Annotated in this window: 50 protein-coding genes and 7 tRNA genes (1 of these 57 running past the window's edge); 27 read left to right on the top strand and 30 right to left on the bottom strand. The window is 71.0% G+C overall.

Going from position 1 to position 56,006, the window contains the following annotated elements; genetic code table 11:
- A protein-coding gene (locus AB0I88_RS20155; protein WP_361026311.1) for an acyl-CoA dehydrogenase family protein crosses the window boundary here: on the bottom strand, positions 1-680 show its 5' portion. Its footprint begins 406 nt before the window's first position; only the first 680 of its 1,086 coding nucleotides appear in the window; the start codon lies at positions 678-680; its stop codon lies beyond the left edge, outside the window.
- A 121-nt stretch (positions 681-801) separates the two neighbouring features.
- On the opposite strand from AB0I88_RS20155, the gene AB0I88_RS20150 reads away from it, so the two are divergent.
- Complete coding sequence (locus AB0I88_RS20150; protein ID WP_361026308.1) at positions 802-1,911, top strand: acetyl-CoA C-acetyltransferase; 1,110 nt, start codon at positions 802-804, stop codon at positions 1,909-1,911.
- Here the strand turns inward: AB0I88_RS20150 and AB0I88_RS20145 are convergent.
- Genes AB0I88_RS20145 through AB0I88_RS20130 form a run of 4 tightly spaced genes read right to left on the bottom strand, consistent with a single transcriptional unit; the run spans position 1,895 to position 5,190 of the window.
- A complete protein-coding gene (locus AB0I88_RS20145; RefSeq protein WP_361026305.1) occupies positions 1,895-2,944 on the bottom strand; it encodes a nitronate monooxygenase in 1,050 nt (349 codons plus the stop codon). The genes AB0I88_RS20150 and AB0I88_RS20145 overlap by 17 nt on opposite strands.
- Positions 2,941-3,627 carry a CoA-transferase gene (locus AB0I88_RS20140; RefSeq protein WP_361026303.1) on the bottom strand — a complete coding sequence of 229 codons (687 nt, stop codon included), beginning with the start codon at positions 3,625-3,627 and terminating at the stop codon, positions 2,941-2,943. The genes AB0I88_RS20145 and AB0I88_RS20140 overlap by 4 nt, the downstream gene beginning before the upstream one ends.
- Positions 3,624-4,439, bottom strand: coding sequence for a CoA-transferase (locus tag AB0I88_RS20135; RefSeq protein ID WP_361026300.1), 816 nt, complete (start codon positions 4,437-4,439; stop codon positions 3,624-3,626). Before AB0I88_RS20135 ends, AB0I88_RS20140 begins: the two co-directional genes overlap by 4 nt.
- 4 nt (positions 4,440-4,443) lie before the next feature.
- Positions 4,444-5,190 (bottom strand): enoyl-CoA hydratase family protein, encoded by a 747-nt coding sequence (locus tag AB0I88_RS20130; RefSeq protein WP_361026297.1) that lies wholly within the window; start codon positions 5,188-5,190, stop codon positions 4,444-4,446.
- 49 nt (positions 5,191-5,239) lie between these two features.
- Between AB0I88_RS20130 and AB0I88_RS20125 the strand changes: the two genes are divergently transcribed.
- The 3 genes from AB0I88_RS20125 to AB0I88_RS20115 all read left to right on the top strand — a co-directional run bounded on the left by AB0I88_RS20125 (position 5,240) and on the right by AB0I88_RS20115 (position 8,712).
- Positions 5,240-6,058, top strand: coding sequence for an SDR family oxidoreductase (locus tag AB0I88_RS20125; protein WP_361026294.1), 819 nt, complete (start codon positions 5,240-5,242; stop codon positions 6,056-6,058).
- A 69-nt stretch (positions 6,059-6,127) separates the two neighbouring features.
- Positions 6,128-7,636 (top strand): aldehyde dehydrogenase family protein, encoded by a 1,509-nt coding sequence (locus AB0I88_RS20120; protein WP_361026291.1) that lies wholly within the window; start codon positions 6,128-6,130, stop codon positions 7,634-7,636.
- A 44-nt stretch (positions 7,637-7,680) separates the two neighbouring features.
- The gene (locus AB0I88_RS20115; protein WP_361026288.1) at positions 7,681-8,712 is read left to right on the top strand and encodes an MBL fold metallo-hydrolase; all 1,032 of its coding nucleotides are present in this window, start codon (positions 7,681-7,683) and stop codon (positions 8,710-8,712) included.
- Here the strand turns inward: AB0I88_RS20115 and AB0I88_RS20110 are convergent.
- From AB0I88_RS20110 to AB0I88_RS20090, 5 genes are all read right to left on the bottom strand, one after another.
- On the bottom strand, positions 8,709-9,311 hold the full coding sequence (locus AB0I88_RS20110) for a TetR/AcrR family transcriptional regulator (RefSeq protein WP_361026285.1): 603 nt from the start codon (positions 9,309-9,311) through the stop codon (positions 8,709-8,711). The two genes, AB0I88_RS20115 and AB0I88_RS20110, sit on opposite strands and share 4 nt — an antisense overlap.
- 87 nt (positions 9,312-9,398) lie before the next feature.
- Positions 9,399-9,851, bottom strand: a complete 453-nt coding sequence (locus AB0I88_RS20105; RefSeq protein WP_361026282.1) for a pyridoxamine 5'-phosphate oxidase family protein — start codon at positions 9,849-9,851, stop codon at positions 9,399-9,401.
- Entirely contained in the window at positions 9,848-10,795 is a 948-nt protein-coding gene (locus AB0I88_RS20100) for an SDR family NAD(P)-dependent oxidoreductase (RefSeq protein WP_361026279.1), read from the bottom strand. Before AB0I88_RS20100 ends, AB0I88_RS20105 begins: the two co-directional genes overlap by 4 nt.
- 1 nt (position 10,796) lies before the next feature.
- On the bottom strand, positions 10,797-11,558 hold the full coding sequence (locus tag AB0I88_RS20095) for a glucose 1-dehydrogenase (RefSeq protein ID WP_361026276.1): 762 nt from the start codon (positions 11,556-11,558) through the stop codon (positions 10,797-10,799).
- Between the two features lie 69 nt (positions 11,559-11,627).
- A complete protein-coding gene (locus AB0I88_RS20090) occupies positions 11,628-12,221 on the bottom strand; it encodes a TetR/AcrR family transcriptional regulator (protein ID WP_361026273.1) in 594 nt (197 codons plus the stop codon).
- A gap of 90 nt (positions 12,222-12,311) precedes the next feature.
- On the opposite strand from AB0I88_RS20090, the gene AB0I88_RS20085 reads away from it, so the two are divergent.
- On the top strand, positions 12,312-13,391 hold the full coding sequence (locus tag AB0I88_RS20085) for a Zn-dependent alcohol dehydrogenase (protein ID WP_361026270.1): 1,080 nt from the start codon (positions 12,312-12,314) through the stop codon (positions 13,389-13,391).
- Between the two features lie 2 nt (positions 13,392-13,393).
- The gene (locus AB0I88_RS20080) at positions 13,394-14,422 is read left to right on the top strand and encodes an LLM class F420-dependent oxidoreductase (RefSeq protein ID WP_361026267.1); all 1,029 of its coding nucleotides are present in this window, start codon (positions 13,394-13,396) and stop codon (positions 14,420-14,422) included.
- A gap of 17 nt (positions 14,423-14,439) precedes the next feature.
- Here the strand turns inward: AB0I88_RS20080 and AB0I88_RS20075 are convergent, their stop codons facing one another.
- From AB0I88_RS20075 to AB0I88_RS20065, 3 genes are all read right to left on the bottom strand, one after another.
- On the bottom strand, positions 14,440-15,435 hold the full coding sequence (locus tag AB0I88_RS20075) for an NAD(P)-dependent alcohol dehydrogenase (RefSeq protein ID WP_361026264.1): 996 nt from the start codon (positions 15,433-15,435) through the stop codon (positions 14,440-14,442).
- Positions 15,436-15,500: 65 nt separating this feature from the next.
- A complete protein-coding gene (locus AB0I88_RS20070) occupies positions 15,501-16,157 on the bottom strand; it encodes a response regulator transcription factor (protein ID WP_361026261.1) in 657 nt (218 codons plus the stop codon).
- A complete protein-coding gene (locus AB0I88_RS20065) occupies positions 16,154-17,236 on the bottom strand; it encodes a histidine kinase (protein ID WP_361026258.1) in 1,083 nt (360 codons plus the stop codon). The genes AB0I88_RS20070 and AB0I88_RS20065 overlap by 4 nt, the downstream gene beginning before the upstream one ends.
- Before the next feature lie 37 nt (positions 17,237-17,273).
- On the opposite strand from AB0I88_RS20065, the gene AB0I88_RS20060 reads away from it, so the two are divergent.
- Positions 17,274-20,570, top strand: coding sequence for an AAA family ATPase (locus tag AB0I88_RS20060; RefSeq protein ID WP_361026255.1), 3,297 nt, complete (start codon positions 17,274-17,276; stop codon positions 20,568-20,570).
- 465 nt (positions 20,571-21,035) lie between these two features.
- Here the strand turns inward: AB0I88_RS20060 and AB0I88_RS20055 are convergent, their stop codons facing one another.
- Positions 21,036-22,517 (bottom strand): hypothetical protein, encoded by a 1,482-nt coding sequence (locus AB0I88_RS20055; protein ID WP_361026252.1) that lies wholly within the window; start codon positions 22,515-22,517, stop codon positions 21,036-21,038.
- A 320-nt stretch (positions 22,518-22,837) separates the two neighbouring features.
- Between AB0I88_RS20055 and AB0I88_RS20050 the strand changes: the two genes are divergently transcribed.
- The 3 genes from AB0I88_RS20050 (at position 22,838) to AB0I88_RS20040 (ending at position 28,301) form a co-directional block, all read left to right on the top strand.
- A complete protein-coding gene (locus tag AB0I88_RS20050; protein WP_361026249.1) occupies positions 22,838-24,172 on the top strand; it encodes a potassium transporter TrkG in 1,335 nt (444 codons plus the stop codon).
- Positions 24,165-24,836: a TrkA family potassium uptake protein gene (locus AB0I88_RS20045; RefSeq protein WP_361026246.1), complete on the top strand. Its 672-nt coding sequence runs from the start codon at positions 24,165-24,167 to the stop codon at positions 24,834-24,836. The genes AB0I88_RS20050 and AB0I88_RS20045 overlap by 8 nt, the downstream gene beginning before the upstream one ends.
- A 201-nt stretch (positions 24,837-25,037) precedes the next feature.
- A complete protein-coding gene (locus AB0I88_RS20040) occupies positions 25,038-28,301 on the top strand; it encodes a BTAD domain-containing putative transcriptional regulator (RefSeq protein WP_361026243.1) in 3,264 nt (1,087 codons plus the stop codon).
- Positions 28,302-28,342: 41 nt separating this feature from the next.
- Here AB0I88_RS20040 and AB0I88_RS20035 read toward each other — a convergent pair whose 3' ends face one another.
- The 3 genes from AB0I88_RS20035 to AB0I88_RS20025 all read right to left on the bottom strand — a co-directional run bounded on the left by AB0I88_RS20035 (position 28,343) and on the right by AB0I88_RS20025 (position 30,690).
- On the bottom strand, positions 28,343-29,104 hold the full coding sequence (locus AB0I88_RS20035; RefSeq protein ID WP_361026240.1) for an ABC transporter permease: 762 nt from the start codon (positions 29,102-29,104) through the stop codon (positions 28,343-28,345).
- Entirely contained in the window at positions 29,101-30,075 is a 975-nt protein-coding gene (locus AB0I88_RS20030) for an ATP-binding cassette domain-containing protein (RefSeq protein WP_361026237.1), read from the bottom strand. Before AB0I88_RS20030 ends, AB0I88_RS20035 begins: the two co-directional genes overlap by 4 nt.
- A 117-nt stretch (positions 30,076-30,192) precedes the next feature.
- A complete protein-coding gene (locus tag AB0I88_RS20025) occupies positions 30,193-30,690 on the bottom strand; it encodes a hypothetical protein (protein WP_361026234.1) in 498 nt (165 codons plus the stop codon).
- A 132-nt stretch (positions 30,691-30,822) separates the two neighbouring features.
- On the opposite strand from AB0I88_RS20025, the gene AB0I88_RS20020 reads away from it, so the two are divergent.
- Positions 30,823-32,232, top strand: coding sequence for a glucose-6-phosphate dehydrogenase (locus AB0I88_RS20020; RefSeq protein ID WP_361026231.1), 1,410 nt, complete (start codon positions 30,823-30,825; stop codon positions 32,230-32,232).
- Between the two features lie 42 nt (positions 32,233-32,274).
- Here AB0I88_RS20020 and AB0I88_RS20015 read toward each other — a convergent pair whose 3' ends face one another.
- The gene (locus AB0I88_RS20015) at positions 32,275-32,640 is read right to left on the bottom strand and encodes a DUF2784 domain-containing protein (RefSeq protein ID WP_361026228.1); all 366 of its coding nucleotides are present in this window, start codon (positions 32,638-32,640) and stop codon (positions 32,275-32,277) included.
- Positions 32,641-32,995: 355 nt separating this feature from the next.
- Between AB0I88_RS20015 and AB0I88_RS20010 the strand changes: the two genes are divergently transcribed.
- The 5 genes from AB0I88_RS20010 to AB0I88_RS19990 all read left to right on the top strand — a co-directional run bounded on the left by AB0I88_RS20010 (position 32,996) and on the right by AB0I88_RS19990 (position 33,552).
- Positions 32,996-33,069, top strand: a tRNA-Leu gene (locus AB0I88_RS20010).
- Between the two features lie 15 nt (positions 33,070-33,084).
- Positions 33,085-33,158, top strand: a tRNA-Leu gene (locus tag AB0I88_RS20005).
- A gap of 5 nt (positions 33,159-33,163) precedes the next feature.
- Positions 33,164-33,236 (top strand) — tRNA-Ala (locus AB0I88_RS20000).
- Between the two features lie 4 nt (positions 33,237-33,240).
- A tRNA-Ser gene (locus AB0I88_RS19995) sits at positions 33,241-33,331 on the top strand.
- 147 nt (positions 33,332-33,478) lie between these two features.
- Positions 33,479-33,552, top strand: a tRNA-Pro gene (locus AB0I88_RS19990).
- A 51-nt stretch (positions 33,553-33,603) separates the two neighbouring features.
- Here the strand turns inward: AB0I88_RS19990 and AB0I88_RS19985 are convergent.
- The 4 genes from AB0I88_RS19985 to AB0I88_RS19970 all read right to left on the bottom strand — a co-directional run bounded on the left by AB0I88_RS19985 (position 33,604) and on the right by AB0I88_RS19970 (position 35,765).
- Entirely contained in the window at positions 33,604-33,786 is a 183-nt protein-coding gene (locus AB0I88_RS19985; RefSeq protein ID WP_361026225.1) for a hypothetical protein, read from the bottom strand.
- 126 nt (positions 33,787-33,912) lie between these two features.
- Positions 33,913-34,122 carry a hypothetical protein gene (locus AB0I88_RS19980; protein WP_361026222.1) on the bottom strand — a complete coding sequence of 70 codons (210 nt, stop codon included), beginning with the start codon at positions 34,120-34,122 and terminating at the stop codon, positions 33,913-33,915.
- A 39-nt stretch (positions 34,123-34,161) separates the two neighbouring features.
- Positions 34,162-34,956: an IS21-like element helper ATPase IstB gene (gene istB, locus AB0I88_RS19975; RefSeq protein ID WP_361026219.1), complete on the bottom strand. Its 795-nt coding sequence runs from the start codon at positions 34,954-34,956 to the stop codon at positions 34,162-34,164.
- Positions 34,953-35,765, bottom strand: a complete 813-nt coding sequence (locus tag AB0I88_RS19970; protein ID WP_361026216.1) for a hypothetical protein — start codon at positions 35,763-35,765, stop codon at positions 34,953-34,955. The genes istB and AB0I88_RS19970 overlap by 4 nt, the downstream gene beginning before the upstream one ends.
- A gap of 83 nt (positions 35,766-35,848) precedes the next feature.
- Between AB0I88_RS19970 and AB0I88_RS19965 the strand changes: the two genes are divergently transcribed.
- The 3 genes from AB0I88_RS19965 (at position 35,849) to AB0I88_RS19955 (ending at position 40,449) form a co-directional block, all read left to right on the top strand.
- A complete protein-coding gene (locus AB0I88_RS19965) occupies positions 35,849-37,090 on the top strand; it encodes a site-specific integrase (protein WP_361026213.1) in 1,242 nt (413 codons plus the stop codon).
- Positions 37,087-39,591: a site-specific integrase gene (locus AB0I88_RS19960; RefSeq protein ID WP_361026210.1), complete on the top strand. Its 2,505-nt coding sequence runs from the start codon at positions 37,087-37,089 to the stop codon at positions 39,589-39,591. Before AB0I88_RS19965 ends, AB0I88_RS19960 begins: the two co-directional genes overlap by 4 nt.
- Positions 39,592-39,675: 84 nt before the next feature.
- Positions 39,676-40,449 (top strand): hypothetical protein, encoded by a 774-nt coding sequence (locus AB0I88_RS19955; RefSeq protein WP_361026207.1) that lies wholly within the window; start codon positions 39,676-39,678, stop codon positions 40,447-40,449.
- Positions 40,450-40,467: 18 nt separating this feature from the next.
- On the opposite strand, the gene istA is transcribed toward AB0I88_RS19955, so the two are convergent.
- Positions 40,468-41,283, bottom strand: coding sequence for an IS21 family transposase (gene istA, locus AB0I88_RS19950; protein ID WP_361026204.1), 816 nt, complete (start codon positions 41,281-41,283; stop codon positions 40,468-40,470).
- 276 nt (positions 41,284-41,559) lie between these two features.
- Between istA and AB0I88_RS19945 the strand changes: the two genes are divergently transcribed.
- Positions 41,560-42,366, top strand: coding sequence for a transglutaminase-like domain-containing protein (locus AB0I88_RS19945; RefSeq protein WP_361026202.1), 807 nt, complete (start codon positions 41,560-41,562; stop codon positions 42,364-42,366).
- Positions 42,367-42,709: 343 nt separating this feature from the next.
- Here AB0I88_RS19945 and AB0I88_RS19940 read toward each other — a convergent pair whose 3' ends face one another.
- Positions 42,710-43,279 (bottom strand): hypothetical protein, encoded by a 570-nt coding sequence (locus AB0I88_RS19940; protein ID WP_361026199.1) that lies wholly within the window; start codon positions 43,277-43,279, stop codon positions 42,710-42,712.
- 145 nt (positions 43,280-43,424) lie between these two features.
- Between AB0I88_RS19940 and AB0I88_RS19935 the strand changes: the two genes are divergently transcribed.
- Complete coding sequence (locus AB0I88_RS19935) at positions 43,425-43,820, top strand: Imm1 family immunity protein (RefSeq protein ID WP_361026196.1); 396 nt, start codon at positions 43,425-43,427, stop codon at positions 43,818-43,820.
- Positions 43,821-43,879: 59 nt separating this feature from the next.
- On the opposite strand, the gene AB0I88_RS19930 is transcribed toward AB0I88_RS19935, so the two are convergent.
- From AB0I88_RS19930 to AB0I88_RS19920, 3 genes are read right to left on the bottom strand one after another with little or no spacing between them, the layout of a single operon-like run.
- A complete protein-coding gene (locus AB0I88_RS19930) occupies positions 43,880-44,290 on the bottom strand; it encodes a DUF6262 family protein (protein WP_361026428.1) in 411 nt (136 codons plus the stop codon).
- On the bottom strand, positions 44,287-46,374 hold the full coding sequence (locus AB0I88_RS19925; protein WP_361026193.1) for a site-specific integrase: 2,088 nt from the start codon (positions 46,372-46,374) through the stop codon (positions 44,287-44,289). The genes AB0I88_RS19930 and AB0I88_RS19925 overlap by 4 nt, the downstream gene beginning before the upstream one ends.
- On the bottom strand, positions 46,371-47,468 hold the full coding sequence (locus AB0I88_RS19920) for a tyrosine-type recombinase/integrase (RefSeq protein ID WP_361026190.1): 1,098 nt from the start codon (positions 47,466-47,468) through the stop codon (positions 46,371-46,373). The genes AB0I88_RS19925 and AB0I88_RS19920 overlap by 4 nt, the downstream gene beginning before the upstream one ends.
- Before the next feature lie 197 nt (positions 47,469-47,665).
- Between AB0I88_RS19920 and AB0I88_RS19915 the strand changes: the two genes are divergently transcribed.
- From AB0I88_RS19915 to AB0I88_RS19905, 3 genes are all read left to right on the top strand, one after another.
- Positions 47,666-47,753: transfer RNA gene (locus AB0I88_RS19915), tRNA-Ser, on the top strand.
- A gap of 9 nt (positions 47,754-47,762) precedes the next feature.
- A tRNA-Ser gene (locus AB0I88_RS19910) sits at positions 47,763-47,849 on the top strand.
- A gap of 90 nt (positions 47,850-47,939) precedes the next feature.
- Positions 47,940-48,527: a dihydrofolate reductase family protein gene (locus AB0I88_RS19905; RefSeq protein WP_361026187.1), complete on the top strand. Its 588-nt coding sequence runs from the start codon at positions 47,940-47,942 to the stop codon at positions 48,525-48,527.
- On the opposite strand, the gene AB0I88_RS19900 is transcribed toward AB0I88_RS19905, so the two are convergent.
- Positions 48,505-49,068, bottom strand: a complete 564-nt coding sequence (locus AB0I88_RS19900; protein WP_361026184.1) for an NUDIX hydrolase — start codon at positions 49,066-49,068, stop codon at positions 48,505-48,507. The genes AB0I88_RS19905 and AB0I88_RS19900 overlap by 23 nt on opposite strands.
- 47 nt (positions 49,069-49,115) lie before the next feature.
- On the opposite strand from AB0I88_RS19900, the gene AB0I88_RS19895 reads away from it, so the two are divergent.
- Entirely contained in the window at positions 49,116-49,313 is a 198-nt protein-coding gene (locus tag AB0I88_RS19895; RefSeq protein WP_361026181.1) for a hypothetical protein, read from the top strand.
- An 89-nt stretch (positions 49,314-49,402) separates the two neighbouring features.
- Here AB0I88_RS19895 and AB0I88_RS19890 read toward each other — a convergent pair whose 3' ends face one another.
- Together AB0I88_RS19890 and AB0I88_RS19885 are read right to left on the bottom strand one after the other, a co-directional pair.
- Positions 49,403-50,986: an MFS transporter gene (locus AB0I88_RS19890; RefSeq protein WP_361026178.1), complete on the bottom strand. Its 1,584-nt coding sequence runs from the start codon at positions 50,984-50,986 to the stop codon at positions 49,403-49,405.
- A 135-nt stretch (positions 50,987-51,121) separates the two neighbouring features.
- Positions 51,122-52,981 carry an elongation factor G gene (locus AB0I88_RS19885; RefSeq protein ID WP_361026175.1) on the bottom strand — a complete coding sequence of 620 codons (1,860 nt, stop codon included), beginning with the start codon at positions 52,979-52,981 and terminating at the stop codon, positions 51,122-51,124.
- A 246-nt stretch (positions 52,982-53,227) separates the two neighbouring features.
- Between AB0I88_RS19885 and AB0I88_RS19880 the strand changes: the two genes are divergently transcribed.
- Both AB0I88_RS19880 and AB0I88_RS19875 read left to right on the top strand, forming a co-directional pair.
- Positions 53,228-53,818 (top strand): CPBP family intramembrane glutamic endopeptidase, encoded by a 591-nt coding sequence (locus tag AB0I88_RS19880; protein ID WP_361026172.1) that lies wholly within the window; start codon positions 53,228-53,230, stop codon positions 53,816-53,818.
- A 58-nt stretch (positions 53,819-53,876) separates the two neighbouring features.
- The gene (locus AB0I88_RS19875; protein WP_361026169.1) at positions 53,877-55,448 is read left to right on the top strand and encodes a DHA2 family efflux MFS transporter permease subunit; all 1,572 of its coding nucleotides are present in this window, start codon (positions 53,877-53,879) and stop codon (positions 55,446-55,448) included.
- The last annotated feature ends 558 nt before the right edge of the window (positions 55,449-56,006 follow it).

Raw genomic sequence — 56,006 nt, 5'->3', positions numbered from 1 at the left:
GCCGAGGTGAGCGCCACCCGTTCGCGGTTGAGCTGGTCGGTGATCAGCCGCCAGCCCTGGTTCTCCGCTCCGACCAGCGCGGACACCGGCACGCGCACGTCGTCGTAGTAGGTGGCGCTGGTGGACGGCCCGGCCACGGTCCGCACCGGCGTCCAGGAGAAGCCGGGGGAGCCGGTCGGCACGATGAGGATCGACAGCCCTTGGTGCCGGGGCGCCTCCGGGTCGGTACGGCACGCCAGCCACACGTAGTCGGCGTCCTCGATGAGGCTGGTCCACATCTTCTGCCCGTTGATCACGTAGTGGTCGCCGTCGCGGACGGCCCGGGTCCGCAGGGCCGCGAGATCGGTTCCCGCCTCGGGTTCCGAGTACCCGATCGCGAAGTGGATCTCGCCCGCCTCGATTCCGGGCAACAGCTCCGCCTTCTGCTGTTCGGTGCCGTGCCGGGCGATGGTCGGCCCGACCGTGTAGAGCGTCAGGAACGGAACCTGCACCCCGGCCAGCGCCGCCTCGTCCGCGAAGATCAGCTGGTCCATCCGGGAGCGGCCCTCGACGGCGAGCCAGCCGTCGCGCCCGAGCCGCCGGACCACCTCCCGGTACGGGGCGTCCTTGGGGAGCGCCGCGAAGTACTCCCGTAACGAGGCCCGCAGCTTCTCCTGCTCCGGCGTGTACCCGACGTGCATGGCGACCTCGGCTCTACTAGTAGAACGGGTTCTACTAGTAGAGCGTCATCGGCCGATCCCGGCAAGCGCCTTCTCCGGCTCCTCCGTGGCGAGTATCTGTAACGCGTTCTAGTATCGGGGCATGGACGCCTATCTGGCCGCAGCCGTGCGCACCCCGGTCGGCCGCCGGGGCGGGATGCACGCCGCCACCCACCCGGCCGACCTGGCCGGTGGGGTCATCGCCACCCTGCTGGACCGGGCCGGGGTGGATCCGGCCGCGGTCGACGACGTGATCCTCGGCTGCGTCGACACGGTCGGGCCGCAGTCCGGGGACATCGCGCGGACCGCGTGGCTGGCCGCCGGGCTGCCCGAGCACGTGCCCGGCGTGACCGTGGACCGGCAGTGCGGATCGTCGCAGCAGGCCGTCCACTTCGCGGCGCAGGCCGTGATGAGCGGGACCGCGGACCTCGTGGTGGCCGGGGGAGTGCAGAACATGAGTCAGGTGCCGATCTCCAGCGCCATGGCGCCGGACGGCCCGTACCGCCACAGCCCCGGGTGGGCCGCCCGCTACGGGAACGCGGAGGTGTCCCAGTTCCGCAGCGCGGACGCGATCGCCGCGAAGTGGTCTCTCACTCGCGCTGAACTGGAGGAATACGCGCTCAACAGCCATCGGCGGGCGCTCCGGGCCCGCTTCGGGACGGAGATGTCCACCGAGGGAGAGGACGAATGCCCCCGGCGGGACACCGACGCCGCCAAGATGGCCGCCCTCAAACCCTTGCGCGAAGGCGGCGTCACCACCGCCGCCACCTCCAGCCAGATCGCCGACGGCGCCGCCGCGCTCCTGATCGCCGGTGAGCAGGCCGTCCGCGACCACGGCCTGCGCCCCCGCGCCCGCATCCACCACCTGTCCGCCCGCGGCGACGACCCGCTCCTCATGCTGACCGCGCCCATTCCGGCCACCGCGCACGCCCTGCGCCGCACCGGCCTCACCGTCGACGACATCGACCGTTTCGAGGTCAACGAGGCGTTCGCCGCCGTCGTCCTGGCCTGGCTGCGCGAGACCGGCGCCGACCCGGCCCGGGTCAACGTCAACGGCGGCGCCCTCGCCCTCGGCCACCCGCTCGGCGCCACCGGCGCCCGGCTCATGGTCAGCCTGCTGCACGAGCTGGAACGATGCGGCGGACGTTACGGCCTGCAGACCATGTGCGAGGGCGGCGGCCAGGCCAACGTCACCGTCATCGAACGGCTCTGAGCCGGTCCAGACCCTCCTCCGCCTCCTGCATGATCCGGGCGATCAGCTCGGCGCACGTCGGCAGATCGTCGATCACCCCGGCGACCTGCCCGGCCGACATCACCCCGAGATCCGGCCGTCCCCGCACCATCGCCTCCCGCAGCAGCACCGGCGTGCCGGCCGCCATCAACGTCTGCGCCCAGCTCATCTCGCGCCCGTGCCGGGCCGCCCGCCCGGCCCGCACCAGCTCCGGCCACGACAGCCCGGCCAGCCGGCGGAACGCCATCGCGTGCCGGGCCGCCCTCAGCAGCGCGGTCACCCTCCCCGACTTCTCCAAACCGTCGATGTACGCGGTACGCAGCACCCGATGCGGAATCCCGTCCACCCGGGTCGTCACCACCGTCCCGGTCAGCGGCGCGTCCAGGTAGAGCCGCTTCACCCGGACGTCCACCGGACTGTCCGCGGTGAGCAGGAACCGGGTTCCCATGGCGATGCCGGCCGCCCCGTAGGCGAGAGCGGCCAGCAGCCCCCGCCCGTCGAAGAACCCGCCCGCCGCCACCACCGGGATGCCGACCGTGTCCACCACCCGCGGCAGCAGCAGCGACGTCGGCACCGAACCGGTGTGGCCGCCGCCCTCACCGCCCTGCACCAGCACCGCGTCGACACCCCAGTCGGCCACCTTCTCGGCGTGCCGGACCGCCCCGACCGACGGCATGGTCAGCACGCCGCCGTCCGCGCACCGGCGGATCAGATCCCGGCCGGGGGCCAGCGCGAACGAGGCCAGCCGGACGTTCTCCCTGATCAGCAGGTCGATCCGGGCGGCGGCGTCCGGCGCGTCCGCGCGTACGTTGACGCCGAAGTTCTGGTCGGTTCTGTCTTTTGTCGCGTGGATCGTGTCGCGCAGCTGATCGAGGCTCATGGTCGCCGACGCCACGATGCCGAAGCCGCCCGCGTTCGCGACGGCCGAGACCAGCCGCGCGCCTGCCACGTAACCCATCCCGGTCTGCACGATCGGATGCCGGCAGCCGAGCAGGCCGGTGAGCGCGGTCCTCACCGCTTCTCCCGCAGGCCGTGCGGATCCAGGTGCTCGCGGATCAGTTTCAGCTCCTCCTCGGTGGGCTCCCGCGTCGGCGGCGTCCGGTCCGGGATCGTCAGCGCGAACCCGGTCGCCGCGATCACCTCCTCGACGGTCACGCCCGGATGCGCCGACCGCAGCCGCATCGACCGGTCCGGGGTCTCGAAATCCAGCACGGCCAGATCGGTGACCACCCGGCGGATCTCGTACGCGCCCCGGTCGTGACCGATTCCGGACACCATGTCGACGTGGTCCACGAAGACCCGCGGCGAATGCCGGGGCACCCAGTAGCTGGTGGTGTGGTTGATCGTGTTGCCCGGAGCGCCGCGCACCCCGAGCAGTTGCGACGCCGGGCGCTCCCACCGGCCGACGCAGGAGATGTTCTGATTGCCGAACCGGTCCAGCTGGCTCGCGCCCATCATCACGTGCCGGGTCCCGGCGGCCACCATCGCGAACACCGCCCGGTACGGCAGCCACCCCTCCGGGCGGCCGTCCCGCAGCAGCGTGGCCTCCCCGTCCGTGACCAGCAGCTCCGGCGCGAACGTGAGCTGCGCCAGACGGGCCCCCAACTGCGGGATCAGCCCCGCGGTGCCGGCCAGCACCGCCCCGTCGCCGCGCCACGCCTCGGCGCACGCCACCACGCACGTCTCCGCCCGTGTCATCCGGCGACCGCCTTCTGGTAGTCGTCCTCGCCGCCGTCCAGGTAGCGGCCGCGGAAGGCGTCCCAGTCGGCGGTCGCGTACTCCCGCTGGAACTCCTCGTCGCGCCCGTAGTCGGGGGCGCAGCTGGTGAAATGGGCCCCGTGCGGGGTCTCCACCACGCCGTCGACCATCGACCGGTTGGTCAGCAGGGTCTGCGGCGGTCCGGTTCCGATCAGGTCGTCGGTGCTCAGCACCCGCTCGCACGAGACGAAACGCCGCTTCGCGGCCAGACAGAAGAGATCGTCGAAGTACGGGTCCGGGCCCAGGTAGCGGCCGTTCCCCCCGCTGTCCGCGCGATTCAGATGTACGAGCGACACGTCCACCGGCACGGCCGGCATCGCGACCAGCTCCGTGGCGTCGGCGTAGGGCGAGCGGACGGTCCGCAGTCCCGGGTTGACCCGCATCACATCGGACCCGAGACCGGCCCTGATCGGCAGGAACGGCAGCCGGTTCGCGGCCGCCAGCAGGCCCCAGTAGAGCATCCCCTCGTCGTACTCGGTCAGCTGAACCGTCCCGGCGCTGCGGGCCCGCCGGAAATGCGGCTCCAGGGGGATGCTGTCCAGCGACACGAACCCGGTGACCACCCGGCGCACACAGCCCGCCGCCACGAGCAGCCCCACATCCGGCCCGCCGTACGTGACGAGCGTCAGGTCCTTGCGCCCGGCCCGGACGAGCGCCCGGACCAGCGCCATCGGCTTGCGCCGCGACCCCCAGCCCCCGATCCCGACCGTCATCCCGTCCCGGATCTCGCCGGCCACCTCGTCGATGGTCATCCGTTTATCCACGGCCGTCCCCTCTGACGAAGGCGTCGCGGGCGCGGTCGCCGGCGCCGTTCAGGTTGAGCTCGAAGGTGAAGCCCTGCTCGAAGCGGTAGGACCGCTTCACGTCGATCGGGTCGATGCCGTTCAGCGACTCCTTCGCCCGGCGGATGACCAGCGGGTCCTTGGCCGCGATCTCCTCCGCCACCCGGCGCGCGGCGCGCCGCAGCCCGGCCGGCGGCACCACCTCCAGCACGGTCCCGAACCGGTGCAGCTGCCACGCGCCGACCGGTCGGCAGGTGTAGACCATCGTGCGCATCAGCTGGTGCGGCACCAGCCGGGCCAGATGGGTGGCCGCGCCGAGCGCGCCCCGGTCCACCTCCGGCAGCCCGAACGTGGCGTCGTCGGCGGCCACCACCAGGTCGGCGTTGCCGGCCAGGCCGACCCCGCCGCCGAGGCAGAACCCGTGCACGGCCGCGATGACCGGCACCGGGCAGTCGTAGACGGCGGCGAACGCGGCCGCGCACCCCCGGTTGGCGGCGAGCAGCGCCTCGTGCCCGGCGGTCCGCTGCATCTCCTTGACGTCGACGCCCGCGCAGAACCCGCGGCCCTCCGCCGCCAGGACGACGGCCCGGGTCCCCGGATCCGCGCCGGCTTCGGTGACCGCCTCGGCGAGACGGTGCCATCCGGCCGCCGGCACCGCGTTGACCGGCGGAAAGTCCAGGACGACCTCGGCGATCGTGCCGCGGTGCAGATCGATCCCCACGAGCCCGAGGCTAACCTAGCGCTTGCTCGGGTGGCTAGCATCGACCGTCATGGACCCCCTCGACTTCACCGGCCGGGTCGTGGTCGTCACCGGCGGCACCCGCGGGCTCGGTGCCGTGACGGCCCACGCCTTCCAGGCGGCCGGCGCCCACGTGCTGGTCTGCGCCCGTACCGCCCCGTCCTCGGCGGGGCCCGGCCGGTATCCGGTGCCCGGTCCACGGCCGGCGTTCTTCCGGGCCGACGTGCGTGATCCGGCGCAGGCGGCGGCCCTGGCCGGAGAGGCGGTGCGGCGGTTCGGGCGGATCGACGTGCTGATCAACAACGCCGGGGGAGCGCCGACCGCGAGCGCCGGCACCGCGTCGCCCCGCCTGCACGCGAAGATCATCGAGCTGAATCTGATCGCTCCGCTGCACGTCTCGCAGGCCGCCAACGCGGTCATGTGCGAGCAGTCGGCCGGTGGCGTCATCCTCATGATCGGCAGCGTCAGCGGGACCCGGCCGTCGCCCGGGACCGCCGCCTACGGCGCCGCCAAGGCCGGCCTGCACCACCTCGCCACCAGCCTGGCCGCGGAGTGGGCGCCGAAGGTGCGCGTGAACAGCCTGGTCGTCGGCCCGGTCGACGACCCGGATCGGCCCGGGCCGGCCGGGCCGGACCGGGAGGTGGCGGAAGCGGGGGCGGCCGCGTCGGTGGCGCGGACCGTGCCGATGGGGCGGGCGGCCTCGGCCGGGGAGGTGGCGAGCGCCTGCCTGCTGCTGGCCTCGCCGCTGGCCGGTTACATCACCGGGGCCGCGCTGGCGGTTCACGGCGGAGGGGAGTGGCCGGCGTATCTGGCGGACCTCCGGGACACGGCGTACCGTGCCCAGAAGTAGAACGCGTTTCAGTTGAGGCCGCGCGAACGGCACACGCGTGGGCCGACGTCCCGCCGGTGGAGGTGCGGCATGGTGCTCTCGATCAAGGCCAAACGCGACGAGGTCGGCCTGGCCGGCGGTGAGCTGCTGATCGACGGGCGCTGGCGCCCCGCCGCCGACGGCCGGACCTGGACCCACCTGCATCCGGCGACCGCCGAGGAGGTGGGCGGGTTCGCCGTCGCCACCCCGGCCGACGTGGACGCCGCCGTGCTGGCCGCGCGCCGGGCGTTCGACGAGGGGCCGTGGCCGCGCACCCGGGCCAAGGAACGGATCCGGGTGCTGCGCCGGATCGCCGACACGATCCGGGAGCACGCCGCCGAGCTGCAGACCCTGGTGGCGCTGGACAACGGGGTGCCGGTCACGTTCGGGGAGACCTACGCCATGTCGGTCGAGTGCGTCGCCGACGTCTTCGAGCACCACGCCGGCTGGGTGGACAAACTGGCCGGCGAGACACTGCCCGGCTACCAGGGCGGCGAGCACCTGGTGCTGACCCTGCGGGAGCCGGTCGGCGTGGTCGCCGCGATCATCCCGTGGAACGGCCCGCTGCTGCTGGCCGCCCAGAAGCTCGCCCCCGCGCTGGCGGCCGGCTGCACGGTGGTGTTGAAGCCGTCCGAGTACGCCACCTTCTCGGCGCTGCGGCTGGCCCGCATCGTGGCGGAGGCCGGCCTGCCGCCGGGCGTGTTCAACGTGGTCACCGGCCCGGGCGAGAGCACCGGCGACGCGCTGATCAACCACCCGCTGATCGACAAGATCACCTTCACCGGCAGCCGGGGTGTCGGCCGCAAGGTGCTGGCCGCCGCCGCGCGCGGCATGAAACGCACCAGCCTGGAGCTGGGCGGCAAGAGCCCGTCGGTGGTCTTCGCGGACGCCGACGTGTACGCGGCCGCCGCCACCACGATGGGCACGGTGACCCTGGGGCTGTCCGGCCAGGCGTGTGTCGCGCACACCCGGGCGCTGGTGCACCGCGACGTCTACGACGACTTCCTGGCCGTCGCCGAGGGCATGGCGGCCCTGGTCAACTACGGTGACCCGTTCCATCCGGAGACGACCGCCTCGCCACTGATCAACGAACGCCAGCTGGCCCGGGTGCTCGGCTACATCGAGAGCGGCCGGGCCGAGGGCGCCCGCCTGGTCTGCGGTGGCGGCCGCCCGGACGGCGAGCTGGCGGCCGGCAACTTCGTGCAGCCGACGGTCTTCGCCGACGTCAGGAACGACGCCACCATCGCCCGGGAGGAGATCTTCGGCCCGGTCCTGGCGGTGGTGCCGTTCACCGACGAGGACGAGGCGCTGCGACTGGCCAACGAGACCACCTACGGCCTGGCCGCCACGGTCTGGACCTCCGACGTGAAGCGGGCGATGCGCCTGACCCGCGCGATCCGGGCCGGCACCGTGGGCATCAACGGCTATCAGCTGGAGCCGCACGTGGCGTTCGGCGGCTTCGGCCAGTCCGGGCTGGGCCGCGAGGGCGGCCGTACGTCGATCGAGGCCTACACCGAGCTGAAGACGGTCCTCATCCCGACCACCGACGAGATGATGTAGGGTCGCCTTCCTAGACGGATGTCGTCTAGGAAAGGGGTCCGGCGATGAACGCACAACAGGCCGCCTGGCGGGCGCGGACGCTGCCGCCGGTGGAGAGACTTCCCGGTGGCCTGGTGTCCGTTCCGGTGCCGATCCCGGACAACCCCTTGCGTTACACGCTGTCCTACCTGATCCCCGGCGACGACGGCCTGGTCGTGGTCGACCCCGGGTGGGACAGCGACACCGGCTGGCAGGCGCTCACCGCCGGGCTCGCCGAGGCCGGGGCGACGGCCGCCGACGTCACCGGCGTGGTCCTCACCCACGTGCACCCCGACCACCACGGTCTCACCGCCCGGCTCCGGGACGCCTCCGGCGCCTGGGTGGCCATGCACCCGGCCGAACGCGACCAGCTGCGCCGCGACCGGGACACCGAGCCGAGCCGGGCGCTCGGCGACTGGCTGCGCACCCTGCACGTTCCGGAGACCGAGATCGGGCGGCTGCTCGGCGCGTTCGGCAAGGCCGTCGACCTGCACTTCGCCCCGCTCGCCGACGCCGACGTGATGCTCGGCGACGGCGACCTCGTCCCACTGGCGGGCCGCCGGCTGCGGGCCGTCTGGACGCCCGGGCACACCCCCGGCCACCTGTGCCTGCTGGAGCCGGACGCGCGAGTGCTGCTCACCGGCGACCACGTGCTGCCCCGGATCAGCCCCAACATCGGCCTCCAGCTCTCCGGCGCGGACCCGCTCGGCCGCTACCTGGAGTCGCTGGAGAAGGTCTGCGCCTACGACGAGTGCGAGGCGCTGCCCGGCCACGAGTACCGGTTCCACGGCATCGCGGCCCGCGCCGCCGAACTCCACGCACACCACCGCGACCGCTGCCGGGAGATCGTCGCGGTCGTCGGCTCACTCGGCGAGGCGACCGTCTGGGAGGTGGCGTCCCGGCTCACCTGGTCCCGCCCGTGGACCGAGATCGGCCCGATGCTGGTCGGCGCGGTCGCCGAGACGGCCGCCCACATCGAGCTGCTGGTCCGCGCCGGAGAACTGGCCCGGCCCGGCGGCGGCCCCCGGCTGACCCTCGGGGCCCTCTGCGCCCGCTAACCGGGCGGGGTCACCGAGGAGAGCACGAAGTCGACGAGCTCCTCGGCGTACCGGTCGGCGCCCGCCGCCACCTGCGCGCGCAAGCCGGCCGGGGTGGCCAGGGCATGGTTGAGCGCCCCGCCGCTGATGCAGTCGAGCAGCAGCGTCACGCTGGTGTCCCGGCCGAGCTGGCCGCGGTCGATGCCGCGCAGCACGATGGCCCGCGCCGCGGCCGCCTGCGAACGCAGAAACCGGTCCAGGTGCTCACGCCCGGCCGGGATGCCGCCCGCTTCCACGGTGAGCCGCAGCACCGCCCCGCCGTCCTCGCCCAGGAAGGTGGCCAGCACCTGCCGGGCCAGCGCCACCAGGTCGTCGCGGACCGAGCCGGTGTCGATGTCCTTCACCCCGCCCAGCCGGGTGGCCAGGGTGGCCGCGAACAGCGCCTCCTTGTTGGGCCAGCGCAGATAGATCGACGCCTTGCCGACACCGGCCTTGCGGGCGACCGCGTCCACCGAGAACCCGGCCCAGCCGTCGGCGCCGTACACCCGCGCGGCGGCCAGGGTGATCCGCTCGTCCACCCCGGGATCGCGCGGACGCCCCGCCGGCACCCCAGCCGTCATCAGCCCTCCCGCCCCCGGACCGGAACCGGCGGTCAGTCTAGGTCCTGCCGTCACGCTCGCGCGTGATCGGCGAGGCCGGGCCCGGGGTCAGCAGAGCAGCTTGCGGTGGTCCCAGCTGGCGACGCGGGCCGGGTCGACCACGTAGGCGACCCGCTTGCGGGCCGCGTGGGCGACGTACGCGTCGAGCGCGTCCCGCGGCACGTCCGGCATCCGGGCCGCGATCAGCCGGCCCACCGCGGTCACCCCGGCCAGGTCGTCGATGCGCCGCACCGTGCCGGTGATCTGCGCCCCGCGCAGCTCGAAATAGTCCTCGCCGTCCTCGACGAGACAGGCCAGCCGCGGATCACGGGCCAGGTTGCGCGCCTTCTGCGAGGCCCGGTAGGTCCAGAACGCGACCCGGCCTCCGGCCAGCCCGAAGAACATGGTGACCAGGTGCGGGGTCCCGTCCGGGTTGATCGTCGCGATCTGCGCCTTCCGGGCGTACGCCAGAAGCGCCCCCACCTCGTCCTCGGTCATCGAGACCGTCACCCGCTGCTTCACGGCGTCTCCCCGAAGGTCGTCGCCGCCAGCGGCAGCGTCTGTTCGCAGACGAACCCGGGCCGGGGCGGATCCTCGGTGAACAGCGGGCCGAGGGCGGCGTCCAGTTCGGTGGGCGTCCACGTGCCGGTCGCCGCGTGGAAGACGGCCCGTACCGTCGGCGGCCCGAGCAACGCCACCACGTCGCCGTGCGCCACGAACACCTCGCCGGTGATCCGCGCCCCGGCCGGGCCGGACAGGTACACGACCAGGGGCGCGACCCGTTCCGGCGCCATCGGGTCGGCGCCGCCGGGCGCCGGGCCCATCAGGTCGCCGGTCATCGCGGTGCGGGCCCGGGGGCAGATGGCGTTCACCCGTACCCCGTGTCTGGCGCAACCTCGAGCGGTCGCCAGGGTGAGAGAGACGATGCCGCCCTTGGCCGCCGCGTAGTTGGCCTGTCCCGCCGAGCCGAGCAGGAATGCCTCGGAGGCGGTGTTGACGATCCGGGCGTCGACCGGGCCGCCTTCGGCCTTGCTGCGGTCGCGCCACCAGGCGGTCGCGAAGCGGGTCGTCACGAAGTGGCCGCGCAGGTGCACCCGGACGACCGTGTCCCACTCCTGCTCGGTCATCGAGAAGATCATCCGGTCGCGGAGCACGCCCGCGTTGTTGACCAGCACGTCCAGACGGCCGAAACCGTCGACCGCGGTCTTGACCAGGGCTTCGCCGGTGGACCGGTCGGCCACGTCGCCGGGGACCGCGACGGCCGTGCCGCCGGCCTGCCGGATCCGTTCGACGACCTCGTCGAGTGCGGGGCCGGGCAGGTCGTTGAGGACCATCCGGGCGCCCGCGGCGGCCAGGGCCTCCGCCTCGGCGGCGCCCAGCCCCTGCCCGGCGCCGGTCACCACGGCGACCCGCCCGTCCAGCAGCGGGCTCGCGACCGGCTCGGTCTGTGGCGGTGTGCCCGGCATGTCAGTAGCCCGGCCCGCTGAGCAGGCCACCGTCGGCGAGGAACTCGGCGCCGGTGGTGTAGGACGCCTCGTCCGAGGCCAGGAACGCGACCAGCCGGGAGATCTCCACCGGTTCGGCGAACCGGGCGATCGGCAGCGACTTGAGGAACGCGCCCGGATCGACGCCGGTCATGGTCTGCGCGGCGGCCAGCGCCATCGACGTCATGACCCCGCCCGGATGCACCGAGTTGACCCGGATGCCCACCGGCCCCAGTTCCTGCGCCGCCGACCGGGTGAGGCCGCGGACCCCGAACTTGCTGGCGCTGTACGCCGACAGCCCGGCCGCCCCGGCGAAGCCCTCGATCGACGAGATGTTGACGATCGAGCCGCCACCGGACGCGGTCATCGGCGGGACCACCGCCCGGATGCCGAGCCACGTGCCGACCAGGTTGACCTCGACGACCTGCCGGAACTCGGCCGGGTCCATCTCGGCGACCGGCGCGTGCCGCAGGATGCCCGCGTTGTTGACCAGCACGTCGATCCGCCCGAACGCGCCGATCGTCGCGCCGACCGCGGCGGCCCAGTCGTCCTCGCTGGTGACGTCGTGGTGCACGAAGCGGCACCGCATCACCCCGATCCCGTCGGCGACGGCGTGCCCCCTGTCGTCGAGCACGTCGCCGATCATCACCCGGGCCCCCTCGGCGGCGAAGTGCCGGGCGTGTGCCTTGCCCATGCCCCGCGCCCCGCCGGTGATCAGAGCCACCTTGCCGTCCAGCCGCCCCATCGCGCCTCCCGGGACCCCGGTCCGGCCCTGACAGCCGGCCGCACCCTAACCAAGCGATTGCTTGGGAGGCTACGCCGCTTTGATGCCGTCGAAAAGGAGCCGCAGCAGCCCGTCCACGATCTCGTCGGTGGTCCAGCTCTTCGACGGCGCCCACGAGGTGGGGATCCAGAGGATGTCGCGGAGCAGCCGGTACGTCAGCCGCGCGTCCAGGTCGGCCCGGAACACGCCGTCCGCCTTGCCGCGTTCGAGCAGGTCGATCCAGGTCTGCTCGATCTCCTTCATGGCGGTTCGCAGATACCCGAACCGGGGCTGGCCGCTGAAGTAGTGCCAGTCGTTCTGGAGCATGGTGAGCGCGGCCCGGTGCCGGCTCAGGGTGGCGGTGCTGGACCGGACGATCCGCTCGACGGCCCCGCGCGGATCGTCCCCGGCCTCGGCCACCGCGGCCCGGTAACCGGCGAGCACGTCGTCGAGGAACCCGCTGAGGATCTCGTCGCCGATCGACTCCTTGGAGTCGAAGTGGTGGTAGAGGCTGCCGGACAGGATGCCCGCGGCGTCCGCGATCTGGCGCACGGTGGTGGCCCGGAACCCCTGCTCGGCGAAGAGGTCGCCGGCCAGCCGGACCAGGTGCGTGCGCCGCTCGGACGGCGTCTTCGAGGTGGTCACCGGCCCATTATGGGTGCCGACCGGGCGCTTGCTTGGTACACCCCATCCGGTTAGCGTAGAACGCGTTCTAATTTTCGAGGGGGTGCCGGGATGCGCGCGGCGGTTCTGCACACGATCGGGGACGAGAAGCTCGACATCCGCGACGACGTGGCCGTCCTCGGCCCCGGCCCGGGTGAGGTGCGCCTGCGGGTGCGCGCGTCAGGCGTCTGCCACTCCGACCTGTCGGCGGTGCGCGGCGTCCTGCCCCAGCCGGTCCCGGCGGTGCTCGGCCACGAGGCGGCCGGCGACGTGCTGGAGGTCGGCGACGGCATCGGGGACCTGGCGCCCGGCGACCGGATCGCCGTCAACTGGCTGCCCGCCTGCGGAGTCTGCACACACTGCCGGCGCGCGGAGCCGTACCTCTGCATGACGCACGTGATGGCCGGCTACGTGATGCCCCGGTTCACCGCCGGAGACCTGCCGATCTACGGGATGGCCGGGTGCGGGGCGTTCGCCGAGGAGATGGTCGTCCCCCGGGCCGGCGCCGTGAAGATCGGCGACGACGTCCCGTACGAGGTGGCCGCCCTGGTCGGCTGCGGTGTCACGACCGGCGTGGGCGCGGTGGTCAACACGGCTCAGGTACGGCCCGGGGACAGCGTCGTGGTGATCGGCTGCGGCGGAGTGGGCATCGCCGCGATCCAGGGCGCCCGGCTCGCCGGCGCGGCGCTGATCGTCGCGGTGGACACCGTCCCCGCCCGGCACGAGGCGGCCCGCCGGTTCGGCGCCACCCACACGGCCGGCCCGGACGAGCTGAGCGACCTGCAGACGGCGGTGGCGCCGGAGGGCTTCGACCACGCGTTCGACGTCGTCGCCGTACCCGAGACGCTCCGGACCGCGTGGACCGCCTGCCGGCGCGGCGGCAGCGTGATCGTGGTGGGCGCGGGCCGCGCCGAGGACCAGGTCGCGTTCAGCCCGTTCGAGTTGCTCTTCGAGGGCAAGCGGATCCTGCCGTCGCTGTACGGCTCCGCCGAACCGCATCGCGACTTCCCCCGCCTGCTGTCGCTGTGGCGGGCCGGCCGCCTGGACATCGAGGGCATGATCAGCCGGCGGCTGCGGCTGGACCAGGTCGGCGACGCGCTGGCCGCACTGGGCAGCGGCGACGTGATCCGCCAAGTGATCGTGCACGACTGACCATGCGCCTGGGGATCCAGCTCGGCTACAGCGGCGAGGACTTCGCGGCCGACGCCGACGAGGTCGTCGAGTACGAACAGGCCGGCGCCGAACTGGTCGTGGTGCCGGAGGCCTACAGTTTCGACGCGGTCAGCCGGCTGGGCTTCCTGGCCGCCCGCACCCGCCGGATCCGGTTGGCGTCCGGGGTGATGCAGCTCTACACCCGCACGCCGACGCTGACCGCGATGACCGCGGCCGGCATCGACCACGTCTCCGGCGGCCGGTTCAGTCTGGGGCTGGGCGCGTCCGGGCCGCAGGTGATCGAAGGCTTCCACGGGGTCCGCTACGACGCGCCGGTGGCCCGGACCAGGGAGGTCGTGGAGATCTGCCGCCGGGTGTGGCGCCGCGAGACGCTCACCTTCGACGGCGACCACTACCGGATCCCGCTGCCGGGGGAGTACGCCAAGCCGCTCAAGCTGATCAACCACCCGGTCCGGCCGCGGATCCCGGTCCTGCTGGCCGCCATGGGCCCGCGCAACGTGGCCCTGGCCGCCGAGATCGCCGAAGGCTGGCAGGCGCTGTGGCTCGACCCGCGCGCCGCCGGCCGGGTCTTCGGCGACGCGCTGGCCGACGGCCGGTCCCGCCGCGATCCCGCGCTGGGCCCGCTGGACGTCAGCGTCCCCGTGCCGTTCTCGCTGCGCGAACGGAGCCTGGACCGGCATCGCGCCCAGCTCGCCCTCTACCTGGGCGGGATGGGCGCGCGCGGCCGCAACTTCTCCAACGACCTGGTCCGCCGGTACGGGTACGCCGAGGAGGCCACCCGCATCCAGGAGCTCTTCCTGAGCGGCCGCCGTGCCGAGGCGGTCGCCGCCGTCCCGGACGACCTGGTGGCGGCCACCTGCCTGGTCGGCCCGCCGGACGAGATCCGCCGCCGGCTCGACGCGCTGGCCGGGGCGGGCGTCACCACCCTGCTGGTGTCCCCCCTGGCCGAGACCCGCGCCGAACGGGTCAAGGAGGTGCGGGAACTCTCGGCACTGATGTCCCTGCGTTAGGGCCGCGCCCGCGCTGCTCAGGACGGGAAGGCGACGACCACCTTCGCCCGGGCGTGCTCGACGATCAGATAGCGGAGCGCCTCCGCCGTCCGCTCGAACGGGTACACCCGGTCGATCACCGGCACGATCGTCTTCTCCTCGGCCATCTCCCGCAGCGACGCCAGCATCGCCGTGCCGGTCCGCGCGGTCAGCTGCAACACCCGCCGGCGGCCCAGCCGGCCCACCGTCTGCCCGGCGATCGTCAACCCGACCGGCCCGATCAGGAACGGCCTTCGGGTACGCGCGTTGCCGCCTCCGCCGAGCACCAGCGTCCCGTCCGGGGTCACCGCCCGGCGCAGCGCCCGCAGCGGACGGCTCGCGGCCAGGTCCAGCACCACGTCGTACCGCACTCCGGACCGGGTGAAGTCGGTCGTCGTGTAGTCGATCGTCTCCGCGCCCAGCGAGCGGACCAGTTCGGTGTTGCGGCCGCTGCACACACCGGTCACCTCCGCGCCGTACGCCCGCGCCAGCTGCACCGCGAACGTGCCCACCCCACCGGACGCCCCGTTGATCAGCATCCGCTGCCCGGGCCGCGCCGCCGCCAGGTCGCGCACGCCGGTGACCGCCGTACCGGCCGCCATCGGCAGGGTGGCCGCCTCCTCGAAACTCAGATTCGGCGGCTTGGGCTGCGCCAGGGACTCCGGCACACACACGAACTCGGCGAACCCGCCGTCCGTCGCGCGCACGTCGCCGAACACCTCGTCGCCCGGCGCGAACCGGGTCACCGCCCGGCCGACCGCCGACACCACCCCGGCCACGTCACTGCCGCGGACCGGCGAACGCGGGCCGCGCCGGCCGAAGTCCGGCGCCATCAGCCGGGCCACGTACGGGTCGCCACGCATGATGTGCCAGTCCCGCGCGTTCACCGACGCGGCGCGTACCCGTACCAGAATCTCGTCGTCGCCCGGAACCGGCGCCGCCACCTCGGCCATCCGCGGGGTCTCGCCGTACCGGTCCTGCACCATCGCCCTCATACCCGTCGATGGTGGCTGCCGGCGGCGGCGTAATCATCGGTCCGCGGTACGTCCCCGGAGCCGTACTAAAGTGTGATCCGTTTCGTCTCGTACGCCCAGATCGCCACCTCTACCCGGTTTCGTGCCCCGAGTTTGTTCATCAGGCTCGTCACGTGCGTCTTCACCGTGCTCAACGTGATGTACAGCTCGGCGGCGACCTCCGCGTTCGTCCGCCCCCGGGCCACCAGCGCCAGCACCTGCTCCTCCCGCTCGGTCAGCGGATCCACCGGCTGGCGCGGCGCCGTCGCCGGAGCCGTCCCGGCGAACGCCTTCAGCAGCCGGGTGGTGATGTTCGGCGCGATCAGCGCGTCCCCGGCCGCGGCGGCCCGCACCGCCTGCCCCAGCAGCGCCGTCCCGGCGTCCTTCAGCAGGAAGCCGCGGGCGCCCGCGCGCAGCGCCGCGTACACGTACTCGTCCAGGTCGAACGTCGTGATCACCACGACCGCCAGCGGATCCGCCACCGCCGGGCCGGCCAGCAACCGGGTCGCCTCGATACCGTCGATACCGGGCATCCGGATGTCCAGCAGGCACACGTCCGGCCGCAGCCGCCGGGCCAGCTCCACCGCCTGCCGCCCGTCCGCGGCCTCACCGACCACCTCGATGTCCGGCTGCGTGTTCAGCATGATCGCCAGCCCGGTGCGGACGATCTCCTGATCGTCCGCGACCACCACCCGAACGCTCACGCGGCCACTCTCGGCAGGGTCGCGCTGACCGACCAGCCACGATCCGGGGCCGGCCCCGCCTGGCACGTCCCACCCAGCAGACCGGCCCGCTCCATCATGCCGCTCACCCCGTACCCCGGGGAAAGCGCACCGTGCTCGCCGTCGTCGCTCACCTCGAGCCGCACGGACGTCTCGTCCGCCGTCACCCGCACCTCGATCCGGGTGGCGTTGCGGGCATGCCGCCGCGCGTTCGTCACCGACTCCTGCGTGAGCCGGAACAGCGTCGCGGCGACCGCCGGCGACAAATCGTCGACATCGCCGTCCAACCGCACCTCCACCGGCGGGCCCGCCGTCGACGGCCCGGCCAGCGCCCGCACGTCACCGATGCCCGGCTCGCGCAGCACCCGCACCATCGACCGCATCGACGTCAGCGCCTTCGACGCCTCCGACTCGATCAGCCGCAGCGCCGCCACCGCCGACGCCGGATCACTCTCCGCCGTCGCCAGCCCGGCCTGCGCCCGGATCGCCATGGCCGACACATGATGCGCCACCGTGTCGTGAAGATCCCGGGCCAGGCGCTCCCGCTCCAGCATCCGCACGTGCTGCCGCTCCCGCAGCCGCGCCCGCGCCCGGAACCGCATCGCCAGCCCCAGCGCCCCGATCCCGAACAGGACGACCAGCCCGGCGATCACCTCACTCCCGGCGATCTGCGCGAAGCCCCAGGCCAGCCCCAGCTTCCCGGCGAGGATCACCGACCCGGCCACGATCTCCCGCCCGGAACCCCAGCGGAACAGCGCGTAGGGCAGCGTCAGCAGGGCCGCCGCCGTGGTCAGCACGGCCGGCTCGCCGGTCACGAACGGCTGGACCGCACACAGCCCGAACCCGATCGCCACCATCGCCAGCGGCCGCGTCCGCCGCCACAGCAGCGTCGGCAGCACCGCGACCGCGAACAGCGCGCTCACCGGCGCCGACCGGGCCACCGCCTCGACGAGCACGGCCGGCACCGAGACCGCGAGCAGAGCCCAGTCGCGCCACACCCGCTCCGGGGGCGGCGGAGTCGCCCGGGGCTCGTTCCACCCGGCCGGCAGCACCTCACGCATCCCCCGATGGTATGGCCGCCGTCCATATAGTGAAGCCGTGCCGCAGTCACTGAGCTATCTCGACGCCGTCAAACTGCTCGGCGGCTCCGGGCCGCTCATGAAGGTCGCCGACAACGTCCTCGGCGGAGTGCTCGGCGTGGCGACGGCCGGCGGCAGCGAGGCGGCCGTCAGCCTCTTCGACGCCAAGACCGAGGCGGTCCGGCTCGGCCACCTCGTCACCGGCAAGATCACCGACATCGTACGAGGCCAGGCGCGCTTCTCCCGCAGTGAGCGCCTGCAGGCGGCCCACGCGGTCCTGGTCGTCACCTCGTTCTTCACCGCCCTCGACGACACCCTCGGCGCCGCCGGCCTGCGGAATCCCGGCTTCACCCGCGACGACCAGCTCCTGCTCGTCGCCACGTCCCAGGAGCGAGGATCGTGGCAGGCCCGGCTCCTCGCCGCACCGATCCCGGCGCCCCGGCCCGAATACACCTACGACCTGCTCCTCGAGTCGCTGCACGGCTATTACGAGTCGCTCTCCACGATCCTGCTCGAGCACCTACCCGGCCTCGCGGTCTGGGACTCCGCCGACGACCGTGCCCGCCGCGCCGTCCGGACCCTGCTGACCGGCACGCTTCCCGGTCTCGCCTCGGCCCGGTACGAGGAGTCGGTGCGGCAACTGTCGCTGGAGACCCCCGAGTTCGCGATCTGGCTGTCCCGGATCGAGTCCCGCGCCCACTCCCGCGGTTTGGAGGCCCTGGAGGCCGCCCTGCTCCGGGCCACGTCGAACCGGGCGCCCGCCCGCCAGCGCGCCGGCCTCGCCGCCGTCTACCGGGCCGTACTCGACGAGCCGATCCTCGGCGGCGACGCGGGCGACCTGATCATTCCCAGTCTCGGAACGGCCTACCTCGACCCCCGTTTCCGGGTGAAGGCCGCCGGAGCGGGCGCGCAGGCCGCCGACGAGGACTGGTGGGCCGACGCGCCGGTCCGGGACGACTTCGACACCTTCCTGGCCACGTACCTGACCACGACGCAGGCCACCGAGGCCCCGATGCTGCTGCTCGGCCAGCCCGGCGCCGGGAAGTCGTCGCTCACCCGGGTGCTCGCCGCCCGCCTGCCCGCCGCCGACTACCTCGTCGTCCGGGTCGCGCTCCGCGAGGTCCGCGCCGAAGCCGAGATCCAGGACCAGATCGAACAGGCGCTGCGCGGGACCGTCGGCGAGACCGTCTCCTGGGCCGACCTGGCCCGCGACGCCGACGCGGCGCTGCCGGTCATCCTGCTCGACGGCTTCGACGAGCTGTTGCAGGCGACCGGGCTGCACCAGTCCGACTACCTGACCCGGGTGGCCGCCTTCCAGCAGCGCGAGGCCCGGCTCGGCCGCCCGGTCGCCGTCGTGGTCACCAGCCGGGTCGCGGTCGCCGACCGGGCCCGGATGCCCGCCGGGGGCCTCGCCGCCCGCCTGGAGCCGTTCGGCGTGTCCCAGGTGGACCGCTGGCTCACCACCTGGAACGACCTCAACGCCGGCTACTGGGCGAAGACCGGGCGACGGCCACTCGGCCGCGACGTCGTGCTCCGCTTCCCGGACCTCGCCACCCAGCCGTTGCTGCTGCTCATGCTGGCCCTCTACGACGCCACCGCCAACGCGCTGCAGGACGCCACCGACTTCGACACCGGCCTGCTCTACGAACAGTTGCTGCACGACTTCGCGGCCCGGGAGGTGCGCCGCGTCCACGACGGCCGGCCGGACGCCGAACTGCCGGGACTCGTCGAGGAGGAGCTGCTGCGGCTGTCGGTGGTGGCGTTCGCGATGTTCCACCGGCTCCGGCTGTGGGTCACCACCGGCGAACTGGACTCCGACCTCGCCGGGCTCGGCCTCCAGCCGTCACGATCCGGGACGGCCGCGGACTTCCGCAGCCCGATCTCCGCCGGTCAGGAGATGGTCGGCCGGTTCTTCTTCATCCAGCGGGCGCAGGCCCGTCAAGACGATCAAACCCGTCAGACGTACGAGTTCCTGCACGCGACCTTCGGCGAATACCTGGTGGCCCGGCTCACGGTGCACGCGGTGCGGGAGGCGGCCGCCCTGTCCAAGGCCCGCTCGATCCGCCTCGGACGCCGGCCGGACGAGGACGACGACCTGCTCCAGTCGCTGCTCGGCTACACGCCGCTCTGCGCGCGCAACACGGTCCTGCCGTTCGTCCGGAACCTGCTGGCCCGATCCGGCCCCGACGAGCTGTACGAGTGGGTGGTCGACCGGCTCCGGACCGCCGTCACGCGCCCCACCTGGAGACCCCGGTCGTACCAGCCGATCGAGAAGCGCGTCGACTACTGGATGTCCACCTACTCGTTCAACCTGCTCCTGATCGCTCTCGCCTGCGGGAAGCCGGTCCGGGCGTCCCAGCTCTACCAGCACGCCGACGACCCGGCCGGCTGGCTCCGCGACATGGCCCTGCAGTGGCGGGCCGCGGTGCCCGGCGGCATGTTCCTCGATGCGCTCGGCGACGTGGACGTCACCCGGGAATGGATCCCGGACGGCCGTCGTGACCACGTCCTGCGATATGGGGGAACCATGGATGCCGGGCCTCTCGATCCCTACTGGGCGTGGAGTCTCGGGTCCACCCGGTCGAAAGCCGACTACATCGACAACCTCGAACAGTTCCCGATGGCATATGCGTTCACCTCGATGGATCTGTGCAACGCCTTCGCTGACGATGCCGTCAGGCATGCCGTGGATGCGGTTCGGGAGTTCCTTCCCCAGTCGGCTCTGGTCACCCTTGTCGAGCACGAGCCCGGCCATGCCGCATCGGTGGCGCACACCCTGACAAAGCTGTCGATGAGCTCCGGTGCGCCGACCTCCAGGGGGAACCTGGTGGAGGCCTACGATCGCGCCTGGACAGCGATCGTCCGGGCGAGGTTCTTGCGCGGCTCTCTCTCGGCGCGCCCGGTGGAGCTGTTTGTCCGGTCACTCGCAGGCGATGCGGGACGCATGCCCTCCGCCGACGTCCTGCGGCTGATCCAGCGCCTCGTCTTCGACGAACGACTCACCGGCGATGTCGGTGCCCTGGTGCTGAGTTGTCTCGCCCTCGGCCGCGGGCTGCCCTCGGAGCGGTATGACCGGTTCGCCGCCCAGTTGGCGGAGGCGCTGGAACCCGAGGGATTCTCCGCCGACGCGTGCCTGTACCTGCTCGGTGTGCTGCCGGTCGCCGCCTCCTGGCAGCTGACCGGCCCGCTTCTGCGGTTGGAGGAGCGCCTGCGCCGGCCGGACGTGACCGAGCGTCTCGCTTCCGACCCGGACTTCGCGGCCCGGCTCATGGCGGCACGCACCCGCTTCGAGGGCTATCAGGACGCCGCGGACTGACCCGCGCCGACGCCGAGCGTCTCGACGCCGTGCCGGCCGCGGACTGACCCGCGCTGACGCCGAGCGTCTCGACGCCGCGCCGGCCGCGGAGTGACCGGCGCCGACGCCGAGCGTCTCGACGCCGTGCCGGCCGCGGAGTGACCGGCGCCGACGCCGAGCGTCTCGACGCCGTGCCGGCCGCGGAGTGACCGGCGCCGACGCCGAGCGTCTCGACGCCGTGCCGGCCGCGGAGTGACCGGCGCCGAGCGCCTCGACGCCGCGCTGGCCGCGGGCGGTCTGCCGGGGAGTGTCCTCACCCTGGTCGTGGCCGCCGCCGACGGGCTGAGCCGCACCGTGCTGTGGGCCGGTGCGGTGAACGCTCCGGCCGACCGCCTGCCGCGCCTCACCCGTGGCCGGCCCTCGCGGAAAACCGGTGTGTTGAGTTCGGGCGCGAATAGCGCCCGAACTCAACACACCGGGGTTCTCTCAGCGGGGGTCGATCGTCAGGGTGACCGTGCCGGCGCCGGGGACCCGCTGCGCCTTCGGCACCGCCTTGTGGACCTTCGACGTGGTCGCCTTCAGCGTGTCCAGGACGGCGGTGTAGGAGCGGGCGCCGACCGGTTGGTACCGCTGGTGGATCTCCCGCAGGCACTCGCCGGTGACCAGCATGACCGCCGGACCGGCCGTCTTCAGCGCGGCGAGCACGTCCTCGTCGGACCCGGCGACGTAACGGCTGCGCTCCAGCACGCAGGAGCTGAACCGGAACACGTCGGCCACACCGCGCCCGGCGCCGGACAGCCCGGTCCGCTGCAGCAGCGAGCGGACCGCCGGGTCGTCCTCCCGGCCCTCGGCCAGCGCGTCGCGTGCCGTCACCCCGAACTCCTGGTACGCCTGTGACAGGGCCTCGGCGGTTTCGGCACGGAGCACCCGGCCGGTGGGCAGCAGCAGATCCAGGTGGCGCAGGCCCGAGTCGAGGGCGATCACCGACCAGTCGAGCCGTCCGGACAGGGTCACCGGGTCCTTGCGGCCGGGCGTCAACTCCAGGGTGACGACCCGGCCGGCGCCCACCCCGACCGAACCGTCCAGGTACGTCAGCATCGTGTCCCGCACCCCGTCGAGGGCCCCCGGCGAGCCTGCCGGGTCGTCGGTGGCCGGAACCGGGCGGACCGAACCGTCGTCCGGCAGGTCCAGCACCATCGGGAAGGGGAACCGGTTGCGGACCTTGATCCGTTGCGACCCGGTGCCGGCGAGCACGCAGGCGTCGACCCGCCCGGCCGGCACCGAAACGTTACGGACAGTCACGTTGGTGGCTCTGGGGTCGCACGTCAGGGCCTGCGGGGGGCCGGCCAGGGGTTCGAGGGCCCGCTCCAGCGACGCCGCGGCACCGGCCCGCGCGTACCCCCAGAAGGTCGGGGCCGTGCCGGGTTCGACCGGCAGCACCGTGCCCGAGCCGGTCCGGATGGTGTCGCCGGTGGCCGCCGTGGTGACCCGCCAGGTGCCCAGTGCGAAACCGTCGAACAGAACCGTGTCGGCGGTCACCGCCCGCTCGACTGCGTCGTTGGTGGTGCCGGTCAGCGGCAGCCAGCCGCCCAGCTCACCGGACCAGGCGAAGACGTCGAGCATCTCCGGCCGCACCCCGGCGGGCAGGTCACCGTAGCCGAGGGTGATCCGCGCCCTGGTCAGGCCGCCGCTCTCGAAGGAGACGTCGACCATGTCGCCGACCGGGACGATGCCGGCCGGAAAGGGCCGGTCGTCCGGCAGCGGCTCGGTGCTGAACCGGACCCGGGTCTCGCCCTGCGCGGCGCCCGGCTGAGTGCTGAGCCGGACCGCTCCGTTCAATGCGGACAGCCCGTCGCCCTCGGGGTCGATCAGTTGTGATCCCGGGACGCCGATCGGACCACAGGCCGCCAGAGCTGCTCCGAGCGCGGCCAGCACAGCGCCGGCCGGCAGCCGCCGTGCGAGTTTCATGCTGCCCTCCCGGCGGAGGAGGATAACCGGCGTACGTGAACTCCGGTCACCGACCGCAACGTGTCCACAGTCGCACCGCCGAGGCGGCCGCCCTCGCATCGTACCGGCGCGGCAACAGCCGGGCGGTCCCCGGCGGAGTGGAAGCCGTCGATCGCGGTACCGCTGTTCGCCGGCGCGTCTCCCGGGATCGCGGCGGGCCGTGTCCTTCACTCCGTGGGTCCGGCGGAACTCGGCACACGGTGACCGGTTTCGGGGCATTCGTGGCGGGTCTGGTGGCCCTCGCCGAGCGTGGGGCCACTGTCGGGTGATATGAACCATCGGTGCGATCACCCTGGCGGCACCCGGCCCGCGTCGTGCCGTTCGCGTTCCTCGCCCTGATCATCGTCGGCACCGGCCTGATGATGCTGCCGGCGGCCCGCGCCGAGCCCGGGCACGCGCCGTTCGTCACCGCGCTGTTCACCGCGGCGTCCGCGGTCTGCGTCACCGGCCTGGCCGTCGTCGACACCCCGACCTACTGGTCCACCTTCGGCCACGTGCTGCTGACCGTGCTGTCGCAGATCGGCGGCTTCGGGATCATGACGCTGGCCACGCTGCTCAGCATGCTCGTCTCGCGGCGGCTCGGTCTGCGCGGCCGGCTGCTGGCACAGGCCGAGAGTGCGGGCCTCACCGGCGCGAACCTGGTCGGCCTGCTGCGCCGGGTGGCGCTGGTGATGCTGGTCGCGGAGAGTTCCATCGCCGTCGTGCTCACCCTGCGTTTCTGGCTGGGGTACGACTACACGTTCGGCCGTGCGGTGTGGGAGGCGGTGTTCCACGCGGTCCAGGCGTTCAACAACGCCGGCTTCGCCCTCTACTCGGACAGCCTCGTCGGTTTCGTCACCGACCCGTGGATCTGCGTCACCCTGTCGCTGGGCGTGATGGCGGGTTCGATCGGTTTTCCGGTCCTGTTCGAACTCGCGCGCGAGTGGCGTACCCCCGGGTGCTGGTCGACCCACACCTGGCTGACGGTGACCGGCAGCCTGCTCTTCTCGGTCGTCGGTTTCCTGGTCTTCCTGATCTTCGAGTGGCGCAACCCGGGCACGCTCGGCCCGCTGGGCACCGGCGGCAAGATGCTGTCCGCCTTCACCCAGGACGTGATGACCCGCTCCGGCGGCTTCAACAGCGTCGACCTGGGACGGATGAACAGCGAGACGATCGCGGTCACCAACGGGCTCATGTTCATCGGCGGCGGCAGCGCCAGCACCGCCGGCGGCATCAAGATCACTACGTTTCTGCTGCTGGGCTACGTGATCTGGGCGGAGATCCGCGGCGAACCGGACGTGGTGATCCGCAAACGGCGGATCGCCGAGGAGACCCAGCGGCAGGCCGTCACCGTCGCCCTGCTGGGCGTCGTGCTGGTCGCGACCGGTACCGTGATTCTGGACGCGCTCACCGAGGACGTGCCGTTCGACCGGGCGCTGTTCGAGGTCACGTCGGCGTTCGCGACGGTCGGGCTGAGCACCGGCATCACCGGCAGCCTGCCGCCCTCGGCCCAGGTCGTGCTCGTCATCCTGATGTATGTCGGCCGGGTCGGCACCATCGCGGTCGGCACCGCGATCGCGCTGAACACCCGCCGCCGGCTCTACCGCTATCCGGAGGAGAGACCACTCGTTGGCTGAGGAGAAACTGCCCAAGGGCGGCCACGTCGCGGTGATCGGCCTCGGCCGGTTCGGCGGCTCGGTCGCGGAGTCCCTGCTCGAGCTGGGCTACGAGGTGCTCGGCGTCGACGCCGACCCGCGCATCGTCCAGGACTGGTCGGACCGGCTCACCCAGGTGGCCGAGGCCGACTCCACCGACGAGGACGCGTTGCGCCAGCTCGGCGTGCACGAGTTCGAGCGGGCCGTCGTCGGCATCGGCACCAACCTGGAGACCAGCGTCCTCACCGTGCTCACCCTCACCGAGATCGGTGTGCCGGAGATCTGGGCGAAGGCCACCAGCGTCAAACACGGCAAGATCCTGTCCTCGGTCGGCGCCGACCACGTCGTCTTCCCCGAGTCGGAGATGGGTGAACGGGTCGCCCACCTGATCACCGGCCGCATGCTCGACTACATCGAGTTCGACGACGGCTTCGCCATCGCCAAGGTCCGCGCCCCACGCGGCGCCGCCGGCCGCACCCTCGCCGACATCGGCCTGCGTTCCAAGTGGGGCGTCACCGTGGTCGGCACCAAACGCCCCGGCGAGGACTTCGTGTACGCCCGCCCGGAGACCGTCATCCCGCAGAACGCCGTCCTGATCGTGGCCGGCGACACCGCCAAGGTCGAGGCCTACGCCGACGAGAACTGAACACCGGGAGAACCCTCGTGGCCGGGCCCCGCGTCTCGCTTCCGGCTTCTTCTCCCGGTACGCGTGACGTCGTCCACTCCCGTCCGGACCGTTCCGCCCGGCCCGCGCGCTCGCCGTCCGGCTCCAGCCCGTGCCGCGCCCGCCGGGCTGAGACCGGGCCGGATTTGGGAGCCCTGGCGCCGCCGGGGGAGGATCGAGGGCGTGAGTGGGGACGGGGACCGGCTGCGGGTCGGGCTGCTCGGAGAACTTCGGGTGTGCCGCGGCGACACCGACGTGATGGTGCCGGGCGCGCGGCTGCGGGGGCTGCTGGTGCGCCTCGCGGTGACCGGCGGGCGGCCGGTGCCCGCGGGGACGCTGGTCGGCGCGGTGTGGCCGGAGGAGCAGCCCGGTGATCCGGTCAACGCCCTGCAGTCACTGATCTCGCGGCTGCGGCGGCTGCTCGGCGGCGGGGACACCGTCACCCAGGCCGAGGGCGGCTACCGGCTGGCGGTCGACGCGGCGGACGTGGACGTGGCGCGGTTCGAGCGGCTCGCCGCCGACGGACGGGAGCGGCTGCGCGACGGCGATCCGGCGGCGGCCGGCAGCGCGCTCCGGCAGGCGCTCCAGCTGGTGCGCGGGCCGGTCGCCGCCGAACTCGGCGAGGTCGCGCCCGCCTACGCCGTCCGGCTCGGGCGGGTGGTCGCCGAGGCGGGCGCCGACCTGGCCGAGGCCGACCTGGGGCTGGGCGAGGTGGACCGGGCCGCGGACCGGCTGACCGGGCTGCTCGCCGGCGATCCGCTCAACGAACGGGTGGCCGCGCTGCTCGTCGACGCGCTCGCCCGGCTCGGGCGGCAGGGGGAGGCGCTCGCCGTCTACGAGCAGGTCCGGGAGCGGCTCGCCGACCAGCTCGGCGCCGACCCCGGGGCCGCCCTGCGGGAGCGGCATCTGCGGTTGTTGCGCGGTGCTCCGGCCGTACCCCCGCGAAGTGAGGACCAGCCACCGCCGGGCGGGAGCGGGTCGCGGGGGGTGGGAAATCTGCCGGCGCCGCTGACCGGTTTCGTCGGCCGCGAGGACGACCTGGCCCGGATCGACCGGCTGCTGACCGCCGGACGGCTCGTCACGGTGCTCGGGCCCGGCGGGGCGGGCAAGACGCGGCTGGCGCTGGAGGCGGCCCGGCGGCGCGGCGACGGCTACCGGGACGGGACGTGGCTGGTCGATCTCACCTCGGTGACCGAGGCCGCGAAGGTGGGCGCGGCCGTCGTGAGCGCGGTGGGACTGCGCGGCTCCGCGCTGTTCGAGAACGCCAACCGGGTCCGCCCGGACGGCCGCGACGACGTCGACGTGCTCGCCGAACGGCTCGGCGGGCGGCAGATCCTGCTGGTCGTCGACAACTGTGAACACCTGATCGACGCGGTCGCGCACCTGTTGTCGGCACTGCTCGTGCGGTGCCCGCGGCTGCGGGTGCTGGCCACCAGCCGGGAACCGCTCGCGATCGACGGCGAGGCGCTCGTGCCGCTGGGCCCGCTCGGCCTGCCCGGCGCGGACGCCACCGCGCGGGACGCGGCCGGCGCCCCGGCGGTCCGGCTCTTCGTGGCGCGCGCCGCCGCCGTCCGCCCCGACTTCACGCTGACTGACGGCACGGTCCGGGACGTCGTCCGGATCGTGCGCGGACTCGACGGTCTGCCGCTCGCCCTGGAACTGGCCGCGGCCCGGCTGCGCACCCTCGGACTCGCCGAGCTGGCGGACGGCCTCTCCGACCGGTTCCGGCTGCTCACCACCGGCAGCCGTACCGCCCAGCCCCGGCACCGCACGCTGGCCGGGGTGATCGCGTGGAGCTGGGATCTGCTCGACGGCGCCGAACGTTCCATGGCCGAGCAGATCGCCGTGCTGCCCGGCGGGGTCACGGCGAGGTCGGCCGCGGCGGTGAGCGGCCGCGGGCCCACCGCCGCCGACCTGCTCGCCTGTCTGGTGGACCGTTCGTTGCTGCAACTGGCGCCGGCGGGCCGGTACCGCATGCTGGAGACGATCCGTGAGTACGGCCTGGCCCGTCTCGCCGAGCAGGGCGTTCTCGACCGGGCCCGGGACCGGGCGGCCGCGCACATGGCGGCGCTCGTCGCCGAACACGATCCGCTGCTGCGCACCGCCGCCCAGATGGAAGCGATCGAGGTGCTGCGCGCCGAGTACGACAACGTTCTCGCCGCACTCCGCCACCTCTGCGACCGCGGCGACCGCCGGGCCGCGCTGTCGCTGGCCGTGGATCTGTGCTGGTACTGGCAGATGTTCGGACGGCACGCCGACGCCTCGTACTGGCTGACCGAGGCGCTCGCCGTGCCCGGCGAGGCCGATCCGGTGGTGTCCGACTGCGCCGAGGCGGTCCTGGCGGTCAACCGGACCGGCACCGAGCCGGCGCTGCGGGGCGAGAGCGCCGAACAGCGCCAGGATCGGCTGCGCGCCCTCGCCCGGCGGATCGGCGGACACCCGGACCTGCCCGGCCCGGCCGGGGTGATCTCCACCGTGGCGCTGTACTACGGCGGCGAGACCGAACTCGCCAACCACCGGATCGCCGGGTTGATCGCCGGGCCGGACCGGTGGGCGATGGCGCTGGCCCACCTGTACCGGGCGCAGATCGCCGAGAACAACGGCGACCTGACGGTGTTCGCGGAGAGTGTGACGGCGGCGCTCGACGGGTTCCGGGTGATCGGCGACCGCTGGGGGCAGGCCGCCGTGCTGCCGTTGCGGGCGCTGCTGCGCCAGTTCGACGGCGACCTGGACGGGGCGCTCGCCGACCTGCGGTCGGCGCGGGCGCTGGCGGCCGAGTTCGGCTCGCTGGACGTCAGCGACGAGATCTTCATCGACCTGCGGTGGGCCGACCTGCACATGCGCCGCGGCGAGGAGGCCGAGGCGATGGAGGCGCTGGCCGGTGCCCGGGCCCGCGCCGAACGGACCGGCTCCCGGGAGATCGGGCTGCTGGTCGACGCGCTGGAGGCCGGGATGATGATCTGGCGGGGCGACCTGGACCGCGGCGAGACGCTGATCGATCGCGCCACCGAGGGCCTGGGCGTGGGCGCCGGCGACATGCCGCTGATGGGCGGTGACCACGGCCGCGCCATCGTCGGCGCGATCCGGGCGTCCCTGGAACTGCGCCGCGGCGACCCGGAAGGCGCGGAGAAGGCGCTGCTGGCGGCGTACCCGGCGGCCATGCAGACCCGGGACATGCCGATTCTGGCCATGGTGTCGGTGTCCGCCGCCGGCCTGGCCGCCCTGAGAGGACGGCCCCGGGACGCCGCCGCCCTGCTGGGGGCGGCGGCCCGGCTGCGGGGCGCCCACGACCACACCGACCTCCACGTGGCACACGTGTCCACACAGGCCAGGGCGGTGCTGGGGGACGAGGCGTACGCGGAGGCGTACGCGTTCGGCTGGACCCTGGAGGCGGAGGCCGCGCGGAGCCTGGCCGACCCCGCGCGGCGCTCGCTAGGCGCGGCGTGAGCGGCGCCTTCTTTCAGGCGCGGCGTGAGCGGCGCCTTCTTTCAGGCGCGGCGTGAGTAGGCGCGTAGCGCCAGCGGTACGAAGACCACGAGCAGCCCGCCCATCCAGAGCAGGGTGGCCGTCACCGGCCCGGCGACCGGCCCGTCGACCAGCAGCCCGCGGATCGCCTTGACCAGCGGCGTGATCGGGTTGACCGCCACGAACGCCTGCAACCAGCCCGGCAGCGTCTCGGTCTGCACGAACACGGGGGAGCCGAAGGTCAGCGGCAGCACCAGCAGGAACATGATGCCCTGCACCGCGCCGGAGGTGCGGACCATCATGCCGACCCAGACCGAGATCCAGCAGAAGCACAGCCCGAACCCGATCGACAGCGCCACCGCGGCGAGCGCCGACACCGGGTCGGTCTCCACCCGGAAGCCCATGATCGTGCCGCACAGCAGCAGGGACACGCACACCGACAGGTAGCGGACCACGTCCGCGGAGACCGCCCCGATCAGCGGCGCGGCCCGGGAGATCGGCAGTGACCGGAACCGGTCGAAGACACCCTTCTCGATGTCGGCGTTCAGATTCTGGCCGAGCGCCACACCGCCCATCGCCAGCGACTGCGCGAGCATCCCCGGTAGCAGGAACTGGAGGTACGCATGCCGGTCGCCGTTCGCGATGGCCCCACCGAACAGATAGGTGAACAGCAGCAGGAAGATCACCGGCTGGATCGTGACGTCGATCAGCGCCTCCGGTGTCCGCATGGTCTTGATCAGGCTGCGCTTGGCCAGGGCAACGCTGTGCATGGCGATCGCGGTCATACCAGTTCCTCCGTTCGGACACGCCCGGTCAGGGCGTGGAACACCTCGTCCAGGCTGGGCAGGTGCAGTGCCAGCTCGGTGACCTCGATGCCGTCCAGGCGCAGCGCCGGGATCAGCCTGTCCAGCGCCTCGTCACCGGTGACCGGTGCGGACGCGGCGCCGGGACGGGACCCGGCGGCCTCGTCCAGGCCCGCCGCGGTTCCGGGCGCGGCCACTGCGTCGAGCAGCCGGAGAACGTCCGGCAGGCGGGCCGGATCGGCCGGGCGCACCCGCAGCGTCTGTCCGCCGACCTTGCGTTTCAGCCCGTCCGGCGTGTCGTGGGCGATCACCCTGCCGTGGTTCACCACCACGATCTCGTCGGCGAGCGCGTCCGCCTCCTCCAGATACTGCGTGGTCAGCAGCACACTCGCGCCGCTGGACACCTGGGTGCGGACCACACCCCACATGTCCTCGCGCTTGGCCGGATCCAGTCCGGTCGTCGGCTCGTCCAGGAAGATCACTTCGGGACGGCCGACCAGGCTCGCCGCCAGATCGAGGCGGCGCCGCATGCCACCCGAGTAGGTCTTCGCCGGCCGCTGCCCGGCCTCGGTCAGATCGAACCACGCCAGCAGTTCGGCGGCCCGGCGCCGTGCGTCCCTCCCGCTCAGATCCAGGAGCCGCCCGATCAACACCAGATTCTGTACGCCCGTGAGGTCCTCGTCGACGGAGGCGTACTGGCCGGTCAGGCCGATCTTGCGGCGTACCTGCCGCGGGTTCTTGAGCACGTCGATCCCGGCCACGAAGGCGCGGCCGGAGTCCGGGCGGAGCAGGGTGGCGAGCACCCGTACCGCGGTCGTCTTGCCGGCGCCGTTCGGCCCGAGCACTCCCAGCACGGTGCCGCGGCGCATGGACAGGTCGACCCCGTCGAGCGCCTGCGTGCTCCCGAATCGTTTGCGCAGCCCCTCGGCGCGCACCACCAGATCTTCGGTCATGCCGGGAAGGTTGCCCGGACCGGCTGGCACGGCCCGCACACGACGCTGGCACAGCACCTGACACGGCCCGCACACGAACGCCGGCGCCCGTGTGCGCCGACGGGCGGACAGCGCGTGTCAGCCCGGACGAATGTCGAAGGTCCCGGCGTCCGGGAAGGCGATCGGAGCGGCGGCGACCGCACAGAACGCCAGATAGCCGGTGATCCGTTCGGCGGGCACGCCGGGTTCGGCGAGGTACGGGCCGGTGTTCTCGTCGATGACGCCGTCGGCGGAGAACGCCGTCCCGGTGTCTCCCTCGGCGGTCAAGGTCGTTCCGCCAGGGAGGGTGACCAGGTAGCGGCCGGGTTTGTCCGGGTCCTCGTCGACCGAGGTGCCGGCGGGCCAGAGCGGCATCCGCTCGACTTCGTCGACGACGACGGAGACGCAGCCGCTCGGCTTCGACATCAGGTGGCCCCGCAACGACCGGGGCGCCCCGGTGAAGTGGTCCTTCACCGGCGGGGTCCGGAGGTCGGCGACGGTGACGGCGCCGTTGGGTCCATTTCCGGAGCCACAGGCGGCCAGGATCGTCGCCGCGGCCGCGTACACCAGAATTCGCCATGACCCCCGCAGTCGCATACCGAGACCATATCGATCAACTTCTCGCTGTTGCCAGGGTTGAACAGCCTCTTGCGCTGTCCGAGGGAAGGGCTGTGCGATGTGGACGTCATCTCCGAGTAGCGACCGGACTCCGGGGGTAAGCACCCGTCCATGACGGATCAGACCCTGATCATCCTGGGCGCGACCGGTGACCTGACCGGCCGGCTGCTGCTGCCCGGGCTCGGCGCGCTGCTCACCGCCGGGCACGTGCCCGGCCTCACCCTGATCGGCGCCGCCGTCGACGACTGGGACGACGCGCGGTGGCGCGCCAGGGTGCACGACTCGTTCGGCGCGCACGGTGCCTCGGCCGCCGCGCGGTCCGCCGGCGAGCCCACCCCGGCCACCGACGCGTCCCCGGCGGTCTCGGCCGTCGCGGACCGCGCCCGCTACGTGCGGACCGACGTCACCCACCCCGGCGACCTGCGGCGGCTGCTCGGGGAGGCCACCGGCGCGGTGGCGATCTTCTTCGCCCTGCCGCCCGCGGTCACCGCGAAGGCCTGTCAGGCGCTGCTCGACGTGGAACTGCCGGAGGGCACCCGGCTCGTGCTGGAGAAGCCGTTCGGCACCGGCAGCGCCGCGGCCGTCGAACTGAACGCGCTGCTCACCCGGCTGGTCCCGGAGGAGAGGGTGCACCGGGTGGACCACTTCCTCGGCAAGTCGACGGTGCTCAACATCCTCGGCGTACGGTTCGCCAACCGGATCTTCGAGCCGCTGCTCGACAACACCCACGTCGAGTCGGTGGAGATCGTCTTCGACGAGGACCTCGCCCTGGAGAACCGGGCCGGCTACTACGACCACGCGGGCGCGCTGGCCGACATGATCCAGAGCCATCTGCTGCAGATTCTCGGCCTGCTCACCATGGAGGCGCCGTTCACCCTGGAGGCGGCCGAGTTCCGCGACCGCAAGGCCGACGTGCTGCGCGCCACCCGGCCGTGGAGTGACGATCCGGCCGAGTGCAGCCTGCGTGCCCGCTACACCGCCGGCGACCTGGGCGGGCGCTCGCTTCCGCCGTACGCCGACGAGCCCGGTGTCGACCCGGACCGCGGCACCGAGACCCTCGCCGAGCTGGTCGTCGCGGTGGACACCTGGCGGTGGGCCGGCGTGCCGTTCCGGCTGCGTTCCGGCAAGGCGATCGCGAACAGCCGCAAGGAAGCGGTGATCACCTTCAAGCGGCCGCCGCGGGTACCGGACGGGCTGCACGGTTGCGACCAGCCGGATCGCCTGCGCATCGGCTTCGGGCCGGACCGGCTGGCCATCGACTTCAACATCAACGGGCCGCGGGACCCGTTCGAGCTGGACGCGGTCAGTCTGGAGGCCGAGTTCGGCGCGGGCGACCTGCCCCCGTACGGCGAGGTGCTGCGCGGCGTCTTCGACGACGACCCGACCCTGTCGGTGCGGGCCGACACCGCCGAGCAGTGCTGGCGGATCGTCGAGCCGGTCACCGAGGCGTGGCGGGCCGGGAAGGTGCCGCTGCTCGAATACCCGGCCGGCAGCTCCGGGCCTACGCTGCCGTTGCCGTGACCACCGGTCACCCGCGCTTCGCCGGCCAGGCCGTCGAGGCGATCATCCCGGCTTGACGCGCGCCCGCCGGTGGCGCACGGCGCCCGCGTAGGAGGCCACCACGACGATCGCGATCAGCAGCCGGACCTCGTCGAGGTAGCGCTCCGGGTAGATGACCCCGGTCAGGTAGGTGTCGATGAACCCGCGGCTCAGCCCGGCCGCTCCGGTCCGCTCCCGGGCCCAGTCCTCCACGTGGGTGAGCGGGCAGTTCAGCTCGAACAGCACGATGCACAGGCCCCAGACGGCCGCCAGCAGGTGCAACCAGACCACCTTCGGCCACCGCCACGCCAGGAAACCCCCGAACACCACGAACGCGATGAACAGGAAGTGCACGGCCATCGTGACCTCGGCCAGGATCCGGTAACCCATGCCGTCAAGTCTCCTCGATTAATTCGTTGGACGGGCTCCCGCACGATTGCCTACCTTGGTTTCAGCACCGACCGAGCGGGATGCGGATCAGGAAGAGGAGGCGACGTCATGTCCGGCAAGCAGATGCGACAGGCCGCCCCCAGTCTCCTTCTGAGCCGACCGCTGGGGCGGTGGCGCGGCTAGCTGCCTGCTAGCGATTTTCGCGCCGCCCTTCCGATCATCGGAACCGGGCGGCTTTTTCGTCTTCTTTGACAACTCCACAGCGGACGTCAGGTCCCCGTAGCTCAGTTCGATCCTCTGCGGGGACGCATGGGTGGTGCAGGTCCGGGTTCGCGGGCCGGCAGCCACTCTCATCGCCCTCGTGGCCCAACAGGCAGAGGCACCAGGTTGAGGACTTGGACGGTGCGCGTTCGAATCGCGCCGAGGGCACGCACCAAAGATCAGGCCCGGGTAGCCCAACTGGCAGAGGCGCCGCGTTCAGAGCGCGGAGGATGGGGGTTCGAATCCCTCTCCGGGTACGCGAGGGCTCGTAGCTCATCGGGTAGAGCATCCGCCTTGCAAGCGGAAGGTGGCCGGTTCGAGTCCGGCGGAGTCCACGATGGAGGGCTGGCCGAGCGGCCGAAGGCGGCGGATTGCTAATCCGCAACAGGGGTAGTAACCCTTGTCGAGAGTTCGAATCTCTCGCCCTCCGCGGAAAGTGTCGACGGGTCGTGGCGCAGCTTGGTCAGCGCGCTCGCTTTGGGAGCGAGATGTCGCGGGTTCAAATCTTATCTTGATAAAAGTGAAGAATATGCAGGTCAGACCGTTGCCGACATGTCGGCGACAGGGCGGCCGAAGACGGGATGTGGCGCAGCTTGGTAGCGCGTCCGCTTTGGGAGCGGAAGGCCCCCGGTTCGAATCCGGGCATCCCGACAAGGATGGCGGTCGCCCCTTGCCGGCGCGGCCGGCCGGGGTGTCGGCGTGTCAGGCCGAGCGGTCGGTTCTCGGCACGACGGGATCGATGGGCTGAGCCGGGCTGTTCTCGGCTTCGAACCAGTCGGCCAGGTTGAAGGTGCAGCCGCAAGCACCGCATTCGACGTCGCCGAACAGGTAGGTGAGCCCGTCGGCCAGTGTTGTGTCGCCGCTGGCAGCCGCAGTGTCGTGCATCCATCGACCTATCCCTGCGAGGTCGGCAGGTGCCGCCGGACGGAGCGGGACACGATGGCTTCGGGCGTGGGAACGGGACCCGGATGGGCGCTATTGTTGGACCCAGGGGTAAGCGTCTCGTCATGATTAATGTGCGTGAGTCTGGGTCCCACCCTGGAGACGTCGACGAGTGAGCGCGAGCATGTCGATTAGCCAGCCGGGCCCGCCGGTGATGTCCCGGGCGCGTAGAAGGGCGTCGACTTCGCGGTGACCGGCCGGGCCGGTGTGAGCGAAGTAGTCCTCGCAGATTTCGAGCAGCAGCGGTAGAAGGTCCTCGCTGTGCTCTTCAGGTTGCATCCTTGTCTTCTTCGATCACTCAGCGTGGATGTCGAGGGGTTATGCCTGTGTCCGTGCTGACTGTTCTGTGCGGGCGCGGGTCTGCGCGAGGCGGTAGGAGTCGGTGCCGGTCTCGATGATGTTGCCGCCGAAGGTGAGCCGGTCGACGATCGCGGCGCAGAGCCGCGGGTCGGTGAAGGTCTTGGTCCAGCCCGAGAAGGCTTCGTTTGAAGCTATGGCGACGGAGGCTTTCTCTTCGCGCTCGGTCAGGACTTGGAACAGTAGTTCGGCGCCGCGTTTGTCGAGTTCCATGTAGCCCAGTTCGTCGATGCAGAGCAGGTCGACGCGGCCGTAGCGGGCGATGGTCTTGGCGAGGACCTTCTCGTCGGCGGCTTCGACGAGTTCGTTGACCAGCTTGGTGGCCAGGACGTAGCGGACTCGGAAGCCTGCCATTGCGGCTTCGGTGCCCAGCGCGATGAGCAGGTGGCTCTTGCCGGTGCCGGAGTCGCCGATCAGGCAGAGCGGTAGCCCTTTGCGAACCCAGTCGCATTTGGCGAGGGTGTGGACGACGGCGGGGTCGACGTGGGGGTTGGCGTCGAAGTCGAAGACGCGCAGGCTCTTGTCGCGCGGGAAGGCGGCGGCTTTGATCCGGCGTTCGGAGCGGCGCCGGGCCCGGTCGTCGCATTCGGCCATGAGTAGCTCGGCGAGGAAGCCGCGGTAGGTCTGCTGGTCGCGGGCGGCGGCCTCGGCGAGGTCGCTGAACTGGCCGCGGATGGTGGGCAGGCGCAGCAGCCGGCAGGCGGAGTCGATGGCTGCGTCGGCGGCTTGTTCGGTGAGGCCTCGGTGGCGGGTCATGGCCGGTTCCCTTCTGCGGTGCGCGGGGGCAGGCGGAGCAGTTGGTCGTAGGCGGTGACGGTAGGCAGCGGCCGGGTGTCGGCGGGCAACTGAGCGAGGCGCCGTTCGGTCAGTGAGACGACGTTGCTGACCGGCCGGACCCGACGGTCGCCGGGATGCGGGTAGTCGTCGGTCTCGGCGAATTTGCGGGCCTGCAGAGCGACGGCGTCCGCGGTGAGTGCCCCGGCCTGCAGTGCGGTGGCCAGCCCGGCGACGACGTGCTCGTGGGACATGTGCCGGTGCAGCAGCAGCACCTCCACCAGGGCGCGGGTGCCGGCGGCGTCGCCGTGAGTCTTGCGGACGGCTTCCCACCAGGCGTCGTGGACCGGCGTGAATCTGCCGGCGGCGCGGGCCTGCTCGAGCGCAGTGGAGCCGGGCAGCGCGCCGGGCTTGCGCAGCAAGGCCTCCAAGTAATGGTCCAAATCGAGGCGGGTTCGGCCCTTCGCCATCAACCGTTCGTGCCAGGCGGCTTCGGTGCGATCGTCATAGACGACCAGGTGGGAGGCGTGCAGGTGGACGCGAACCTGCCGGCCGACCAGCCGGACCGGCACCGAGTACCGGTTCGTGCGGACGGTGACCTGGCTGTAGCGATCGACCCGGGGACCAAGCCAGGTGCCGGTCTCGAACGGCTCGTCCGGCAGCGGTGCCAGAAGCGGCCGCTCGATCGCGAACATCTCCCCGATCGTGTGAGACCGGGTGCCGATGCGCCGGGCGTTGTCGTCCGTGTCCCAGGCGTCGACCATGGCGTTGAGCTGCTCGAATGAGTCCACCTCAGTCTTGTTGACTGAACTACCTGCCGTTCCGGCGCTGCTCAGGATGCGGGGAGAGATCGGGTTGACTACGGTCGCTGCCCGTGATCGAACGTGGAGATCCTTGCCGGGATCTGGGGTCGTTGGTGGTGCCGCGGGCAGGGTCTCTGGCGGCGACCGGTGATCTGTGGGAGCCGTATCGGCTGCTGGATTCCTCGGGCGAGCCGATTGCGGCCGTCGCGGCGTACTTCGGCGAGTTGCAGGCGGCCGGGCGGTCGGCGGCGACGCAGCGCTCGTATGGGATGGCGTTGCTGCGTTGGTTCCGGTTCTTGTGGGCGGTGGAGATCGCGTGGCAGGAAGCGACCCGGGTCGAGGCCCGGGACTTCAGCCGGTGGATCCAAATCGGATCGAAGCCGGCAAGACCACACTGGCGGGCGCCGGACCAGCCACCGGTGGTGAAGACCAAACGGACCAACCCGGTGACCGGCAAACGGCCGCCCGGTGAGAAGTACGCGTCCTCGACGATCGCGCATTGCGAGACGGTGCTGCGCAGCTTCTACGGACTCCACCTGGACGCCGGGACCGGGCCGTTGGTGAACCCGTTCCCGCTGGCCAGAGCGAAGCGGCCGCATGCGCACCACAACCCGATGGACCGGTTCGAACCCCAGCGCGTCGGCTTGTTTCGGCCTCGGCAGCCCAAACGGATCCCTCGGCAGATCCCCGAGGAGGTGTTCAACGACCTGTTCGCACGGTTGTCCACCGACCGGGACCGGGCCTTGGTCGCGTTCTGGGTGTCCACCGGCGCGCGGGCCGCGGAACTGCTGGGCGTGCTGCGCAGCGCGGCGGACCCTGGTCAGCAGCTGATCACGGTGGTGCGTAAGGGATCACGGGCCTTGCAGCAGCTTCCGGCGTCACCGGACGCTTTCGTCTGGTTGCGGCTCTACCAGCAGCAGGTTCACGGGTTGGTGCCGGCGGGGCCGGACGACCCGTTGTGGTGGACGCTGCGCCGGCCGTTCCGGCCGCTGAACTATCACGCCGCCAGGGCGATGTTCGTACGGGCGAACGCGCTTCTGGGGTCGAACTGGTCGTTGCACGACCTGCGACACACGGCAGCGTATCGGCTGGCGCGCGACCCGGAGACGCCGATCACCGACGTCCAGTGGGTGCTCGGCCATGCCTCGTTGACCACCACCCAGATCTATACGACCCCGACGCCGGCGGATGTCATCGACGCGGTGCTGGCCCATCACCGGCGACGCTCCGAGCCGCAACCGCAGGCGCAGCCGGAAAGGCTGGGCTATCGCCCGGAGAGCCTGGACGTGTTGTTCGGCCGGAGCAAGCCGTGACCACCACGACGATCGCCCCGCAGCCGGCCCGGACCTGGCAGATCAGCAGCGAAGCTATGGCGTTGCTGGAGAAGTTCCCGCCACGCCCGATCGCGGGAAGCTGGCCGATGACCCGCCAGGACCGCACGGCCGTCGAGGACCGGTTGACGACGGCGCCGTTCCGCGGCGATGACTCCCAGTCCCGCTGCCACCGCAAGGCATCGTTGCAGGCGGTGCTCGACTGGCTGGAACTCTTCCCCGGCCAGAGCTGGCAGCAGCGCTGGGACGCCAGTCACGCCGGCCGAGCCGACCGGCGTGACTGGCGTCTGCAGGTCGCCGACGATCTGGCCGCGGCCGGGCTGATGGACGGGCGCCCGGGCTACGTCCGCAAAGTCCTAGGCACGGGCCTGATCCAGTTGATCGGCGGTGACTACCTGCGGCCGTCGCTGGGCTGGCTCATGGTCACCTCGTCACCGGTGCGCATCGCTAACGAGATGGCCAAGGTCCGCGACCCGCACGGCATCGCCGAACTGCGGGCCGCCCGGCTGGCCCACACGGTCGGCGACTCGACCATGATTCCCGCCATCGAGAAGATCGCGCTGATCATGGCGGCCAAGGGCGGCTCGGTTAGGGACGTCACGATCGGCGACTGTCTCGAGGCGATGCGGGTCAGTAGGGAGGTGTTCCCCGGACCGTCCCGGTCTTGCCGGCACAGCCCCGTGTTCTATCAGCTGCTGCACTCGGCCGGCGTCTTCCCCGCCGACGCGCCGCCAACGGTCCGCATGTTCAGCCCCGTCTTCGCCGGCCAGACGCCGGTCGAGCAACTCGTCGACCGCTATCAGGTGGCCTGCCGGCCGGTCCGCGATCTGCTGGTCGACTACCTGCGTGAACGGCAACCCGCGATCGACTACAACACGCTCACCACGCTGGCCACCACGCTGGTGCTCTGGTTCTGGAAAGATCTGGAACGCCATCACCCGGGCATCGACTCGCTGCGGCTGAGCCCGGAGGTCGCCGCCGCTTGGAAACAGCGGATCCGCACCCGCGTGGTCCGGTCCCGCGGCGCCGACGGGCAGATCACCGAGACCACCGTCGAACGCGACAGCGCCACCGACGCTCTGACCACCGTGCGCTGCTTCTATCTCGACCTGACCCAATGGGCGCTCGACGACCCTGCCCGGTGGGGGCCGTGGGCGGTGCCGTCGCCGATCCGCGCCACCGACATCCAGCACCGGAAGATGAAGTCCCGGCGCAAGGCCCGCATGGACCAGCGCACCCGAGCCCGGCTGCCGGTTCTGCCAGTTCTCGTTGAGGCCGTCGACCGCGAACGCAAAGCTGCTGCGGCCCGCCTGGCCGCAGCCCGAAACGCCGATCCCGGCGGCACTGTCACCGTCGACGGCGTAACGTTGCGGCTACCGCATCTCGTCCGCCACTCACCCCGGATCTGGGCCGAGGAGCCCGACACCGGACGCCGCCGTGACCTGATCCGCGAGGAAGACAACGCGTTCTGGGCTTGGGCCGCGGTCGAGGTGTTGCGCATGACCGGGATCCGGGTCGAGGAACTCACCGAACTGTCGCACCACAGCCTGATCCAATACCGCACCCCGAATAGCGGCGAGCTGATCCCGTTGCTGCAGATCCCGCCGTCGAAGACCGACGAGGAACGCCTCCTGGTCATCTCCCCAGAGTTGGCCGACGTGCTGTCCGCGATCGTCTGCCGGATCCGCAACCCCGATGGCAGCGTCCCGCTCGTGGTCGCCTACGACCATCACGAGAAGGTCTGGAACCCGCCGATGCCCTTGCTGTTCCAGCGCACCATCGCGCTGGAAACCCGGCCGATCCCGATCGCCGGGATCCGTGTCCTGGTCAGTGACGCCCTCGCCCGCGCCAGGCTGACCGACGCCACCGGCAAGCCGCTGGACTTCGCGCCCCACGACTTCCGCCGGATCTTCACCACCGACGCCATCATGAACGGGATGCCGCCCCACATCGCTCAGCTCCTGCTTGGGCACAAGGACATAAACACCACGATGGGCTATAAAGCCGTCTACCCCGAGGAAGCGATCAACGGGCACCGGGCCTTCATCGCCCGGCGGCGCGGCCTGCGCCCCGGCGAGGAATACCGGCAGCCCACCGACGCGGAATGGGACGAGTTCCTCGGCCACTTCGAACGCCGCCGGCTCGCTCTCGGCGACTGCGGACGCGCCTATGGCACCAGCTGCATCCACGAACACAGCTGCGTCCGCTGCCCACTGCTGCGCGTTGACCCCGGCCAGCGGCCGCGCCTGATCGAGATCCGCGACAACCTCACCGCCCGCATCGCCGAGGCGCAACGCGAAGGCTGGCTCGGCGAGGCCGAAGGACTGCGCGTCAGCCTCGCCGCGGTCAAGGAGAAGCTGGCCCAGACCGACAACACCGTTCAACGCCGGGCCGCGGCAGTCGCGCTCGGCATGCCGACCTTCCCGCGAGTGGCAGCGCGCACCGTCACGGTCCCAACGAAGCCGGGCCGATCGCAGGGATGAGCAGCAACGTCCATCACCACCGGCACCACGGAGTCGTATGGTTGGATCCGTGATCATGTGACCGCGGGGCGGGAGACGATCCGGTTGAGTTTTGACCTTGCCGTTTTGGCGATCGACGGGTGGACCGACGTTTCCGAGGTCGCCGCGATGGCCGATCGTTGCCAATCCTCAGCCCATATCGAAGGTGAACTCGACGACCGGATCGTCGGCTTCTACGAGCAGCTGCGGGCACGGTTCCCCGACTATCCGCCGTATTGGGACTCGGATGACTGCCCGTGGATGTCGATGCCACTGGATGTCGGCATCGACCACGTATTCATGTGTCTGAGCTTCAGCGAACGCAGCACCCCAGCGATCACACTTATCACGGAGTTGGCGACCGAACACGGACTGACCCTCTGGGATCCGCAGGACGGGTCGGCGCACAAACCGGTGACAGCACCCTCACGCCAGGAAGTCACAGCATGGTGGCGTGATCTGCTCGACGGCCAGGCCAGCCGCGAGGAAACCTTCGAACGCGTCCGCCCGTGGGTCGAGGACCCGCCCGACGCCATCGACGATCCGATCACCCTGATGGGGCTGCAACAACTGCACGGCTTCGGCCTGACCGCTGAGCGGCACACGGGCCATCTCGACGACACCCAGGAGATCCGTGCCGCGTTCGAGCAATGGCTCACCCACGGAACACGATTCGACGCCGACCCCGCCGGCTGGCAACGCGACCGTTACCGCCAAGCCCTCCAGACAGTGCTGCGCGACCAAGGTCAGCAGCACGCCCAGACCCTCGCAAAGCGCATGATGGCAGCAGACTGGTTATCGGCCGAGGATGTCGCACAGATCCTGCGCCCAACCAACTGAGCTCCCGCACCAAGATCATCAATAGTTCAGAGAAGGGACCGGGACAAGGTGGTTGCGGCGGAACCAGCCAATCTGTCCCTCGACCCCGCCCTTCTCGTGCGCGCCCTGCAAACCGGGCTGGCAGTAGAACGCATCGACCGAAAAGTGAGATCGAAACGCCGTCCACCGAATCGTTTCGACCCGCTGGCGGGAGAAGCCGAGGACCTGCGCGACCGCGGCGCGCAGGTTGTCGTAGCGGATCTTGCCAGTCGGAACACCGCCGAGCGTGCTGAACGCGTGGACGTGCCCTTCGAGAAATGCCTCGGTCCCGCCGGAGGCGAAGATCCGGTGGACGGCCTTGCCGCTGAACGACAGCCGCAGCGCGAACAACATGCAGGTCACCGGTTCGCCGCGCAGGTTGATGGTGACCTCGCCAAAGTCGACCTCCGCTTCCTCGCCCGGGCGGTGAGTCTGCGGAAGGAACACATTGATCGGCCCTCGCCCGACCTCGACCCGGATCGTCGGCTTGCGGTCGGCGACATAGCGGCGCACCACCGAATACGACACGCCCTGCATGCCGTGCTCGGCAATCAGCCGGTCGTAGATCCTGGTCACCGTGTGCCGCTGCTTGCGCGGGGCGTCCAGATCCGCGAGCAAGATGGCGTCGATGATCGGCTTGAAGTCGTCCAGCTTCGACGCCCGCGACGGCATCGCCTTGCGCGGCTGAGGCCAGGCCGACTGCAAGGCCGCGCGGACTGTGCGACGGCTCACCTGGTATTTGCCGGCCATCGCGCGCACCGACATGCCAGCGCGCGAGTCCCGGCGGATCGCCGCGAACAGGTCAACCTTCGACATCAGGGGCATCGGCGGACTCCCGTCCAGACCAGCCGATGCTCCCACCGCCCAAGGTGGGTCCAAAACTGGTGAACATCGAATCCACCCGATCGAGGTGGGACCCGAAATCGCGACCAAACCCCAGGCCAGCACCCCGCAACAAGTGCGAAAGCGATCCTTCATCGCGGCGGACCATGGCCCTGGGCCTAGGTCAAGAGACCCGGTCGAGTGCCGGCCACGGACCACCGAAAATGAAGCATTGTGTGGGCACCTGCGAAATTTGTAACCTCTCAGCCTATGGACGACATCGCACGCTTCTACCGGCAACCAAGCCCAACCTCCGAAACCGGGCGGCACTGGGACCGAGTGCTCGGCTTCCCAGCTGATCCAGAGGCGCTCAGCGCGATCGTGCGCGGGCTGCTCATTCACAACCACACGGCTGAGGTCCAGGGCCTGCGGTTTTCGGCCGAGCGTATGTCACACAAGGAAACCGTCGGCGCCGACGCGATTCTGGACAATGTGATCGGCATCGATCCGGCACCGTTGGACCGCGAGCGGCCCGTCGAGCAGAGGATGTTCGGTTTCTGCTATCACTTCGCACTGCTGCATTGCGCCTTGCTGCGCGCAACGGGCACACCGGCCAGGATCCGATGCGGTTTCGCCAGCTACTTCGCGGCGCAACGCTGGATCGACCACTGGGTGGTCGAGTACTGGGATGATTTCGGTTGGACGCTGACGGACCCCCAAACCGGGCGCAGCAACTTGACCGGTGACGATTTCCAGGACGGTGTCACCGCGTGGAATCTCTGTCGCGATGGCGCTTCACAGCCGGCCGTTTACGGCAACGGAGAGCTGTGGGGCTGGGACGAGCTGAGGGGCAGCCTGATCAACGACGTCGCCGCCCTCAACAAGGTCGAAGTCTCCGGCTGGTATTGGTGCGACCGCCTCCAAGTTGAGCCCCTCGACCAGCCACACGATGAACTCGACAAATCACTCGACGTCCTTGCACGCCTCGCGGCCGCCGCAGATTCGGTCGAAAAGCTTGGGAACTGCTTCGACCTGTATCCGGAGTTTCAGCCGCCAGCAGGCGCCGTCGCGCGATAGACGCACTCTCATCAGCTAGATCAGGACGCAGCCGTGGTCCGCGAACATCCTACGTAGTTCGTGATCCCCCTGTGGCCGGCGTCGGCCCGACCCGCATCACAGTTGTCGATGTTCGTTGTGTTGGTCGACGCACGCCGCACTGCACTGCAGCAACTCGGACGCCCACTCTGCGCGCTGATCAGCGGCCACGTCGGCGCCCGACGGCAACCGTGGCTGCCGAACAAGCCTCGCCGTTCTCTATCTGACGCAGGGCATCGGCCCACAACCAGGCGGGTCCCAAACTCACGCCCAATGAAACCTGCGGGCAGATGCCGGGACCCAAACTCCCGACTAAACGGGACCGCTACTCACGCTCAGAACCAACACGACGAACATCGCCGTCGTTGTAGTCGCGGATCGCTGAGTAATGCCCGTAGTCGCCGATGACGATCGCCAGACGGGCGGGGCAGTGCGGGCAGTCGAGGTGGTAGTGCTCGTCGGTGAAGTCCAGGCTGATCGAGGCCCAGAAGGTGTAACCGGCGAAGGCCAGAGTGCCCTGCAACCGCCTGACCAACGTGGGCCCGGTGCAGGTGGCGACGCGGGCTCGGGCGAGACGGTGGAGGACTGCCAGGACATCAGGAATAGCCCGGACCAGACGGTCATCCTCGTGATTCCGGTGCAGCGTCCGTGTGATCACCGCGGCGAGGTCCAGCGCTCGGTCCCGCTGCTCGGTGTCGCCGGCCTGCGCGAGCTGGCTGAGCGTGGGAAGAGCGGCGAACCCGACGGCGAAGAAGCATTCGTCCTCGACGATCAGCCGTCGGTCGAGTTCATTCCAGAGGGCAGCATCGGGCTGAAGCTTGAGTCGATCGAGTAGTCGCTCGACGACGACACCAGAGTCACCTCGAGCATCCCGCACTGAGCCCCAGTCGATCACCGCTCGATCAAACACTACGGTCGATCGGCATCCCCCGGGGTGGTGCTTGAATCCGGGCATCCCGACAAGCTTGACTGCGATCTTGGGAGGTTCAGGGGGTCTCGTAGCCTTGCCTGACTACGGTCGCGACCCTGAGGAGAGGAACTTGCGCGCCAAGATCAGTTGGCGGGAGGACGAAGACGGCCATCTTGTCTCTTGTGATGAAGAACTCCGGTATGCGCTCGCGGAGGCGGAGCAGGACGCGGGCCGTCAGCCATTGATAGCTGCAGTCACTCTTGACGACGGTGACTCGCTCTCGATCGGGCTGGGCCGTGAGGTCTCGGTGTTGAGTTTCGTGGGCGCATCCGGGATGCCGCCCTATTTCAGCAGCCAGGGACGCGCGCGGCGACGAGACGACGAAGGCGTGGTTTTCCACTACTTCGGGCACTGGACGGAGTTCCCTCCGTCCGCTGCGCTGCCGGTAGAGGACGCTGTCGAAGCCGTTCGCTACTTCTGTGAGCACGGCGAGTTGTCTCCGCAGGTGGACTGGGTTGAGGTGTAGGTCCACTTATCGGATCGGCTCCGGGTCGCGAACGAGCACCATCGGGCCGGCTCCTTTGGTCAGCCCGGTCTGTTCGGCGACGTCGTGCGGCGAAGCGTCATGAGTTCACCGAGTAGCCGAGCATTGTCAGCGCGGAGCTGGGTGTTCTCGGCGCGCAGCTGGGCCAGCGCCTTCGTGGCGACAGCAAGTTTCACGGTCGCCGAACTCGCGGTCGAGCGTTCGGCAGCCGGGAGCGGCACGGTGCCTTGAACCGCGGTGCGCTCGGCCATGATGGCCTGGCGTAGCTGCGGCTGGGTGTAGAGGAAGTCTTTCGAGACGTTAGCCTCGGCCGCGACGCTGGTGAAGTTGATCGGGCCGCCCCGGGCCCGGATCGCGATGAGTGCCCGCTGCGCGCGGGCGGTGGCTTCGTCGTGTTTGCGCTGGGCCGCGGCTCGTAGACGTGTGACCCGAGCATCCCGGTCCTGGCTCAGGACGCCTCCTCAGCGCGGATGGTCTCTTTCTCGGACTCGAGGCTGGCGATGATGACCTCGAGTCGGCTCAGAGTCTTCTCGTGTGCCTCTGCGGCGCGATGACGGCCCTGGTCCTTGGCCAGGTCCAGTTCGCGTAGCGCCTCGTCACGCTGCCGGATGTGGATGGGCAGGAACGTAGGCGTTGTGCGGAAGAAGGGCTTGCAGCTCAGGCACGGGGTAGGAACGAAGTCGCAGTTCTGCTTCTCCGGCAGGGTGCAGTACCCGTTGGGAAGCGTCGAGCGGATCATCTTGTCGCGGAGACGTTCGACCTGGGCGGCGCCGGCCGCTGCTGCCGGCGTCCGTTGCCCGTTCACGTCGATGGCGTGGTTGACGAACTCAATGTATTTGGTCCGCAGCGTGTCTTCATGGATCTCCGCGTAGGACTGCATCATGACGGCGGACTTGTGGCCGAGGAACTTCTGCACCTCGTATTGGCTCCAGCCCTCGTTGAGCAGGCCGGTAGCGATGCTGTGTCGGAATCGGTGCAGGTTCGGCCCGGTGAGGATCTCTCCGGTCAACGCCGACGACGTGATGCCGTTGCGGCGGTAGGCGGACCAGACGGCGGCGCTGAAGCGAGCGTAGGGCCAGTGGGTGGACTCGGTAGCGCCCGGCAGCAGAGTGTTGGTTCGCGGCGTCGGCCCGGCATAGGGAAACATCCAGGGGCATGCCTCGCCGTAGTGCTCGACGACGGCCGCCGCGTGAGCGGCCAAGTCGCGGCCAAGACGGTCCGGCAGCGGCACTCGCCGCCAGTCCTGCGTCTTGGTCTGGAAGTATTCCAGGCTGTAGCCACGCCCTTCGACGTGTCGGATGCAGTCGCGAGGGAGCAGTAGCGCCTCGGACGCCCGAGGCCCGGTAGCTCGGAACAGACGCAGCATCAGCCGCATTTCAGCTGGCAGCATCAGGTCGTTGGCGATCATCTCGTCGAGACGCTGAAGCACATCGGCCGGAAATGGCTTGGGCTGGCGAACCTTGCGCACGATGTTCTCGCCGCGCAGGAGGAACGTGGTGTCCGGCAGATCCGGAGTGATGCCTTCTGCGCGCAACTCGACCAGGTTGCGGGCCAGGGAGTTGACGCCGATAAGGTCGGCGTTTCCGGGGTTCTCGAATCGGACCCAGTGCACGAAGTCCAGGAACACTCGCCTGGTAAGGGCCGCTGGTTCGATCGGCCCAGCTTCTTCGGCCATGAACCGGCTCATCAATCCAGCGCCTTGGATGTATCGGCGAACCGTGGTCCAGGTGCGAGTGCCGGCCTGCAGATGTTGGCGAGCGAGCCTCTTCATTCCCTGGAGCAGCCAGCTGCAGGTGACCGGTCGCCAGTAGATCAGGCTGAGTCCGGCGGCCTGCGAGTTGGGAATCCCGAGGTCGGCGTGATGCCACACCTCGGCGTCCCAGGGGTCTGTCGTGGCTAGCGTCAGGATGCGGATCATCTTCCTGAGCGCGGTGCGGAAGTCGCGGAACGGTTTTCCCCGTCCCCGGAAGAGTCCGGCGTTGGGATCACCCTTGGACGGCTCCAGAGCGAGGACGTCAACGGGAAAGTCCAGCAGGCTGCGAAGCTGATGCTCCCTGCCATAGGCAAGCGTCTCGCGGAGTACGTTCACGACGTACTCGCCGCAGGTCCAGTGCCCACGGGTGATCCGGATTCCCGTGATGTAACGCAGTTCCAGAGCCAGCTGCGGATCCGCGAGCGTGAAATCGACCGGTGGGAAGAACGGTTTCCGGGTGACTGCGCCGCCCGGTGCACGAATCGGCCGAGCCCCGGACTGCTCGGCGACGAACGCGTCAACCGCGGACATCCCGCCGCCCTGCTTTCTGAGGCGCCGTCGATGTCCCACACAAAGCACGTCGGTCGGTCGAGGTTTGTCGCCCTCCGCCGTACCCGCTGGCCGGTTGCAGCCCGCGACGACGCACTCGCTGGTGCCACTGGCCACCAACTGCAGCGGGCGCTCGATCAACCACACATCCGATTGCCACGGACCAGGGAGAATCGGCAACGAGGCGGGTGCTGGCGAGGTTGCAGGATTCATTTGACGCAGGTCTGTGCTCATGGGTCCAGCCGATCGCCGAATGTCGCTCGGTACTTGTCCTCGATGTCCGCCTCAACCAGGTGGATGTAGACGTCGGCGCTGCTGGCGTTGCTGTGGCCCAGCCGCTTCGCGATCTCCGGTGCGCTCCAGCTCGCCTTGGCCAGCGCGGTGCCGTGGGTGTGCCGCAAGGTGTGGGGCGTCAACGCAACCCCGGCGCGTGCCCCGATCGCCTTGACTCGTTGAATGGCGTTGGCGTAGGTCATCGGCCGGCCGAGAAATCGGCCCGGCGACAGCGTGACGAACACGTAGTCGCTGTCGATGCCGAGCGGCAGTTGCTCGTCGACCAGGCTCTGACCGTAGAAGTCGAAGAACCGGGTGGGCATGTCGACGGTGAACGTGGCCCGCTGCTTCGACAGTGCGGCGTTGGCGTTGTTTTCCCGGCGCACGATCGTGACCCTCTGCCGGGCGATGTCCAGGTCTTCGTGCCGCAGCCCCAAGGCCTGACCGATCCGTAGACCGCCGTCGTACATGGCGCTCAGCAGCGTGCGGTCCCGCGCCGTGCTCGCCGCGGTGACCAGACGATCGAAGTCGTCCTCGAACGCCACGATCTGCGGCACCGGCGACTTCGGTCCCTTGACCCGGATCCGCCGTTGCAGCCGGCCACGCCGGGCCTCGATGTGCGCCAAAAACCGGTACGCGGTCTGACCCGGCGTACGTGCCTGGCGGTACAACGCGAGGTCCTGCGGGCCACGGCCCTCCAGCCGCCAGTAGTCGAGGAAGGAGCACACTGCAGCCAGCACCGCCTCCTGAGTCGCCCGACTTCGCGGCCGCGGGGCCCGAGCCTCGCCGACCCGGTGCAGGGCCGGCACGGTCCCATCGGCCAAGTCCTGCACGAACGCGCACAGCCCCTCGAAGTTCAGCTGCTCCCAGCTGACACCGCGGCCGGTCAGCCAGCGAAACCACAGCGCCAGGTGCCGCGCGTACGACACCACCGTGTTGCGCGAGGAGTCGAGCGTCCGCAGGTACCCCAGGAAGGTCTCGACCTCTTCGATCGGCAGCCCGTCGAGCCCCACGACCGTCGCGGTCGTCACGCCCGACGGCAGACGAACCGGCATCGATCGGACGGCCAACTCTGCACGCACAGCAACCGACCCCTCCTGTTACGGACTAAATAGACATAAAGCGACCGTAACAGGATCAAGAACTACCTCAGCGGATCTCCGAGAGTGACCGCTGAGCGTGTCGTACGACCAGCAACAGTCGGGCTACGGGAGTAGAGATAACGAATCCCGCCGACCCGACTGTTCGATCGGGAGACGCCAGCCGATGGGTGCCGGCCGCCGCTTCGAAAGCGGTTGGAGGTTTGACGCCTCGTGGGGGTTCGACTCCCTCCGTCTCCGCGTGATCTTGGAGGAGCCGGCCCGGCTTCGGAAACGCCGCTGGAAACGGCGTGGGCCCCGCGAGGGGCCCCGTGGGTTCGAATCCCACCTCCTCCGCTTCGTTAGGGAATCGCCGCGTGAACGGCTTGCGTGAATCGGCCGCGGGGGAGAAACCTGCGAGGAGGGATGCGCAGAAGGAGGCCTGCCATGGGCAAGGTCGTCGCTGCCCTGTCCATGTCTCTGGACGGGTTCGTCGCGGATGAGAACGACGGCGTCGGTGAGCTGTTCGGGTGGTACCAGAACGGCGACGTCGAAGTGCCGAGCGCCGACCCACGCTGGGTCTTCCACGTCTCCGAGGAGAGCGCCGGTTTCCTGCGGCCCGCCCTGACCGGCGCGGGCGCGCTGATCTGCGGTCGGCGGCTCTTCGACCGTACCGATGGGTGGGGTGGACGGCACCCGGCCGGCTGCCCGGTCTTCGTGGTCAGCCACACGGTGCCCGGCGGCTGGCCGCGCGAGGACTCCGCGACCAGCTTCTACCCCGACGCGATCACCGCCCTGGAAGCGGCGCAGGACACCGCCGGGGAACGGACCGTGTCGGTGTCCACGCCGACGCTCACCCAGCAGTACCTGGACGCCGGCCTGCTCGACGAGATCGTCGTGTCGCTGGTGCCGGTGCTGCTCGGCGCGGGTGTCAGCCTCTTCCGCGAGCAGGAGGTGGGCCCGATCCGCCTCGCCGACCCGTCGGTCATCGAGGGAAGCGGCGTCACCCATCTCACCTACCGAGTGCTGCACTGAGTTTGCGCAGGAAACGGCCCAGGTGCGGGTCGAAACCGGCCGGATCGGCGGTGGCGATCTCCACCGGGGCCCACCAGCGCGCCTGGTGGAACTCTCCGGCGTCGGGCTGCACCTCCTGACTGCGGGACAGTTCGACCAGGTACCACAGGCTCACGTCGATGTGGCCGGAGTCCAGGCCGACCGTCTCGGTGACGGTCAGGAAGAGCGGCTCGGGCGACGGTTTCGCCGTCACCCCCAGTTCCTCCTTCAGTTCGCGGACCGCCGTGTCGTACGGGTCCTCGCCCACCTCGACGTGCCCGCCCGGCGGCAACCACAGCCCGGCGTTGCGGTGCTCGACCAGCAGGACGCCGCCGTCGGCCGGATCGACCGGCACCACGTAGGACACCAGGTGCCTGCCCGGCTCGGCCGGCTTGACCCGCCGGTAGACGTCGTCGGTGCTCCGCAGCCAGCCGAGCACGTGGCCGCGGTGCTCGCCCTCCAGGTTGTCGACCGGCTCCAGCCTGGTCACGAGCTCGTGCACTGCCGCCACCGTTGAACGCATGCGGGCATGATGGCAGCCCTTGACGCCGGGTGGGTGACAATCGGCGGATGATCATGCGGGTGATCCGGCTCACGAAACCGGCCGGCGGCGCCCCGGTCCGGATCGCCGACGGCGACGACGGGGCGCCCGCGGCCGGCCGGGCTGCTCGCGGGCGGCAACAGGCGGTGCGGCGGTCGACGACACGCTCGGCTGACGGGCTGATCTCCGACTCCGCAGGCGGGCGTGGGCCCGGCCACCCCTCATAAGGGCGGATCGCCCGGTTCGACCCCGGGGCCTGCGACTGACGGCGTCCGCTGTGAACCGGCCCGTGCACCGCGGCGGCCCGGATCGGCGCTCAGCCCAGCAGGTTGCCGTCGCCCTCGGACGGCCGTGGGTCCGGCAGGCGGGTCATCCGGAACGAGTTGAGCAGCCCCAGCAGGGCGGCCAGCAGCGGGATGATCAGCGCCGCCTGGAGGGCGACCGGCCGGGCCTCGGTGTTGATCCGGATGATCTCGTCGCGTACCTCGGCCGGCCGGTCCGCCAGCAGGCTGTCCAGGTGCTCGTTGGTCATCACCTCGGCGTTGTGCTCCAATGCCTGGGCGACCTCCTGCTTCTCGCCCGGGTCCAGCACCGTGCTGCGGTCGGCCAGAGTGGTGAACGACAGGCTCAGCGCGGCCAGCATGATCGCCCCGGAGAAGGCCAGCCCGAACGACAGGCCGAACGATCCGCCGGCCGAGTTGACCGCGGCCGCCTCGCTGACCCGTTCCTCCTCGACCGGCGAGAGCGTGTAGTTGTTGAGCTGCGACACCAGCAGGCCCAGACCGGCGCCGGCGACCGCCAGCGGGATCAGCAGCTGCCAGCCGAAACCGGCCCGCGGCACCAGCGGGATGAGCGCCAGCGTGCCGAGGCTGAGCAGCAGGAACCCGGTGCGGATGATGACCGCCGGGCGGCGTTTCCCGGCCCGGCGCCCGGCCAGCAGCGCGACCGCGAACATGGTCAGCGACAGCGGCGCGAGCGACAGGCCCGCCTGCAGCGCGTTGTACTCCAGCACCATCTGGAGGTAGATCGGCAGCGCGATCATGACGCCGCCGAGCGTGATCTGCTGCAACAGCTGCCCGGTGATCCCGGCCCGGAACAGCCCGGAGCCGAACAGCCCCGGGTCCAGCAGAGCCGGCTGCTCCGCCCGCTTACGCCGCACCAGCCAGTACGCGAGACCCGCCAGCGCCAGCAGCCCGAGCAGGATCAGCGCCAGCACCCGGTCGCCGCCCTCCTGCCAGACCAGGATGCCGAGCACCACGCCACCCATGCCGACCACCGACAGGACCGCGCCGACCAGGTCGATGTGCCGGGGTCCGGTGTACTCCACGTTGCGGATCAGGCCGATGCCGGACAGCACCACCGCGATGATCACTGCCTCCAGGGCGAACCCGACCCGCCAGGACAGGAACGTGGTGATGAACCCGCCGAGCAGCGGCCCCACCGCGGCGGCGATCGCGGCCGCGGCGCCGACCATGGCGTACACCTTGGTCTGTGCCTTGCCCTCGAAGTTGCCGTGGATGAGCGACTGCATCGCCGGCAGCAGCAGCGACGCGCCGATGCCGCCGATCAGCGCCCAGCAGATGATGATCGGGGTCAGGCTCTGCGAGACGGTCATCGCGATCGCGCCGACCGCGTAGCCGAGAAGGCCCAGCACGTACGCCCGCTTGCGGCCGATCAGGTCGCCGACCTTGCCGCCGATCAGGATGAACGCGGCCGACACCAGCGCTTCCAGGGCGATGGCCGACTGCACCCGGCTCGCCGTGGTGTCCAGGTCCCGGACCACCGCCGAGATCGACACGTTCATCAGCGACGTGTCCACCACCAGCACGAACATCGCCATCGACAGCAGGACGGCCAGCCGGTTGGGACGGCCGGTCGCCGTCTCCGCTGCACTTGTCATCGGGCTGCCCTTCACCGCGGATCGGAAGGTTCAGCCTGCTCGGCGGGGCGGCGCCACGGCATCCCCCCTTGCGGATGAGATCACCGTGGCGCCGCGGACGGGCAGGATGAGGTCACCGTGGCGCCGCGGACGTGCCTACGCCGCCGGACGGTAGCCGGCCGGGCGGCTGGTGAACGTGCCCCGGCCGTGCGTGCGGCTGCGCAGCCGGGTGGCGTACCCGAACAGCTCGGACAGCGGAACCGTCGCGGTCACCGTGCGTACCGTCGAATCGGTCACCTGAGCACGCCGCGCGGCGAGATCGCCGAGCACCGCGCCGAGCGCGTCCGAGGGCGCGCTCACGGTGACCTCCGCGACCGGCTCGAGCAGCGTCAGCGTGCAGGCGCGCAGCGCCGCGCGGAGCCCGAACCGGCCGGCCGCGCGGAACGCCATCTCCGACGAGTCCTTCGGATGCGTCTGCCCGTCGGTGAGCGTCACCCGCAGCCCGACCACCGGATGACCGCCGAGCGGACCGTCGGCGAGCGCCTCCCGGCAGCCCACCTCGACCGCCCGGATGAACTCGGCCGGCACCCGGCCACCGGTCACCGTGGACGCGAACGAGAAACCCGTCCCGTCGACCGGTGTCACGTCCAGCACGACGTGCGCGAACTGGCCCGCGCCGCCGTCCTGTTTGACGTGCCGGTAGAGCACGCCGGTGACGCCGCCGGTCACCGCCTCCCGGAACCGGACGCGCGGCCGGCCCACCGTCATCGCGAGCCCGGTGCGCTGCCGCACCTTCTCCACGGCTACCTCCAGATGCAGCTCGCCGAGACCCGACAGCAGCGTCTGCCCGGTCTCCGCGTCGGTGCGCACGGACAGCGACGGATCCTCGTCGGCCAGCGCCGCGAGCGCCGCCGGCAGCTTCTGCGCGCCGTCGGAGGTACGCGCCTCGACCGCCACCGACACCAGCGGCTCGGCCGTGCGCGGCGCCTCCAGCAGCACCGGATGCCGCCGGTCGCACAGCGTCGTGCCGGTCCGGGCGGCCTTCACACCGGCCACCGCGACGATGTCGCCGGCCACCGCACGGTCGACGTCGGTGTGCCGGTCGGCCTGCACCCGCAGGATGCGGGCGATCCGCTCGGTGCGCCCGGCGCCCGCGTCCCACACGGTGTCCCCCTTCGTGATCGTGCCGTCGTAGACGCGCAGGTAGGTGAGCCGGTCCCGCTTCTTGAAGACGAGCGCCACCAGGTCCTTCGCCGGGTCGCCGCCGGGTGCGGGCAGATAGTCGACCACCGCGTCCAGCAGCGGCTCCACACCTTTGTCCCGGTAGGCGGAGCCGCAGAGCACCACCACCGCGCTTCGGGACAGGCTCAGGTCACGGATCGCCTTCCTCAGCGTCGTATCGGACATGTCGTCGAGGTGTTCGAGCGCTTCGGGATGCAGTTCGGCGACCGCCTCCTCCAGCCTCCGGCGTGCCTCCCGCGCCTGTGGGGGCGGAGCGTCGACGAGGTCGATCACGCCGGCGAAGTCGCCTTCCCGGCCGATCGGCTGCTGCACCACCAGCGGAGTGACCTCCAGCTTCTCGCGGATCGAGGCCACGGCGGCGTCCAGGTCGGCGCCCGGCCGGTCGAGCTTGTTGACGAAGGCGATGCGCGGCACCCCGTACCGGTCGGCGGTCCGCCAGACGCTCTCGCTCTGCGGCTCCACCCCGGCGACGCCGTCGAAGACGGCGATCGCGCCGTCCAGCACCCGCAGCGACCGCTCCACCTCGTCGGAGAAGTCGACGTGTCCCGGCGTGTCGATCAGGTTGAGCCGGTGACCGGCCCAGTCACAGCTGACCGCCGCCGCGAAGATGGTGATGCCACGATCGCGCTCCTGCGGGTCGAAGTCGGTGACGGTGTCGCCGTCGTGCACCTCGCCGGTCTTGTGGGTCATGCCGGTGACGAACAGGATCCGCTCGGTGAGCGTGGTCTTGCCGGCGTCGACGTGCGCGAGGATACCGATATTACGGACATGCATGATGAATAGGTCTTTCGAGTCTGATCGGAAGGCGGACTGCGCCGTTACAGGCAGAGACCAGCCCCGGTGGCGCAGCCGGAGCCGGCCGCACCAGACACGAGAATCAGCTCGAAACGCGACGCGGGGATGACGACGGCGGTGCGGTAACGCATGGCCGTGCCTCCTCTCCGGTCGCGGTGATGCGGCCACGTTACGGAAGACTCCGCCGCGGCGTCGACCGATTAATGTGGGGCGATCGTCCTTCTGGTGCTGGCGTTCATGGCGGCGGTCCGCGTGTGGAACCGCCGCGGCCCGGCGCGCGCGCAGCCCTACACCGGGCCGCTCGCCGCGGCCGCGCTGGTCCTTCTCTCCGGGCTCACTCCCGCCGAGGCGGGCCTCACCCTCACCGCCGGCTGGGGGTACGCGCTGGGCGCCGCCCTCCTGATCGCCGCCGGATACGGGGTGGGCCTGCTGATCCCGGCCGTGCGGCGGGCGCTCGCCGAGCCGTACTTCCCGCACCCGGTCCGCAGCGCCCTCGTCGAGGTGCCGCTGAGCACGGTGATCTTCGAGGAGGTGGCGTTCCGCGGAGTGCTGTTCGCGTTGATCAGCCGGGACCACGGACCGCTCTGGGCGGTGCTGCTCACCTCGGTGCTCTTCGGTCTGTGGCATCTTCCGGACCGGCGAGAAGTGGCGTTCACCACCCTTGCGGGGGTCCTTCTCAGCTTTCTCCGGTACCTCGGCGGGGGACTTCTGGCCCCGTTCGTGGTCCATTGGACCGCCAATGGCCTGGGAATACTCACCTCAGCATGGGTGCGCCGAACGGGGCAACCGGATATCGGCGGCGCTGATAAATCCTGAGATCGCTGTCGTACCCCGCCGCTACGCTCCGGAATGCCGCCCAACCTGTGGAGATGTTGTGAGCAGTCAATCCGCGGCGGCGCCGGCGAAACTCGACGGCGCCGTCCTGAAGATCGCCGGGGTCGTCGTCCTCGGCGCCATCATGTCGATCCTCGACGTGACCGTGGTCAGCGTCGCGCTGCCCACCTTCCAGAAGGAGTTCAACGCCACCTACGCCGAGGTGGCCTGGACGATGACGGCCTATACCCTGGCCCTCGCCACGGTCATCCCGCTCACCGGGTGGGCCGCTGACCGGTTCGGTACCAAGCGGCTCTACATGGCCGCGCTTCTGCTGTTCACCCTCGGCTCCGGCCTCTGCGCCACCGCCGACGGCATCGGCCAGCTCATCGCGTACCGGGTCCTGCAGGGTCTGGGCGGCGGCATGCTCATGCCGCTCGGCATGACGATCATGACCAGGGCGGCCGGGCCCGAGCGGATCGGCCGGCTGATGGCCGTCCTCGGCATCCCGATGCTGCTCGGCCCGATCGGCGGCCCGATCCTCGGCGGCTGGCTGATCGACTCGTACAGCTGGCAGTGGATCTTCCTGATCAACCTGCCGATCGGACTCGCCTCGCTGATCTACGCGCAGATCGTGCTGCCGAAGGACAGCCCGGAGCCGTCCGAGTCGTTCGACTTCGTCGGCATGCTGATGCTCTCGCCCGGCCTCGCCCTGTTCCTCTACGGGGTGTCCTCCCTGCCCGAGGAGCAGACCGTCACCGCCGACAAGGTGTGGATCCCGATGCTGGTCGGCGCCCTGCTGGTGATCGGCTTCGTGTTCTGGTCGTTCAAACCCGCGCACCCGCTGCTCGACCTGCGGCTGCTGCGCAACCGCAACCTCACCGTCGCGTCGATCACGCTGGCCGTCTTCACCGTCGCCTTCATGGGCGCCGGGTTGCTCTTCCCCAGCTACTTCCTGCAGATCCGCGGCGAGTCGACGCTGCACGCCGGCCTGCTCATGGCGCCGCAGGGCATCGGCGCCATGGTGACCATGCCGATCGCCGGCGTGCTCGCCGACAAGGTTCCGGTCGGGCGGACGGTGCCGTTCGCGCTGATGCTGATCGCGGGCGGGTTCTACACCTTCACCCAGGTCGGGACGGACACGTCGTACCTGCTGCTGTGCGGCTCGCTGTTCGTGATGGGCCTCGGCATGGGCGGCACCATGATGCCGATCATGACGTCGGCGCTGCGCACCCTGACCAACCACGAGGTGGCCCGCGGCTCCACCCTGCTGAACATCCTGCAGCAGATCGCCGGTTCGGTCGGCTCCGCCGTCATGTCGGTGATCCTCACCAGCGAGCTGAACGGGTCGCCCGCCATTCCCGGCGTGACCAACCCGGTGACCGGCGCCCCGGTCACCGAGGCCGGTCTCGCCATGGCCGCCCAGTCCGACCCGGCGATCGCCCAGAGCGTGCCCGACCCGACCTTGATCGAGCGCGGCCTGCAGTTCGCGGCCGACTCGTTCGCCAACACCTTCATGGTCGGTTTCGTGCTCATGACGCTCACCCTGATCCCGGCGCTGTTCCTGCCCCGCAAGAAGGAGGAGTCCCACCTCCTCGACGACGAGAACGTCGCACCCGTCGTCCTGCACTGACGCATCCCACGTCACGCCCGGCCGGTCTGTTCCCCGGCCGGGCGTTTCGCTGCCCGCCCGGGGGAGCCGGCTGGTCGTGGGGGTCGTTTCCGTGTGTTCGAGGCAGCGCTGACATCCCGGCTGGCCGAATCGCTCGCCCCCGCCCGCCCGCCTGCACGCCCGCCGGGCGGGCGAGGTGCACAGCGCGCCGACGGTGTGCCCCGAGCACTGCTGTGACACTCGTGAGCGACCGCGGGGCCCTGCGTGTGTGCCGAATCGCTCGGCCCCGTCTGCCCGCCGGGCGGGCGCCCACAGCGCACCGACGGTCCGCCCTGCCGCCCCGCCGCTCTGCCGCCCTGCCGTTTTGGCGTTCGGGCGTTCTGGCGCCCTGGCGTTCGGGCGCCCTGGCGTTCTGCCGCCCTGCCGCCCTGCCGTTCTGGCGTTCTGCCGCCCTGCCGTTCTGCCGCCCTGCCGTTCTGGCGTCCTGGCGTTCTGCCGCCCTGCCGCCCTGCCGTTCTGGCGTTCTGCCGCCCTGCCGTTCTGCCGCCCTGCCGTTCTGGCGTCCTGGCGTTCTGCCGT

The sequence above is a fragment of the Actinoplanes sp. NPDC049802 genome (genome assembly GCF_040656595.1).
Taxonomy (GTDB): domain Bacteria; phylum Actinomycetota; class Actinomycetes; order Mycobacteriales; family Micromonosporaceae; genus Actinoplanes.
Note: the sequence above shows the minus strand (reverse complement) of the source record. Positions and strands in the feature narration are given on the sequence as shown.

What these genes read in the sequence shown, in the direction of transcription:
- AB0I88_RS20150 (WP_361026308.1), top strand. Translation starts at nt 802, where the DNA reads ATGGACGCCTATCTGGCCGCAGCCGTGCGCACCCCGGTCGGCCGCCGG.
- AB0I88_RS20140 (WP_361026303.1), bottom strand. Translation starts at nt 3,627, where the DNA reads ATGACACGGGCGGAGACGTGCGTGGTGGCGTGCGCCGAGGCGTGGCGC.
- AB0I88_RS20135 (WP_361026300.1), bottom strand. Translation starts at nt 4,439, where the DNA reads ATGACCATCGACGAGGTGGCCGGCGAGATCCGGGACGGGATGACGGTC.
- AB0I88_RS20125 (WP_361026294.1), top strand. Translation starts at nt 5,240, where the DNA reads ATGGACCCCCTCGACTTCACCGGCCGGGTCGTGGTCGTCACCGGCGGC.
- AB0I88_RS20120 (WP_361026291.1), top strand. Translation starts at nt 6,128, where the DNA reads ATGGTGCTCTCGATCAAGGCCAAACGCGACGAGGTCGGCCTGGCCGGC.
- AB0I88_RS20115 (WP_361026288.1), top strand. Translation starts at nt 7,681, where the DNA reads ATGAACGCACAACAGGCCGCCTGGCGGGCGCGGACGCTGCCGCCGGTG.
- AB0I88_RS20110 (WP_361026285.1), bottom strand. Translation starts at nt 9,311, where the DNA reads ATGACGGCTGGGGTGCCGGCGGGGCGTCCGCGCGATCCCGGGGTGGAC.
- AB0I88_RS20100 (WP_361026279.1), bottom strand. Translation starts at nt 10,795, where the DNA reads ATGCCGGGCACACCGCCACAGACCGAGCCGGTCGCGAGCCCGCTGCTG.
- AB0I88_RS20095 (WP_361026276.1), bottom strand. Translation starts at nt 11,558, where the DNA reads ATGGGGCGGCTGGACGGCAAGGTGGCTCTGATCACCGGCGGGGCGCGG.
- AB0I88_RS20085 (WP_361026270.1), top strand. Translation starts at nt 12,312, where the DNA reads ATGCGCGCGGCGGTTCTGCACACGATCGGGGACGAGAAGCTCGACATC.
- AB0I88_RS20080 (WP_361026267.1), top strand. Translation starts at nt 13,394, where the DNA reads ATGCGCCTGGGGATCCAGCTCGGCTACAGCGGCGAGGACTTCGCGGCC.
- AB0I88_RS20075 (WP_361026264.1), bottom strand. Translation starts at nt 15,435, where the DNA reads ATGAGGGCGATGGTGCAGGACCGGTACGGCGAGACCCCGCGGATGGCC.
- AB0I88_RS20065 (WP_361026258.1), bottom strand. Translation starts at nt 17,236, where the DNA reads ATGCGTGAGGTGCTGCCGGCCGGGTGGAACGAGCCCCGGGCGACTCCG.
- AB0I88_RS20055 (WP_361026252.1), bottom strand. Translation starts at nt 22,517, where the DNA reads ATGAAACTCGCACGGCGGCTGCCGGCCGGCGCTGTGCTGGCCGCGCTC.
- AB0I88_RS20035 (WP_361026240.1), bottom strand. Translation starts at nt 29,104, where the DNA reads ATGACCGCGATCGCCATGCACAGCGTTGCCCTGGCCAAGCGCAGCCTG.
- AB0I88_RS20030 (WP_361026237.1), bottom strand. Translation starts at nt 30,075, where the DNA reads ATGACCGAAGATCTGGTGGTGCGCGCCGAGGGGCTGCGCAAACGATTC.
- AB0I88_RS20025 (WP_361026234.1), bottom strand. Translation starts at nt 30,690, where the DNA reads ATGCGACTGCGGGGGTCATGGCGAATTCTGGTGTACGCGGCCGCGGCG.
- AB0I88_RS20020 (WP_361026231.1), top strand. Translation starts at nt 30,823, where the DNA reads ATGACGGATCAGACCCTGATCATCCTGGGCGCGACCGGTGACCTGACC.
- AB0I88_RS20015 (WP_361026228.1), bottom strand. Translation starts at nt 32,640, where the DNA reads ATGGGTTACCGGATCCTGGCCGAGGTCACGATGGCCGTGCACTTCCTG.
- AB0I88_RS19985 (WP_361026225.1), bottom strand. Translation starts at nt 33,786, where the DNA reads ATGCACGACACTGCGGCTGCCAGCGGCGACACAACACTGGCCGACGGG.
- AB0I88_RS19980 (WP_361026222.1), bottom strand. Translation starts at nt 34,122, where the DNA reads ATGCAACCTGAAGAGCACAGCGAGGACCTTCTACCGCTGCTGCTCGAA.
- istB (WP_361026219.1), bottom strand. Translation starts at nt 34,956, where the DNA reads ATGACCCGCCACCGAGGCCTCACCGAACAAGCCGCCGACGCAGCCATC.
- istA (WP_361026204.1), bottom strand. Translation starts at nt 41,283, where the DNA reads ATGTCGAAGGTTGACCTGTTCGCGGCGATCCGCCGGGACTCGCGCGCT.
- AB0I88_RS19945 (WP_361026202.1), top strand. Translation starts at nt 41,560, where the DNA reads ATGGACGACATCGCACGCTTCTACCGGCAACCAAGCCCAACCTCCGAA.
- AB0I88_RS19925 (WP_361026193.1), bottom strand. Translation starts at nt 46,374, where the DNA reads ATGAGCACAGACCTGCGTCAAATGAATCCTGCAACCTCGCCAGCACCC.
- AB0I88_RS19920 (WP_361026190.1), bottom strand. Translation starts at nt 47,468, where the DNA reads ATGCCGGTTCGTCTGCCGTCGGGCGTGACGACCGCGACGGTCGTGGGG.
- AB0I88_RS19905 (WP_361026187.1), top strand. Translation starts at nt 47,940, where the DNA reads ATGGGCAAGGTCGTCGCTGCCCTGTCCATGTCTCTGGACGGGTTCGTC.
- AB0I88_RS19900 (WP_361026184.1), bottom strand. Translation starts at nt 49,068, where the DNA reads ATGCGTTCAACGGTGGCGGCAGTGCACGAGCTCGTGACCAGGCTGGAG.
- AB0I88_RS19895 (WP_361026181.1), top strand. Translation starts at nt 49,116, where the DNA reads ATGATCATGCGGGTGATCCGGCTCACGAAACCGGCCGGCGGCGCCCCG.
- AB0I88_RS19890 (WP_361026178.1), bottom strand. Translation starts at nt 50,986, where the DNA reads ATGACAAGTGCAGCGGAGACGGCGACCGGCCGTCCCAACCGGCTGGCC.
- AB0I88_RS19885 (WP_361026175.1), bottom strand. Translation starts at nt 52,981, where the DNA reads ATGCATGTCCGTAATATCGGTATCCTCGCGCACGTCGACGCCGGCAAG.